This window comes from Streptomyces humidus (genome assembly GCF_014649655.1).
Taxonomy (GTDB): domain Bacteria; phylum Actinomycetota; class Actinomycetes; order Streptomycetales; family Streptomycetaceae; genus Streptomyces; species Streptomyces humidus.
Map to the genome: position 1 here is coordinate 1 of NZ_BMTL01000016.1, position 57671 is coordinate 57671.

Consider the following 57671-nt stretch of genomic DNA (forward strand, 5'->3'; position numbering starts at 1 on the left):
TCGCCCTGGCGGCGAAACCCCGCTCCCTGCCCTGCTCCGCAGGAGTCCGTTTCCTCTCCGCCGTGAACGGCGGAGCATCCACGGAGGAACTCGATGACGACACTGGTCGCCCGGCGCATCCCACCGGGGGGCTACACGCCATGAGCTGGGCGGACGGCTTCCGCCGGCCGCACCACGGGCGGGTGGACGGCGAGGGCCCCTCGCCCGCCGGGCTCGGCGAACTCAGGGCCGCCCGCGTCACGTTCGGACCGGGACCGCTGCCCAGGGCGACGGCCGCCCCGCGGGAGACCAGCGCGGAACCGGGCTGAGCGGCACGGCTTCCGCGCGGTTCAGGACAGCCACGCCTTCCAGGTGGACGCGTGGCCGTCCACCCACTTCTTCGCCGCGTCCTCGGGCGTCAGCTTCTGGTCGGCGATCATCAGGGACACCTCGTTCTGGTCCTCGGTGGTCCACTTGAACTTCTTCAGGAAGGCCGCCGCCTTGCCGCCGTTCTTCGCGAAGCCCGCGTTGAGGTACTTCTGCAGCGGGGTGTGCGGGTAGGCGCAGGCGACCTTCGCCGGGTCCGCGTCGCAGCCCTCCTTGTAGGCGGGCAGCTTCACCTCGGTCATCGGAACCTTCTTGAAGAGCCACTGCGGCGCGTACCAGTAGGTGAGGAAGGGCTTCTTCTCCTTGGCGAACTGCCGCATCTGCGTGATCTGGGCGGCCTCCGAACCGGCGAACACGACCTTGAGGTCGAGGTTCAGGTTCTTCACCAGCGCCTTGTCGTTGGTGACGTAGGAGGGCGAGCCGTCCAGGAGCTGCCCCTTGCCGCCGCTCTCCGCGGTGCGCAGCTGCGCCGCGTACTTGTTCAGGTTCTTCCAGTTCGTGACGTCCGGGTGCTGCTCGGCGAAGTACGTGGGCACGAACCAGCCGATGTGCCCGGTGACGCCGAGGCCACCGCCAGGGGTGATCGTCTTCTTGTCCTTGACGTAGCGCTGTTCCTGGTCGGGGTGGCCCCAGTCCTCCAGGATCGCGTCGACGCGGCCCTGGCTGAGCGCGTCCCAGGCGGGCACCTCGTCGACCTGCACGGTGTCGACGCGGTAGCCCAGCTCGTGTTCCAGGAGGTACTGGGCGACGGCCACGTTGGACTGCGCGCCCACCCAGGACTGCACGGACAGGGTCAGGGACCTGGCGCCCTGGGCGTTGGCGAACGGCGAGGCCTGCTTCGTCATGTCGGCGGCGCCGCAGCCGGTCAGCAGGAGCAGCGCGGACGCGCCGGCGACGGTCGCGGTGGTACGGATGCGCATGTCACGCTCCCTTCTCGGCGCGGCGTTCGGTCGGCTGGGTCACCCGGTCGAGCATCAGGCCGAGGCAGACGATGGCCGCGCCGGCCACCAGACCGGTGGCGAGGTCGCCCTGGGCGAGGCCGAAGACGACGTCGTAGCCGAGGGCGCCGCCGCCGACCAGGCCGCCGATGATGACGACGGCGAGGACCAGGACGACGCCCTGGTTGAGGGCGAGCAGCAGGGCCGGGCGGGCCAGCGGGAGCTGCACCTGGCGGATCTGCTGGCCGCTGCTCGCGCCGAGCGAGCGGGCCGACTCCAGGGCGGCCGGGTCGACCTGGCGCAGTCCCTGGGTGGTGATGCGGACGACGGCGGGCAGCGCGTAGACGACCGCGGCGGCCACGGCGGGCGCGCGGCCGACGCCGAACAGCGCGACGACCGGGATCAGGTAGACGAACTGCGGCATCGTCTGGAAGACGTCGAGGACGGGCCGCAGGAGCCGTTCGAAGCGGTCGCTGCGGGCGGCGGCGACGCCGGTCGCGAACCCCAGGACGAGGGTGACGGCGACCGCGGCGAGGACCTGCGAGAGCGTGTCGAGCGAGGGCCTCCACACGCCGAGCACGCCGATCGCGGCCATCGCGAGGACCGCGGTGAGCGCGGTCCGCCAGGTGCCGATCACCCAGGCGAGCGCGGCGACGATCAGCAGGACCGACCACCAGGGCAGGGCCTGGAGGCCGTCGCGCAGCGGGTCGAGGACCCAGGTGGTGAAGTGTCCGGCCCAGTCGGCGGTGCCGCCGATCACGGGGACCCCGGAGTAGAGGTGGTCGGTCATCCAGTCGACGGCCCGGTTGACCGGCTCGGCGATGTTCAGGGTCCAGGAGCCGGGCCAGTCGAGGCGGCCGGCGAACCGTCCGACGAGCGCGACGGCCACGGCGGTGGCGAGCGCGTACGCCCATCCGGCGCGCCGGGACAGGCCGGTGCGCCCACCGGCGGGGTCGCCCTCGCCGTCGCCGGCCGCGCCGGTGACCCGGTCCAGGACGACGGCGAGCAGGACGATCGGGATGCCCGCGGCGAGCGCCGCCCCGACGTCGACCGAGGCGAGCGCCTGGTAGACGCGGTCGCCGAGGCCGCCGGCGCCGATCACGGAGGCGATGACCGCCATGGACAGCGCCATCATGATCGTCTGGTTGAGGCCGAGCAGGAGTTCCTTGCGGGCCAGCGGGATGCGCGCGGTCAGCAGGCGCTGGCGGGAGGTGGCCCCCAGCGACTCGACGGCCTCCAGCACCTCCTTGTCGGCGCCGCGCAGGCCGAGCGAGGTGAGCCGGGCCATGGGCGGGGCCGCGTAGACGACGGTGGCGAGGACGGCCGCGGGGACGCCGATGCCGAAGACCAGGACGACGGGGAGCAGGTAGGCGAACGCGGGCAGCACCTGCATGGTGTCCAGGACGGGACGCAGGACGCGGTCCATCCGGTCCGACAGGCCGGCCGCGAGGCCCAGCACGGCGCCGACGGCGACCGAGACGAGGACCGCGACGACCATCAGGGCGAGCGTCTGCATGGTCGGGATCCACATGCCGAGCAGTCCGCAGGCCACGAACGCGGCGGCGGCGCCGAGCCCGAGCCGCACTCCGGCGACCCGCCAGGCGACCAGCCCGGCGACGGCGGTGACGCCCGCCCAGCCGGCGGCGAGCAGCACCAGGTAGACGGCGCGCACGGAGAGCACGACCGCGTTGCTGACGTAGCCGAAGCCGTAGAGGAACAGCGGATGGCTGTCGCGGTTGTCGATGATCCAGTCGCTGACCCTGCCCAGCGGCTGGGTGAGGTCGACGGTGAGGGCGGCGGGCCAGCTGCCGCTGGACCAGCGGGCGTCGGCGAGCGGGACGAGGACCGCCGCGGCGAGCGCCAGCAGGGCGAGCTTGGCGGCCGCGCGGTGTCTGAGAATGCCCGGCAGAAAGACCCGGGCAGCGGGTGCGGTGACCGTGGCCATGTCAGACCGCCTCCTTGCGGAGCTCCGTTCCGGCCACGACGTCGAGGAGCCGTTCGTGGTCGACGACCCCCAGACAGCGGCCGTCCTCCACGACGCACGCCGGCCGGTGGCTGCGCGACACGACCTGGATCGCGTCGGCGACGACCGCTCCGGCCTCGATCGCGCCGGGGTGGCCGGGGCCGGCGCACTCGCCGGGGCGCATGGCCCGGCGGACCGTCATGACCTGCTCGCGCGGGACGTCGCGGACGAACTCGCGGACGTAGTCGTCGGCGGGCGAGCCGACGATCTCCTCCGGGGTGCCGAGCTGCACCACTTCGCCGTCGCGCATGAGGGCGATGCGGTCGCCGAGCTTGAGGGCCTCGCTGAGGTCGTGGGTGATGAAGACCATCGTGCGGCCCTCCTCCTGGTGCAGGCGGACGACCTCCTCCTGCATGTCGCGCCGGATCAGCGGGTCGAGCGCGCTGAACGGCTCGTCGAACAGCAGGACCTCGGGGTCGACGGCGAGCGCGCGGGCCAGTCCGACGCGCTGGCGCTGGCCGCCGGACAGCTCGCTGGGCCTGCGCTGCTCCATGCCTTCGAGGCCGACCTTCTCGACGACCTCCTGGGCGCGGTCGCGGCGCTCCGACTTGCCGACGCCCTGGATCTCCAGGCCGTAGGCCACGTTGTCGACGACCGTGCGGTGCGGGAGCAGGCCGAAGTGCTGGAAGACCATCGCGGCCCGGTGCCGGCGCAGTTCGCGCAGCCGGGTCCTGTCCATGGCCCGCACGTCCTCGCCCTCGATCGCGATGGTGCCGGCGGTCGGCTCGATCAGCCGGGTCAGACAGCGCACGAGGGTGGACTTGCCGGAGCCGGACAGGCCCATGACGACGAAGACCTCGCCCTTGCGCACGTCGAAGGAGACGTCCCGGACGGCGGCGGTGCAGCCGGTGCGTTCGCGGAGTTCGGCGGGGGGCAGGGAGGTGAGTTCGGGATCGGCGGGCACGGTCTCGGCCTTCGGGCCGAACACCTTCCACAGGCCGTCCACCGAGAAGACCGGCGGGCGCTCCTCGATGGTCGTGTGGGCGGTCATGTCGGTACGGGTGTCGGTACTCATCAGGCATCGCCTCCGATCAGGTCCACGGCCCGTTCGCCGACCATCAGCACGCCGATCATCGGATTCACGGCTGTCATGGTCGGGAACACGGAGGCGTCCGCGATGCGGATGCCCTCCATTCCACGGATTCGCAACTGGGGGTCCACTACGGCCAGTTCGTCGTCGGCGGCGCCCATCTTGCAGGTGCCCGCCGGGTGGTACACGGTGTGCGCGACCTTGCGCGCGTACTCGCTCAGCTCCTCGTCGCCCGTGATGTGCGGGCCGGGGGCGACCTCGCGCTTGAGCCAGCCGGCCAGCGGCTCGGTCCTCGCGATCTCGCGCGCGATGCGGATCCCGTCGACGAGGGTGCGGCCGTCGTGGTCGTCCTCGTCGGTGAAGTAGCGGAAGTCGAGGGCGGGCTTGACGGCCGGGTCCGCGCTCTGCAGGTAGAGCCGGCCGCGGGACTTCGGCTTGGGGATGTTCGGGGTCATCGACACGCCGTGCTCGGGGCGTTCGTAGCCGAGCCGTTCCGGGTTGTCGGTGAAGGGGACCTGGTAGAAGTGGAACATCAGGTCGGGGCCCGCGTGCTCGGGGTCGCGGCGCACGAACAGGCCGGCGTCGGAGTCCATCGCGGAGTTCTCCGGGAGCGGCCCGTGGGTCTCCCAGACGATCACCGACTCGGGGTGGTCGAGGAGGTTCTCGCCGACGCCGGGCAGGTCGTGGACGACGGGGATGCCGAGTTCGTCCAGGTCGGCCTTGGGGCCGATGCCGGAGTGCAGCAGCAGGCGGGGCGTGTCGATCGCGCCCGCGCAGAGCACGACCTCGCGCCGGGCCCGTACGAGGCTCTCCGTGCCGTCCTGGGCGCGCACGTGCACGCCCTGCGCGCGGGCGCCGTCCAGCTCCAGTCGGTACGCCCAGGTCTCCAGCAGGATCGTCAGATTGGGCCGCTCGTCCATCACCGGGTGCAGATAGGCGACCGAGGCGGAGGAGCGCTTGTTGGTCTCGGGGTGGTAGGCGAGGTCGAAGAAGCCGACGCCGTCGTCGAAGGGCTTGCTGTTGAAGCCCTCCACGCGGGGCACGCCGGTCGCCTGCTGCGCGGCCTCGACGAAGTCGCGGGCGATGGGGTTCCGGTCCTTCTCGTCGACGGGGACGATGTTGTTCAGCAGGCGCGCGTAGTACGCCTCCATGGGGACCGCGCCCCAGCCCTGCGCGCCGGCCGCCTCCCACTCGTCGAAGTCGGACGGCAGCGGCTTGAACGCGATGAGCGTGTTGTGCGAGGAGCAGCCGCCGAGGACGCGGGCCCGGCTGTGCCGGATGTGGGAGTTGCCGCGCGGCTGCTCGGTGGTGGGGTAGTCGTAGTCCAGCTCGCCGCCGAGCAGGCCCATCCAGCGGCGCAGGGTGAGGACGTCGTCACGGCCGACGTCGCTGGGGCCGCCCTCGATGACGGCGACGGTGACGTCGGGGTTCTCGGTGAGGCGCGAAGCGATGACGGAACCGGCGGTTCCGCCTCCGACGATCACATAGTCGTAGATGAGTGAGCTCTCTGGCATGGGGGGTACTCCAGGGGCGTGCGAAGTCTTCTCGGGCGAGGTCGGGGCGGACTCGGGGCGGACTCGGGCGAGGAAGCGGCGCGGGGTGTGCGCGATGCGCGGATGGGCGCCGTGAGAGGGCGCGCGCGGTGAGAGGGTGCGCGCGGGTGCGGCCGGGGCGGCGGGTCAGCCGGCGAACCAGCGGACCGGCTGTGGCGCGAGGTTCTGGTAGACGTGCTTGGACTCGCGGTACTCGGCGAGCCCGGCGGGCCCGAGTTCGCGGCCGACGCCGCTCTTCCCGAAGCCGCCCCACTCCGCCTGCGGCAGATAGGGGTGGAAGTCGTTGATCCAGACGGTGCCGTGGCGCAGTCGGCCGGCCACCCGTCGGGCGCGGCCGGCGTCGGAGGTCCACACGCCGCCCGCGAGGCCGTACTCGGTGTCGTTGGCGAGGGCGACGGCCTCGTCCTCGGTGCGGAAGGTCTCGACGGTGAGGACCGGCCCGAAGACCTCCTCCCGCACGACGCGCATCTCGCGGTGGCAGTGGTCGAGGACGGTGGGCTCGTAGAAGTAGCCGGTCTCCGGCCGCTCCGGGGCCGGGTCCGGGCGCCGCCCGCCGGATCGCAGCACGGCGCCCTCGGCGAGCGCGGAGGCCACGTACTCCTCGGTCTTGGCGCGCTGCTGCCCGGAGACGAGCGGGCCGCACTCGACGCCGGTCTCGGTGCCGCGTCCGAGGCGGATCTTCCCGGCCCGGCGGGCGAGTTCGTCGACGAAGCGGTCGCGGACCGACTCCTCGACGATGAGCCGGGAGCCCGCCGAGCAGACCTGGCCGCTGTGGATGAAGGCCGCGTTGAGGGCCTGGTCGACGGCGGTGTCGAAGCCCTCGGGGGTGGCGCAGGCGTCGGCGAAGACCACGTTGGGGTTCTTGCCGCCGAGTTCGAGGGCGACCTTCTTGACGGTCGGGGCGGCCGCCTGCGCGACCTTGACGCCGCTGACCAGGCCGCCGGTGAAGGACACCAGGTCGACGTCGGGGTGTTCGGCGAGCCGGGCGCCGACCGTGTGGCCGGGTCCGGTGACGATGTTCGCGACTCCGGCGGGCAGCCCGGCCTCGGCGAGCAGGTCGATCAGCGCGATCGTGGTCAGGGGGGTGATCTCACTCGGCTTCACGACGAAGGTGTCGCCGGCGGCGAGGGCGGGCGCGATCTTCCAACTCGCCTGGAGGAGCGGGTAGTTCCAGGGGGTGATCAGCGCGCACACACCGATGGGCTCATGGACGACGACGCTGTGGACGTCGGCCGAGCCCGCGTCCACGACCCGGCCGGGCGCCTCGGCGGCGACGAGGCCCGCGAAGTAACGGAAGGCGTCGGCGACGCAGTCGATGTCCACCCGGCCCTCTTCGAGGGTCTTGCCCGCGTCACGGCTCTCCAGCAGGCCGAGCCGTTCGCGGTCGCGTATGAGGAGGTCGGCGACGCGGCGCAGCAGCCCGGCGCGTTCGACGGCCGGGGTGCGCGGCCAGTCGCCCTCGTCGAAGGCGGCGCGGGCGGCCGCGACCGCCAGGTCGGCGTCCTTCTCGTCGCCCTCCGCGACCACCGCGAAGGGGCGGCCGTCCGCGGGGTCGAGGATCTCCCGGGTCGCTCCGGAGGCGGCGGTCAGCCACTCGCCGCCCGCGTGAATCGTCCGGCACTCCCGCTGTTCCGTGTGGTTCGTCGTGTCGGCCATGATCGGTGTTGCCTTCCGTTCCTGTTCCGTCCCCCTGTGTCACCCGTGGGTCGCTGCCGGGGACCGCGTCCACATGCCCCGAACCTTTCATTGCATGCGCAATCCCTGACCTGAAGTGCGCTGAGTCACTGCCAGTACGGACATAACCTGTCAAAGGGGATGGCATGGTGACGGTTCGCTCACCCGGATCGCCCCGCCGACGTCACGCGGAGCAGGCGGCGCCGACCCTCGCCTCGCGCGCGGCGGCCCGGGGGCGGAGAACCCGTCACGGGACTCGGAGACGAACCCGGCCCGGAACGCAGCGATCCCCGGACGGTCGGACCGTCCGGGGATCGTGGGAGTTCAGGCTCAGATCAGGCCGAGGGCGCGAACCGCCTCGCGCTCCTCCGCGAGCTCCTGCACCGACGCGTCGATGCGGGCGCGGGAGAACTCGTTGACGTCCAGGCCCTGGACGATCTCGTACTTGCCGGCCTCGGTGGTGACCGGGAAGGAGGAGATCAGACCCTCCGGGACACCGTAGGAGCCGTCGGACGGGATGCCCATGGAGGCCCAGTCGCCGTCCGCGGTGCCGTTGACCCAGGTGTACACGTGGTCGATGGCCGCGTTGGCGGCGGAGGCGGCCGAAGAGGCGCCGCGGGCCTCGATGATGGCCGCGCCGCGCTTGGCGACGGTCGGGATGAATTCCTCGGCCAGCCACTTCTCGTCGCCCACGACCTCGGCGGCGTTCTTGCCGGCGATGGTGGCGTGGAAGATGTCCGGGTACTGGGTGGCGGAGTGGTTGCCCCAGATGGTCAGCCGCTTGATGTCGGCGACCGTCGAGCCCGTCTTCTTCGCGAGCTGGGTCAGCGCGCGGTTGTGGTCGAGGCGGGTCATCGCGGTGAAGCGCTCGGCCGGCACGTCCGGGGCGGCGGCCTGGGCGATCAGCGCGTTGGTGTTGGCCGGGTTGCCGACGACCAGGACCTTGATGTCGTCCGCGGCGTGGTCGTTGATGGCCTTGCCCTGCGGCTTGAAGATGCCGCCGTTGGCCTCCAGGAGGTCGCCACGCTCCATGCCCTTGGTGCGGGGGCGGGCGCCGACGAGGAGTGCCACGTTCGTGCCGTCGAAGGCGACGTTCGGGTCGTCCGTGATGTCGATGCCCTGCAGCAGCGGGAAGGCGCAGTCGTCGAGCTCCATGGCGGTGCCCTCGGCGGCCTTCAGCGCCGGGGTGATCTCCAGCAGGCGCAGCTTGACCGGCACGTCCGCGCCGAGCAGCTGGCCGGAGGCGATGCGGAAGAGCAGGGCGTAACCGATCTGGCCGGCCGCGCCGGTGACGGTGACGTTCACGGGAGTGCGGGTCATGGCGTTCTCCGTATGACAGCTGTCGGTGGGGCGTCCCTGCCCCGGGTGGGACGTACAGATGATCGATCTCTTGGTATCAAGAGATCCAATCAGCGGTCAGGCTATCGCGCATCCGGGATCCCGGACGTCCGGGGTCGTGTGGCCCGTCCCACAGCATGCACCTCCTGGAACGGGACACCCGCTGCCTGCCATGACGACAGGCGGCGGCCGTCGGTCCGGGGAGAGGAGGGACCGAGCGGCCGCCGTGGGGGGAACCGGGTCGCGCCGGATTCCCGTGGGGGTACCGGTCGCGTTCCCGCGGCCGGGGCGGTTATTCCTGCGCGCCCCGGATTTCTTGCGCGCCCGGGGTTCTTGGGGCGCTCCGGTCCCTTGCGCGCCCCGTATTCTTCTTGAGCGCTCCGGTCCCTTGCGCGACCCGGATTTCTTGCGCGATCTCTGCGGGCCGCCCGCCCCGTCAGGGCGTGCAGCCCTGCCGCCCGGAGGCCAGCACCGCGCACGCCGTCGCCTCGTCCGCGCTGTTCACGGCCACCATGGGCGTGTACGCGAGCGGGTCGCCGGGCGTCGGGACATGCCCGGTGCGCCGTACGGAACCGGCGGTCACCGCCACCGTGTCCCCGGGGGCGGCCGGCGTGATCCGGCCCCAGGCCGCCCCGCAGGTGCGGCTGTAGCGGACCTCGACCAGGGTCGCGCCGACCGTCGCGGTCTTCGCCGTGGCCGCGAGGTCGCCGCCGCATCCCGTCGCCTCCGCGTCCCGGCCGGTGCAGTCGGAGCCGCCGCACCGCGCCCCGGAGGGCGGGACGCGGGTCGTGACGGCCGACGCGGAGGGCGACTCGACGACGCTCACCGCCTGCGGGTCCCGGCCGCCGGCCAGCAGGACGGCCCCCGCCGCGACGCCCGCCACGCCCACGGACGCGGCGAGGAACAGCGCCGCCCGCCGCCCGCGCGCGCCGCCGGCCCGCGTCCCCGGCCGGGCCCGCTCGCCCCCGGGCGGCGAGGGGGGCGGGCCGAACCGTCCCGGCAGGGCGCGGGCGGGCAGGGTGCCGACGACCGCCGTGATGTCCCCGTACCGGGTCTCCGAGCGGCTCCAGGCCCGCTCGGCCGGCTCCCACAGGGCGATCAGACGGAGCGCAGGAGTGCCGGTGACCTCGGCCAGCGCCACGACCGCACCCTTGGGCGCCGGCAGCCGGCCGTGGAGATAACCCTCCCAGGACGACCTGCCGTAGCCCGTGCGGTCCGCCACCGCCGCGACGCTCAGCCCGGCACGGTCCACGGACCGTCGCATCAGCTCGACGAACTCCCTTGCCTGCGGGTCGAGTTCACCCGGCAGGGCTTCCCAGCGAGGCATCGGACCTCCTCTCGTGCACCCGGTCCCACGGGTCACGCGAGACCCGATGCGACGACGATTCGGGACGCATACCCGAACTGCCAACGTAACCGCACAACAGGTGCACCACGCACGCCTCCACGCCCCGGCCACGCGCCTGCCTGCGCGCGAGGCCGGCCGCGCCGGGCCCGCTCGCCTCAGCCGAAGGCGACCGCTCCCCCGACGGCCGTCGCCAGCAGGGCGAACAGGATCAGGACCGCGTAGAGAAGGAGACGTCCGACGAGCCGGGGCCCCGGTGGCGGCGCGGGCTCCTCCGAACGGTCCCACCAGGGCACCGTCGGGTCGTCCTCGTATGCCCCGGCCGGGTTCGCCGGCGTCGGCCGCGGCCACGCCTCGACGGCCAGTTCCCAGCGCACGACGTGCCGTTCGGCGTCCGCGCCGGCCAGCCCCGCCACCCGGCACAGCGCGGCGACGGCCTGCCGGGGCGGCGGCTGGACGGCGTTGAGATAGCGCTGCCAGGACGACTTGCTGTACGCGGTGCGCGCGCCGAGCGCGGCCAGACTGAGCCCCGTGCCGTCCTTGAGCTGCCGCAACTGCTCCACGAAGTGCCGTACCTCCGACGGCAGCCCGTCCGGCAGCGGCTGCCAGGCGCCCATCCGGCCCACCTCTCCTTCGATCCGTTGGGGGGACGACGCCGGGCGGCCGGGCGGTTCCCGCGCCGGGGGACGGTGATCGCGGTGCGCGCGCCGTAGCGGAACGGTCACTTCCGTGCCACAGCGTCAGGACAGCCGTTGAACAGGCCGTTCGGGATGAGAGAACGTGGAACACGTCGGCGGCCCGTCCTCCTCGGGGGATGAGGACGGGCCGCCGTTCGCGCGCGGTCAGCTGCTGCTGACCGTGAAGTGCAGGGTGTCCTCGAGGAACGGGATCTGCAGCAGCGGGTGGGGCTGGGCCATCAGCGCCAGCAGCACGATCACCGTGCCCAGCACCGCGTAGGTCACGATGTCCGTGAAACGGGAGCGCACGGCGAGCATGCCGACGCCGGGCAGCGTCCAGCGCAGGACCGCGCCGGCCAGCAGGCCCACGCCGATCAGGATCGTGCCGATCCGGAACAGGTCCAGCGCGGTCAGCAGCAGTCCGAGCGCCACGACGCCCAGCACCGCGATGATCGGCCACTGCCGGGCGGCCAGCGCGTCGCCCGGCGCGGCCCGGCCGCCGCCCTCGGGGCGCGCGGTGTCCCGGGTGAACTTCGGGAAGCGGCGGGTGGTGCGACGCGGCACGCCGTCGGCGTCCGGCGCGCTGACGGGGTCGCGGACCTCGATCCCATCGGCGTCGTCGCCGTACGCGTTCATGTCCCCGGCCTTGCCGGAGGCGCCGTCAGACGACACTGCGCTCCGCCGCCTCGACCACGTTGACGAGCAGCTGGGCACGGGTCATCGGGCCGACGCCGCCCGGGTTCGGGGAGATCCAGCCGGCCACCTCGCGGACGTCCGGGTGGACGTCGCCGACGATCCTGCCCTCGGCGTTGCGGGAGACGCCGACGTCCAGGACGGCCGCGCCCGGCCTGACGTCCTGAGCGCGGATCAGATGGGCGGAGCCCGCGGCGGCGACGATGATGTCGGCCCGCTTCAGGTGCGCCGAGAGGTCCCGGGTGCCGGTGTGGCACTGGGTCACCGTCGCGTTCTCGCTGCGCCGGGTCAGCAGCAGCGGCATCGACCGGCCGATGGTGACGCCCCGTCCGACGACGACGACCTCGGCGCCCTTGATCTCGACGCCGTGCCGGCGCAGCAGCGTCAGCACGCCGTTGGGGGTGCAGGGCAGCGGGGCCGGCTCGCCCAGGACCAGCCGCCCGAGGTTCATCGGGTGCAGGCCGTCGGCGTCCTTGGCCGGGTCCATGAGCTCCAGGATCCGGTTCTCGTCGATGCCCGCGGGCAGCGGGAGCTGCACGATGTAGCCGGTGCAGGAGGGGTCGTCGTTCAGCTCGCGGACGACCGCCTCGATCTCCTCCTGGGTGGCGGTGGCGGGCAGCTCGCGCTGGATGGAGGCGATGCCCACCTCGGCGCAGTCGCGGTGCTTTCCGGCGACGTACTTCTGGCTGCCGGGGTCGGTGCCGACGAGGATCGTGCCGAGGCCGGGCGTGACGCCCCGCTCCTTCAGCGCCGCCACGCGGGCGGTCAGCTCGGACTTGATCTCGGCCGCGGTGGCCTTGCCATCGAGAATCTGGGCGGTCATGGGTCCATCCTCCCGGATGACGGCCCCCCGGTTCCAATCCGGGTGAACCCGGGCAGCGGCGAACCGGGTCCCGGCCGCACCCCTCGCGGGCCCGGCGGGTCACGCCCCGTAACGATTCGGCCATGATCGGGAAGGTTGCACTTGCACAAAGCCTGCGGAATGCGGCTGGACAGGAGCATGCCCGGCCAAGAACCATAGGGGTCCGCAGTATGCGGTCGGTGTTGGGGGGCAAACCGCTTATTCCAAGACGTTCCTCCGCGCGCTCCGCCTCGTCCCCGCTTTGTGCAACGGAGGAAGTCCACCATGAGTTTCGGCCCGCCCAACGACCCCTACGGTCAGCCGCAGAACCCTCAGCAGGGTCAGCCCGGTTACGGCTACCCCCAGCAGGGTCAGCCCGGTTACGGCCAGCAGGCGCCGCAGGGTGTTCCGCCGCAGGGGTACGGCCAGCCGCCGCAGCCCGGCTACCCCCAGCAGCCCGGCTATCCCCAGCAGGGTTACGGCTACCCGCAGCAGGGGCCGCAGGCATTCGGCTACCCGGGCGGACCGGGTCCGCGGGTCGCGTCGATGGGCCGCCGGCTGGGCGCCCGCGCGATCGACGCCGTGGCCTTCGCGGTCATCTACGTCGTCCTCGGGGTCATCGGCGTGGCGGGCTCCCTGAGCGCCGCCAATGACTGCGATCCGAACGCCGCCGACTACAACACGTGCATCAACAACGCGGGGTCCGACATCGCCGCCAAGTTCGGCGCGGTGATCGGCGTCCTCGCGATCGTCGGCCTGCTCTACGAGTGGCTGATGACCGGCCTGGTCGGCGGCACCCTCGGCAAGCTCGCCGTCGGCATCCGCGTGGTGAAGGCGGACACCGGCCAGAAGCCGGGCCTCGGCTCCTCGTTCATCCGCTGGATCATTCCGATCGTCGGCAGCCTGGCCTGCGGCATCGGCCAGCTCCTGGTCTACCTGTCGCCCTTCTGGGACAAGTCGGGCCGCCAGCAGGGCTGGCACGACAAGGCCGCGAGCACGATGGTCATCCAGAACTGAACGGCAGCCCCGCGCAGAGCGGCGGATCGACGGACGACGGCCCCGGCCCCCTGCGACAGGGGGCCGGGGCCGCTTCACTGCCCGCCGGGCCGGGCGGTCAGTGGAAGAAGTGCCGCGTGCCCGTGAAGTACATCGTCACGCCCGCCTTCTTCGCGGCCTCGACGACCAGCTCGTCACGGACCGAACCGCCGGGCTGCACCACGGCCTTGACGCCCGCCTCGACCAGGACCTCCAGCCCGTCCGGGAAGGGGAAGAAGGCGTCGGAGGCGGCGTAAGCGCCGCGCGCCCGCTCCTCGCCCGCCCGCTCGACGGCCAGCTTCGCCGAGTCGACCCGGTTGACCTGGCCCATGCCGACGCCGACCGAGGCCCCGTCCCTGGCGAGCAGGATGGCGTTGGACTTCACGGCCCGGCAGGCCCGCCAGGCGAAGGCGAGATCGGCGAGCTCCCCGGGCGAGAGCGCCTCGCCGGTCGCGAGGGTCCAGTGGGCCGGGTCGTCGCCCTCGGCCTGGAGCCGGTCGGCGACCTGGAGCAGCGCTCCGCCGCCGACGGGCTTGAGCTCGACCGGGCTCGACGGCCCCTGCGGCGCCTTCAGCACCCGGATGTTCTTCTTCTTGGTGAGGGCCTCCAGGGCCCCCTCCTCGTAGTCAGGCGCGACGATGACCTCGGTGAAGATCTCCGCGACCTGCTCCGCCATCTCCTTGCTGACCGGCCGGTTCACCGCGATGACGCCGCCGAAGGCCGACAGCGGGTCACAGGCGTGCGCCTTGCGGTGCGCCTCGGCGACGTCCGCGCCGACGGCGATCCCGCACGGGTTGGCGTGCTTGATGATGGCGACGGCCGGCTCGGCGTGGTCGTACGCGGCACGGTGCGCGGCGTCCGTGTCCGTGTAGTTGTTGTACGACATCTCCTTGCCGTGCAGCTGCTCGGCCTCGGCGAGGCCGCCGCCGCTGCCGTCCACGTAGAGCGCGGCGGGCTGGTGCGGGTTCTCGCCGTAGCGCAGGGTGCTCTTGCGCTCCCAGGTCGCGCCGAGGAAGTCGGGGAAGCGCGACTCGTCGGCGGGCGCGTAGGACGAAGCGAACCAGGAGGCCACGGCGACGTCGTAGGCGGCGGTGTGCTGGAACGCCTCGGCGGCGAGCCGCTTGCGGGCGGCGAGGTCGAAGCCGCCGCCCTGCACGGCCGCGAGGACGTCGCCGTACCGCGCCGGGCTGGTGACCACGGCCACCGAGGGGTGGTTCTTGGCGGCGGCACGCACCATGGACGGCCCGCCGATGTCGATCTGCTCGACGCACTCGTCGTCGGAGGCGCCCGAGGCGACCGTCTCCCGGAACGGGTACAGGTTGACGACGACGAGGTCGAACGGCGCGACGCCCAGCTCGTCCAGCTGCTGCCGGTGGCTGTCCAGGCGCAGGTCGGCGAGGATGCCGGCGTGGACCTTGGGATGCAGGGTCTTGACCCGGCCGTCCAGGCACTCGGGGAAGCCGGTCAGCTCCTCGACCTTGGTGACGGGAACGCCGGCGGCGGCGATGCGGGAGGCGGTGGACCCGGTGGAGACGAGCTCGACGCCGGCCTCGTGCAGCCCGCGCGCGAGCTCCTCCAGACCGGTCTTGTCGTAGACGCTGACGAGCGCGCGACGGATGCCCCGCTTGCTGCTCTCGGCCGTGACAGTGCTGTCGGCGGTCACTGGATAACTACCTTTCGTCCCTCAATGCGATAGCCGTTGCGGGCGAGCCGCCCCACGACCTCGACGAGCAGCCTTCGCTCGACTTCCTTGATGCGCTCGTGCAGAGCGCTCTCGTCGTCCTCGTCCCGGACCTCGACCACGCCCTGGGCGATGATCGGGCCGGTGTCGACCCCGTCGTCGACGAAGTGGACGGTGCAGCCGGTGACCCGGGCCCCGTACGCGAGCGCGTCCCGCACCCCGTGGGCTCCGGGGAAGCTGGGCAGCAGGGCGGGGTGCGTGTTCACGAACCGCCCCCCGAACCGCGCCAGGAACTCCTTGCCCACGATCTTCATGAACCCCGCGGAGACGACCAGGTCGGGCTCGTGGGCGGCCACGGCCTCGGCGAGAGCGGCGTCCCACTCCTCGCGGCTCCCGAAGTCCTTGACCCGGCAGACGAAGGTGGGGATGCCGGCCCGTTCGGCCCGGGCGAGGCCCTCGACGCCCCCACGATCGGCTCCGACGGCCACGATCTCCGCGCCGTAGGCGTCGACGCCCGCGGTCGCGACGGCGTCGAGGAGCGCCTGCAGGTTCGTACCGGATCCGGAGACCAGCACGACGAGGCGCTTGGCCACGGGCTTGGCGGCCACGGTGAGGCCCTTTCTCGGGGAAGCACGTACAAGGCGGTGGGCGTACGCGGACTTCACGCGGGCTTGTACTTTCGTACGAATGCATCGCGCCCCCGGATACGGGGAAGCCTACGAAGCAGCCGACCGTCAGCAACGATACCGGCACACGGGACGGCCCCCGCGGGACGGGGGCGTGGCCGGAAGGTAGCGTCTGCGAGGAACGGGATGCGGGCGTGATCGGGAACGCGGTCGCCGTGCGGCGCGTTCCCGGAGTGACAGCCACATCCGCTCAGGCCAGACAGCCGTATCACCTAGGGGAAGACGCTCACTTGATGCCGGACCGCAGTCTGCGACTCCTCACGCTCCCCCCGCAGTCACCGCAGGGAGGGGAGCGCGGCGTCGTGCTGCTGCGAGAGCGCCCAGCCTCCCCTCCGGACGCCCCGTCGGACGAGAACAAGCCGCCCGAGGACGACAACCCCTTCGCGCCGCCGCCGGAGGGCGCCCCCGACCGGCCGTGGCAGCCCCGGCGCCCGGCCGGCGGCGACCCCGAGGACGGTCGCTCCCCGTGGGGCGGCCAGTGGAGCGACCGGCAGCCGGGCCGCTCCTCCGGAGGCTTCGGCGAGCGCCCCGGCGGCAACCCCGACAACGGCGGCCCGAGCGGCCCCGGCGGCGGCGACCCCGGCAAGCGCTGGGACCCGACCGACCCCGCCCAGCGTCACGCGCGTTACGCCCTGCTCTGCGGCATGTGGGCCTTCTTCTTCGCCCTCTTCGGCTGGCCCTACGTCGCCCTGCTGCTCGGCGCGCTCGCTCTGAACTGGGGCATCAGCGCCCTGCGCGCCAAGCCGCGCACCCCGGACCCGGACGTCCCGTCCGCCCCCGAGACGAACGGCCGACCCCAGCGCACCGCGGCCGTCAGCGGCCTGGTCACGGCCTCCCTGGCCCTGGCCCTGGTCGCCGCGAGCTTCACCGCGCACCTGGTCTACAGCGACTACTACACCTGCACGAAGGACGCCCTCACCCAGGAGGCGAAGCAGTCCTGCGACGACCTCCTCCCCAAGGAACTCAGACAGATCCTGGGCGCTAACGCCTGACACCACCCACGGTGGGAACGCGGGCGGCGAGAACGGGCAGTGGGAACGGGCAGTGCAGTGGGGCGGCAGCCCGAGTCGGTCAGCGCACCGGTCCCGCACCCGTACTCCCCGCCCTGTTCGGTCACCGCACCGGTCCCGCAGCATCCTCCCCGCCTGTTGCGTCCGCTCCCGTCTCCCGCGAGACGGCCCGCCCGACCTCCCGATCCCCCTCCCGGTCCACCGACTCGGCGGGGGCGGCGGGGGCGACAGAGACGGCAGGGGGCACGGGCTCGACGCCCGGGACGGAACCGGCGCGGGCGGCGGGCGGGACCGGCTCGGCGGGGGCGACGGCCTCGGCGAGCCCGGCCCTCTCGACGGCGCCGAAGGGCGGCACCGGCTCGACGAGCTCGCCAGGCGCCCCGGCCAACCGAGCACCACCCTCCTCGAACACCGAGAAGTCGTACAGCTCCGTGGCCCCGGCACCCCCCGAGCCCCACGGCTCTCGCGGCTCCCGCGACTCCCGCGACTCCCGCGACTCCCGCGGATTCGCCGGCCTCCCCTCGGGCGCCCTCCGCTCCCGCCACCAGCGCCATCCGCGAACCGTCAGAGCCACCGGCACCCCCAGTCCCACGATCCACACCACCACCGCACCCCCGACCTGCCACCACACCGGCCCGAAGCGGGCCAAGGCGGCAACCCCGAGCGGTCCGCCGGCCATCCCCGCCAGCGCACCCATCAGCACTCCGCACCCCACCCCCGCCAGCACGACCACCACCGTGGTCCTGCCCGGCGCCCACCCGCTCCCGGCCGCTCCCTTCGTCGCCGCCACGAACACCCCCACGGTCACGGCGGCGACGAACGGCACCACACCCGTCGCCCAGTACCACGGCGTCCCGCCCCCCGCCTCCGGCACCGCCGCCAGCAGGGGGAACGGCGGCAACAGGGGCGCCGGAGCGGAGGACAGGGGGGCCACCACGTGCCCGACGCCGAGGGCGTACCCCGGACCGAGCGCATACGCCGCACCCCACACCGCCGCGTTCGGCACCAGCGCCACGCACAGCAGCAGCACCGCGAACCGCCCCGACCAGCCCTCCGTCAGCTGCAGGAGCGCCGCGCGGGCCGAGCCCAGGTGCCACACCGAGGACACCGCCACCAGCAGCGCCCCGCCCCCGACGAGCACCGTCGCACCGACCCCGGCCGCCCGCCCGGCGGCGCCGAGCCGCTCCCGTCCGTCCTCCCCGAAGAACAGTCGTCGCAAGCCTCGGGGGAGCAGCGCCAGCGCCCCGTCCACATACTCGTGCGGGCAGCCGCGCGCCGACCACACCCCCGCCCCGGCGGCCGACACAGCGACCGCCGGCACGCAGACCGCCGTCCACCCCCAGGAGGGCAGCAGCGCACCGCCCGCCGCGGCATAACAGGCGACGCCCGAGCCGACGGCGAGGTACCCGGCCACGACACCGGCCCACGCCGCGCCGCCGCTGACGAGGGCGCCGCCGCTCCCGCCGCCGCCCCCCTCCGCCGCATCGCGTGCGGCACGCCGCACCAGCCACACCGGCAGGGCGAGCAGCAGCAGCGGTGTGACGCCGACCGGGGCCGGAACCCCGGAGAGGGTGTCGACGCGGACCAGTTCCACGCCGTGGGCCAGCAGCCACAACGCCGCGGCGACGTGCAGCGCGCCGCCGGGCCCGCTGTCGGGATAGGGGGAGCTGATCCACAGCACCATCACGAGCATGGCGAACGAACCGAGTCCGAGTCCGGCGGCGAGCACACCGCCCAGGAAGCCGGCGGCCAGTCCGGGCGATCGGTCGCGCATCCGGGTGAGCAGGGGCGACAACGACAGTCGACGAGCGGTCATCTGGATCACGACGGCCATACTCCCAACGACACGCGCTTTGCCGTCGTAACAGGCGAACCATCGCCGTGTCGCTCAATATGCGTTTATGTACTTTTTCGCGCGAGGGGGCATTCTGTGACGCGGCAGGCCGGCGGCGCCGGCAGAGCGGGCCGGGTGACGGACACCCAGCAGGCCGCTCCCCGACCGCCGGTGACGGTACGCCCCGGCGGGGAGCCGCAACCACCCGCCACGAAACCGGAACCGGCGCGCGCCGACGCGCCCCCCTCTGCGCCTCCCTGCGAGCCCGCCGAAGCGGACACCGAGCAGGCGTCTCCCCCGGCCCGGCTCCCCTCCGCGCCGCTCCACACTCTGCCGCTCCCCTCCGCGTCGTCGCTCCCCTCCGCAACGGCACCCGCGGCCCCCGAACCCGCCGCCGCCCCAGAACCCTTGACGCCCGCTCAGGCCTTCGACGCGCTCTACGCCTTCTGCGCCCCCGCGCTGGTCAGGCAGGCCTATCTGCTCTGCGGCCGTCGCGCACTGGCGCGAGAATCGGTCGAGCGCGCGTTCCAAGCAGCCTGGCAACGCTGGCCCGAGGTGGCCGTGGACCGCGACCCGGCGGGCTGGGTGCGGGCCACGGCCCACGAGTACGCGCTCTCACCCTGGCACCGGTTCCGCCCCCGCTACCGCCACCCGGAACCGCCCCCGGCCGACGCGTCCGACCGCGCACTGCTGGACGTCCTTCTGGCCCTTCCCGCACCTGCCCGCCGCACGCTCCTGCTCTACGACGGCGTCGGCCTCGACCTGCCGGAGACCGCGGCCGAGACCGAGGCGAGCACGCCGGCGACGGCCGGCCGGCTGCTGCGCGCACGGGAGTCGGTCGCCGAGCGACTGCCCGAGCTGGCGGACCCCGCCGCACTGCACCGGCGGCTGGCGGAGCTGGCGTCCGCCGAACGGCTGCGCGCGGCCGAGCCGCCCGCGGTGCGGACGGGCGGCGAACAGCGGGCCCGCTTCTGGACGCGCGCGGCCACCGCCTTCACGGTCGCGATCATCGGGGCGACCGCGCTGACCCTGTACACGGCCCCCACGCGGTACGAGGCTCCGGTGCCCCCCGGCGAGGCCGTGCGGGGGGTACCACCGAGGGCGGCGCCGGGCACACTCTCGGACGCGGAACTGAGACTGCGGGCGAAGCTGCGATCGGGGACGGGTCACGGTCCGCAGAGGATGCGGCCGGAACCGAGATGACCGCGCCCCGGCCGCCGAGAACGTCAGTGGGCCCGCCCTGGACGGGCGGGCCCACTGACGTTCGGCTGTACGGCGCTCAGCCCGCGGATCCCCGCGGAAGCAGGCCGATCAGCTCGTGATCAGCCTGCGGATCAGCCCGCGGCGAGGATCTCGCGCGCCAGCTTCGCCGTCTCGGTCGGCGTCTTGCCGACCTTGACACCGGCGGCCTCGAGGGCCTCCTTCTTCGCGGCGGCCGTGCCGGAGGAGCCGGAGACGATGGCGCCGGCGTGGCCCATGGTCTTGCCCTCGGGCGCGGTGAAGCCCGCGACGTAGCCGACGACCGGCTTCTTCACGTTCTCCTTGATGAAGGCCGCGGCCCGCTCCTCGGCGTCGCCGCCGATCTCGCCGATCATGACGATCAGGTCGGTGTCGGGGTCGGCCTCGAACGCGGCGAGGGCGTCGATGTGCGTGGTGCCGATGACCGGGTCGCCACCGATGCCGACGGCGGACGAGAAGCCGATGTCACGCAGCTCGTACATCATCTGGTACGTCAGCGTGCCGGACTTCGACACCAGGCCGATGCGGCCCGGCTTGGTGATGTCGCCCGGGATGATGCCGGCGTTCGACTGGCCCGGGGTGATGAGACCGGGGCAGTTCGGGCCGACGATCCGGGTCTTGTCGCCCTTGGACACGGCGTACGCGTAGAACGCGGCCGAGTCGTGGACGGCGATGCCCTCGGTGATGACGACCGCGAGCGGGATCTCGGCGTCGATCGCCTCGACGACGGCGGCCTTCGCGAACGCCGGCGGCACGAAGAGGACGGACACGTTGGCGCCCGTCTTCTCGATCGCCTCGGCGACCGTGCCGAACACCGGGATCTCGGTGCCGTCGAAGTCGACGGACGTGCCCGCCTTGCGGGGGTTCACGCCACCGACGATGTTGGTGCCGTCCGCCAGCATGAGCTTGGTGTGCTTCATGCCCGTGGCACCGGTCATGCCCTGGACGATGACCTTGCTGTCCTTGTTCAGGAAGATAGCCATGGCTGTTCTGTCCCTCTTCCCTTACTTCGCAGCCGCGAGCTCGGCGGCCTTGTCGGCCGCGCCGTCCATGGTGTCCACGCGCTGGACCAGCGGGTGGTTGGCGTCGGAGAGGATCTTGCGACCCAGCTCGGCGTTGTTGCCGTCGAGGCGGACGACGAGGGGCTTGGTGACTTCCTCGCCCCGGTCCGCGAGCAGCTGAAGCGCCTGGACGATGCCGTTGGCGACCTCGTCGCAGGCGGTGATGCCGCCGAAGACGTTGACGAACACGGACTTGACGTCCGGGTCGCCCAGGATGATCTCCAGGCCGTTCGCCATGACGGCCGCGGAGGCGCCGCCGCCGATGTCGAGGAAGTTGGCGGGCTTGACGCCGCCGTGCGCCTCACCGGCGTACGCGACGACGTCCAGGGTGCTCATGACGAGACCCGCGCCGTTGCCGATGATGCCGACCTCGCCGTCGAGCTTGACGTAGTTGAGGTTCTTCGCCTTCGCGGCGGCCTCGAGCGGGTTGGCCGACGCGTGGTCGACGAACTCCTCGTGTCCCGGCTGACGGAACTCGGCGTTCTCGTCCAGCGACACCTTGCCGTCGAGGGCGATGACGTCACCGGAGGCGACCTTCGCCAGCGGGTTGACCTCGACGAGGAGGGCGTCCTCCTCGATGAAGGTCTTCCACAGCGTCACGAGGACGTTGACGACCTTGTCCGCAACCTCGGCCGGGAACTTCGCGGCCTCGACGATCTCGCGGGCCTTCTCGGGGGTCACACCCTCGTTGGCGTCGATCGGCGTCTTGGCGACGGCCTCCGGACGGGTGGCCGCCACCTCCTCGATCTCCATGCCGCCCTCGACGGACGCGATGGAGAGGAAGGTGCGGTTGGCGCGGTCGAGGAGGAAGGAGACGTAGTACTCCTCCAGGATCTCCGGGGCCGTCTCGGCGATCATCACCTTGTGGACCGTGTGGCCCTTGATGTCCATGCCGAGGATGTCCGTCGCGCGGGCGACGGCCTCGTCCGGGGTGGCGGCCAGCTTCACGCCGCCGGCCTTGCCGCGGCCGCCGACCTTCACCTGGGCCTTGACGACGGACTTGCCACCGAGACGCTCGGTGGCTGCGCGGGCCGCCTCAGGCGTGTCGATGACTTCACCGGCCAGCACCGGTACATCGTGCTTGGCGAAGAGGTCCCTCGCCTGGTACTCGAACAGGTCCACGCGCTTCCGTCCCTATCAGTGATCTCGCGGTTCGTTGTCTGCGTGGGCGTGCCGCGAGGGCAACGTGACGTCCGACCGGTGTCTGTCACAAGGGAGGCGCACACGGTGTCCGAGCGCGCGGCATGTCCGTCTCGCAGGTTATCGCTGCTTGCATGAGGCCCCTAAATCGAGGGTCACACCTGAGCGGTGATACCTGTCACATGATGCCGGGATCACTGGCACCCCGTGCCGGATGTGAGGCGAGGACGAGGCTGCGGGGCAGGGCCTCACCGGGTTGGGGTTGGCCCGGTGAGGCCCCCTGAACAGCCCCCTCGGGGGCTCAGGACGGGCGGGTCCCCACCCCAATGGGGACCAGGTCCGCCCCGACCGTGAGGGTTCGGCCGGACGTGCCGAAAGGCTTTGGGCACGTCCGAGAACCGGTCACCTCACGGAGTCGATGGCTCAACCGCCGAAGCCGAACACGCGGACGCGGACGGAGACGGAGACGGAGATGAAACGGGAGGGAGATGACGAGGGTGCTGGTGCTGGTGCTGGTGCTGGTGCTGGTGGATACGGATACGGATACGGATAGGGCGATCGAGCGGGCGTGGGCCGCTCTGCCTAACCGGGGAAGACGGGAACGTCCCGGTACCTGTCCCGCGTCTCCACGACGTCGGAATCCTCCGCACCGCCGAGCGCGGGCCACAGCACGGGCCGGTGGAACGGCGTGACCACGGCCTGCGCGTCACCGTGCCGTGAGACACCGCTGTCGGACGCCGGAACGCCGTCCGGATCGCCGTCCGGCCCCTGCTGCGCCGGACGGGACACGGGCGAGGGGACGGCCGACGTCCCGCCATGCGCGGGTGCGCCCCGGTGACCGGCGCGCTCCGAGCCGCCGGTCACGAAGCTCGCCGGTCCGTACGCCGGCGTCTCCGACGCCGCCGCGATCATCCGCCCCGCGCCCGTCCCGACGTGGGCCGTCCCTCGAGCCACGGTCCCGTGCCCACCCGACGAAGGCGGCAAAGGCGAAGTCAACGGCAACGGCGACGGCACGACGACAGTCCCCGCGCTTCCCACCGGGGGCATCCCGACCGGCGACGAGGGGAGCGCCGGAACACCGGGGACGCCGGGAAGCGAGGGCACGCCGGGGAGCGCAGGCGGACGTGAGAGGTCGGACACGACAGGAAGATCCAGCGCCGCGGGCAAACGGACCGGCAGCGAGACCGACAACCGGACCGGCACCCGCGCCTCCGTCCACGCGTCGGGCCGCACCTGCGTCCGCACCAGCGTCCGGAAACGGGTCGCGGCTCGGCCCGACCGCTCACTCACCCTCGTCACGACGTGGGTCGACTTGACGGTCGGGGCCGACGCCGAGACCTCGGCGATGAGCGCGGTCGGCATCGGCAGGCCTTCCGCCGCTCGCGCCTGCTCGCCGCAGAGGAAGGCGAGCGCGGACAACCCGACCACCAGCAAGGCGAGTTGCAGCGCGCGCCACCCAACCGCGGTGCGCAGGACGCACAGAGCGGCGACAGGCTGGGCGGTCGGCCAGGTCAAGGCGGGGAGGTTCTTCCCGTGCGGCGGCAACGTGGCCCCGATCCTCGCACGCGGGTCCCGCGGTTGCGCAAGCCCCTCGTTACCGATGGGTAGCCGGTCGGCGGGACCCACTCCGTCCCACCGTCGCCACGGCTAGGTCGTCACGCCCTCTCACCCTCGTCCGATGTCCGGCACGGGCAGCGGACGTTTCTCTATCGCCGCCGCCATGACCTCCGGGAACAGATCGGGGGTGCACGCGAACGCCGGTGCGCCCAACGCCGCGAAGGCGGCCGCGTGTTCGCGGTCGTAGGCCGGCGCCCCTTCGTCCGACAGCGCGAGCAACGCCACGAACTGCACGCCCGACGCTTTCATCGCCATGACCCTCTTGAGCATCTCGTCGCGTATGCCTCCCTCGTAGAGGTCGCTGATGAGCACCACCACGGTCTCCGCCGGCCGGGTGATCTGCGACTGGCAGTAGGCGAGCGCCCGGTTGATGTCGGTGCCGCCGCCGAGCTGGGTGCCGAACAGGACGTCCACCGGGTCGGCGAGCCGCTCGGTGAGGTCGGCGACCGCCGTGTCGAAGACGACGAGCCGTGTGCTGATCGACCGCATCGAGGCGAGCACCGCCCCGAACACCGAGGCGTACACGACCGACGACGCCATCGACCCCGACTGGTCGATGCAGAGGATCACCTCCTTCTTCATCGACTGCGAAGCCCGCCCGTATCCCACGAGCCGCTCCGGCACGACCGTCCCGTGCTCGGGCAGATAGTGCTTGAGGTTGGCGGCGATCGTGCGGTTCCAGTCGATGTCGTGGTGGCGCGGTCGCCTGACGCGCGCGCTGCGGTCCAGCGCGCCGGTGAGGGCGGCCCGGGTGCGGGTGGCGAGCCGTTTCTCCAGGTCCTCGACCACCTTGCGGACGACCGCCCTCGCCGTCTCCCTCGTCGTCTCCGGCATCGCCTTGTTGAGCGAGAGCAGTGTGCCGACGAGATGCACGTCGGCCTCCACCGCCTCCAGCATCTCCGGCTCCAGCAGCAGGGCGGACAGCCCGAGACGCTCGATCGCGTCGCGCTGCATCACCTGCACGACGGAGGAGGAGAAGTAGGTCCGGATGTCCCCCAGCCAGCGGGCCACGGACGGCGCCGAGGCCCCCAGTCCCGCCGCGCGGTCGCGCCGGGCCGACGTCCCGTCTCCCTTGCCGTAGAGCGCGGTGAGGGCTCCGTCCATCGCCGCGTCGCGGCCGGACAGCGCGTGCCCGGTGCCGTCCGCCGCGTCGCCGCCGAGCACCAGCCGCCAACGCCGCAGCCTCTCCCGTCCGGCATCCGTCGTGGCCGCGTCGTTCACCGTCATGCCCCCACTCCCGCAAGCGCGCCGTCGCCCGTCCCACCGTCGGTCCCGGCGCCACCGCCCGCCGTGTCGTCACTCATCCCGTCATCGCCCGTCCCGACGTGGCCCGCCGTGTCGTCGCCCCTCCCGTCGCCACCCGTCCTCTCATCTCCCCTCCCGACGTCGGCCGCGTCGGGGTTCGTGCCCAGCAGCAGCCGTACCACCGGGAGGACGGCGTCCGCCCGTCTCTCGTCGAGGCCGGTCGCGAACCCGGGGGTCCCGGTGTGCGCCCCCGGCTCGCTTCCCCGCTTTCCCGGACCGCGCCGGACCCGGTCGCCCAGCGTTCTGCGCACCCCGGGCTCGTAAGCAGAGAACGTCCGCCGCAGCAACGGGAGCACGTCCGTGAACGCCTCCGCGGGCACCGTCGTGAGCCACCCGTCGACCAGCGCGAGCAGCCGTTCGTCGTGCACGAGGAGCAGTCCGCCCCCGGACCCGCCGCCGACGAACCCCTCGATCCAGGCGGCCGCGTCGCCCGGCGGCGTCCCGGGCGACAGGGCGAGCCCCATGAGCCGCGCCGCCGCGCCGGGGTTCAGCTCCCCCTCGTCCAGGAGAAGCCGCACGGCGCGGCCCCGCACGACACCCGGCACGCTGTCGCGCCGGGACAGCACCCGCAGCACGGCACGCCAGCGGGGCGGAAGGCCCGCGTGCTCGTCCAGCATCCCCACCGCCCCGTGCACCGCGTCGACATGACGGCGCATCCGCTCCGCCGCGTCCGCGTCCAGCGAGACGCAGGCCGGCGGGAGGCCGACGAAGATCCGTTCCGCGAGGCCCGCCGCCACCTCCGCCAGCGCGCCGGTGTCGGTGCCGCGCACGTCGCCGTAGCGCAGGGAGCGGGCCAGGGCGGGCAGGGCCTGCGCGAGGTGGCCGACGTCCGTGTCGAGGGCCGCCCGGTCGGCGAGGACGCTCATCACCGTCGGCAGCGCGTCGGGCAGTGCGGCCAGGAGGCAGCGCTCGGCGAGCGCGGTCACCCGGGCGAGGCCGCCCGCGGCGACGGCGTCCGCCTCCGCCTTGGCGGTCGCCGCGGCGAGCACGGTCGTCCCCCACACCCCGGCCTCGGCGACCCGCACGGCCAGTTCCGGCTCCCAGCGCAGCCGCCAGGTCTCCCGGAACGTCCCCGTGCCGCCCCGCGAGGCCGCGGGCTCCCCCCACTCGACGCCCAGCAGTCGCAGCCGGTGCAACAGCCTGCTGCGCTCGGCGTCGTTCTCCCTGCGCAGGTCGAGCGCCAGCTCCCGCTCCGCCGCCTCCGGCTTGAGCCGCAGCCGACGCTGCAGCCGGTCGAGATCGCGCTGCAAGGGCACCGCGGGCGCGCCCGCCGGCACCTCGCCCAGCACGTCCCCGACGACCAGCCGGTCGCGCACCAGGGCCAGCGGGACGTCCGAGCCCTCGCACAGCACCGCGCGCACGGCGTCGGTGGTCTCGCTCAGACCGGGCAGCGGCCGGCCGCGCAGCGCGGCCAGCGTCTCGGCGAGCCGGACCGCCTCGATGACATGCGCCGAGGACACGATCCGGTCCTCCTCGCGCAGCAGGACCGCCACCCTCGTCAGCCAGCGCTCGACGGGCCGGTCCGGCGACGCGAACAGATGGGCGTACCAGCCGGGCGCGTCGATGCCCGCGCCGTATCCGCCTGCCCGGGCCAGCCTGCGGTGGGTCCAGGGCACCCAGGTCAGGTCCGTCCTGACCTTGGGCAGCCCCTTGAGGAGCGCCCGGTCCGCGGCGAGGGCGACCTTACGGCGCAGGGCGGGCACATGCCACGCCCCGCACACCACGGCCACTCCGTCCGCCCCGAACTCCCGTTGCGCCGAACGCAGCTGGATGCGCATGTACGCCTCTCGCACGAGGTCCCGTCCGTCCTCGTGCCCCGCCGCGTCGCGGTCGTACGCCTCGCGCAGCGCCCCCATCGCCTCCTCGAGCGCGGCGAACGGCGCGAACGGGTCCTTCGTCCCGGTGGCCCGGTGCTCGACGACGTCCTCCCACCAGCGCTCGGGATCGTCGTACCCGGCCACTTCGGCGAGCGTCCCGAGCGGATCCCTCCGCAGCCCGTCACGGTCTTCGTCGGCGGCCCCGCTCCCACCGCCCTCGCCGCCCCCGCTCCCGTCGGCGTCTTCCGGCCCCCCGCCGGACGCCCTCGCACGGCCGGGCTCCCGTCCGACGTCAGGTCCCCCACCCGCGCCGGATCCCTCTTCGCCGCCTTCCCTCCTTCCTCGGCCGGGCCCCTCCCCCGTCGCTCCCGGCCTTCCGCCCGAGCAGTTCTCCTCGGCCCCCGCGCCCTCCCGTGTCCCCTCCGTCTCCTCAGTCCCCTCCGTCTCCCCCGCCCTTCCTGTCTCTCCTGGCTTGCCTGCCTTCCCCGTCTCCTCACGCTCACGGTGCTTCTCCCACGCCAGCGTGTGCGTGGCCGGGAGGTCGATGAAGCGGGCCGGTACTCCGTGCTCCAGGGCCCAGCGCAGTGCGACCCACTCCGGGGAGAACTCGGCCATCGGCCAGAACGACGACCGTCCGGGTTCGTCGACGGCGTGGGCGAGGAGGGCGACCGGCGGCCGCATGTCCTCGTCCGCTGCCAGCGGGATCAGCGCGTCCGCCTCCGGCGGCCCCTCGATCAGCACGGTGCGGGGCCTTGCGGCCTCCAGGGCCGCCCGTACCGCGCGCGCCGATCCCGGCCCGTGATGACGCACCCCGAGCAGCAGCGGCCGCCCGGCGGCCGGGCCCCGGCCGCCGTCGTCGAGGCCCGTCGATCCCGCCGCCCTCACCTGCGGGGCCACTTCGTGTCGTCGTTCACAGCCGCCCTCCCCTCGTTCCGTGTTCCCGCCCAGGTCACCGCATCGCTGATCACGCACTCACCTCCCGGCACGCTCGGTAGAAGTCGGTCCAGCCCGCGCGCTCCCGCACGACCGCCTCCAGGTACTCCTGCCAGACGACCCGGTCGGCGGCCGGATCGCGGACGACGGCCCCGAGGATGCCCGCCGCGACGTCCGCCGGCCGCAGCACGCCGTCGCCGAAGTGGGCGGCCAGCGCGAGACCGCTGGTGACGACCGAGATGGCCTCGGCGGTGGACAGCGTGCCGCTGGGCGACTTCACCTTCGTGCGGCCGTCGGCGGTGACGCCGTCGCGCAGCTCGCGGAAGACCGTCACCACCCGGCGGATCTCCTCGAAGCCGTCCGGAGCCGCCGGCAGGTCGAGGGAGCGGCCGATCTGGTCGACGCGCCGCGCGACGATGTCGACCTCCGCCTCCACGCTCTCGGGGAGCGGCAGCACCACCGTGTTGAAGCGCCGGCGCAGCGCGCTGGACAGCTCGTTGACCCCACGGTCGCGGTCGTTGGCCGTGGCGATGAGATTGAACCCGCGGACGGCCTGCACCTCCTGCCCCAGTTCCGGTATCGGCAGCGTCTTCTCGGAGAGGACGGTGATCAGCGTGTCCTGCACGTCGGCCGGGATGCGGGTCAGCTCCTCCACCCGGACCGTGGCGCCCTCCGCCATGGCACGCATGACGGGGCTGGGCACCAGCGCGTCCCGGCTGGGCCCGTGCGCGAGCAGCTGCGCGTAGTTCCAGCCGTAGCGGATCGCCTCCTCCGGGGTGCCCGCGGTGCCCTGGACCAGCAGCGTCGAGTCGCCGCTGACCGCCGCGGCCAGGTGTTCGGAGACCCAGGTCTTGGCCGTGCCCGGGACCCCGAGCAGCAGCAGCGCCCGGTCGGTGGCCAGGGTGGTGACGGCCACCTCGACGATGCGGCGCGGACCCACGTACTTCGGTGAGATCACCGTGCCGTCCGGCAGGACGCCGCCGAGGAGGTAGGTGGCCACAGCCCACGGCGACATCTTCCAGCGGGCCGGACGCGGCCGGTCGTCCTGGGCGGCCAGCGCGGCGAGTTCGAAGGCGAAGGCGTCCTCGGCGTGCGGACGCAATGCGTCCGTCGGCTCGGTGCCGCTCGGTTTCACGGACGTCGGATCTACAGACACAGACATGGCTGAGGCCCCCTCCAGCTCGGCCGGTTCGGATCTGGTGTCCACCGTGCACCACGCCACTGACAATGCAATCTGACCTGCGAAAACGCGCCCAGGGCCGCTTGCGTCGCAAGCGTGGCGGAGCGATTGTCAGTGGGGGGATCTACCTTCGATGACATGACTCAGCAGGGGGTGCGCTGGAGCGTGGACCAGGTGCTGGCACTGGCGCCTGACTCCGCGTCACGCAAAGCGGGGAGCAAACTCGGCGCGGCCGGGCCGTGGTCCGGGACGGGCAGTTCGCGGGAGGGGGCGGTGTGGGGTCTGTGCAAGGGCAGCGGCAGCACGCCGTACCGGACGGTCGTCGATGTCGTGGGCGGCTCCGGCGCCGCCGGCCCGGCGTACAAGTGCAGTTGCCCGAGCCGCAAGTTCCCGTGCAAGCACGCGCTCGGGCTGCTGCTGCTCTGGTCGGGCGGGGAGGAATCGGTGCCCGCCGGGCAGGCGCCGGACTGGGCCGAGCAGTGGCTCGCGAGCCGCAGACGCACGCAGGAGAAACGCGAGGCGGACCCGGCGGGTTCCGCGTCCGGCCCTGCCGACCCGGAGGGGGCACGCCGCCGCGCCGAGCGCCGTGCCGAGCGGGTCACCGCGGGGGCCACGGATCTGGAGGAGCGTCTCGCCGATCTGCTGCGCTCCGGCCTGGCCACCGCCGAGCAGGCGGGGTACGGGCTGTGGGAGGAGACGGCGGCCCGCATGGTCGACGCGCAGGCCCCCGGACTAGCCGCGCGGGTAAGGGAGTTGGGGGCCGTCCCGGCCTCGGGACCGGGCTGGCCGGTGCGGCTGCTGGAGGAGTGCGCGCTGCTCCATCTTTTGAACCAGGGCTGGCTGCGCCGCGAGCGGCTGCCGGACGCCCTGGCGGCGACGGTCCGCACCCGCGTCGGCCTGCCCTCCTCCCCGCAGGGACGGCCCGTCCGGGACGACTGGCTGGTCCTCGCCGAGTACGACAGGACCGACCCGAAGCTGACGACCCGCCGCATCTGGCTGTACGGCGTCTCCTCGGGCCGCACGGCGCTCCTCCTCTCCTATGGCGCCGCGGGCCGCGCCCCCGAACTGACGCTCCCCGTGGGCCTCGTCCTGGACGCCGAACTGTCCGCCCACCCGGGGACGGGCGGGCGGCGTGCGTCCCTCGGGGAGCAGTTCGCACCGCCCGTGCCCACCGGCGTCCGGCCCCCGGGCACCACGACGGCCGAGGCGACCGCCCGGTACGGCGAAGCCCTGCGGGACGACCCGTGGCTGGACTCCGTGCCGGTGACGCTGGACGACGTCATACCGGTCCCGGACGGCGAATCCTGGCAACTGGCCGACACCGCGGGCGACACGGCACTGCCCCTCGCCCCCGCCGCGCTGGCCCGCCCGGGTCTGTGGCGTCTGGTCGCGCTCTCGGGCGGCGGCCCCGTCAAGGTCTTCGGCGAGTGCGGCCACCGCGGCTTCACCCCGCTGACGGCCTGGCCGGCGGGCCCCGGGAACGCGGTGCGCCTGTGCTGAACGCCCCCCGCGCGCCCGCATCGACGGCAACGACATCCGCAGCACGCGCCAGAGCGCCCACGGCGAAGGCGACCGCAACCGAACCTTCAAACCGCTGCCGCAGCCCGCAACCGCTGCCGCAGCCGCATGAGCGGCAGCAACGGTCACGGCGACCGCCACGATCACGGCAACAGAAGGGAGCCTCATGAACACCGGCTCGCCCCACCCTCCGTCGCCGGCCTGGGAGGACCTGGTCACCGCGGCCCTCCTGGGCACCGACCGCCGTACGCCCCCTGGCACGCCCCCTGGCAGGAACGCTCCGTCGGCCCTGCTGGACGCCGCGGCCGCGGAGACCGTCCGCCGCCGGGCCGGCCTGCGTCCCGGCCCCGCCGCGCCGCGCCCGCGACCGGCCCCCGAGGACCCGCGCCCCCCGCTGCCCACCGCGGCGGCCCGCAGGCTCGCCCTGCTCCTGGCCGACCGCCCCGGCACCGCGCAGGGCGGCCGAAGAGGGACCGCCCCGGACCTGATCGAACTGCTGCCCCAGTGGCTGACGGCGGTGAACGACCGAGGATTCGCCGCGCCCCCCGAGTCCCTCCCCGCGCTGCTCGACGCGGCACGCGCGCGGACGGACCTGCGTCCGGCGGCCCTGCGGTTCGCCGGTCCGCGCGCGCCGTGGCTGGCCCGGCTCAACCCGGACTGGCGGTTCGCCCTGCGCGCGAGCCCGGGGGGCGGCATGGCGCTGCCGGGCCCGGAGGAGACCCGGCGTGTCGAACGGCTCTGGCAGGAGGGCCTGTTCGCCGAGCGCGTCTCCCTCCTTGCGGCGATCCGCTCCCGCGACCCCGACGCGGCGCGCGAACTGCTCGAGGCGACCTGGTCCACGGAGCGCGCCGAGGACCGGCTGATGTTCCTCGACTCGCTGCGCACCGGCCTGGGCCCACGTGACGAGCCGTTCCTGGAGCAGGCGCTGGCCGACCGGAGCCGCAACGTGCGCGCCACAGCGGCGGAGTTGCTGTCGGCGCTGCCGCAGTCGGCGCTCGCCGCGCGGATGGCGGTCCGGGCCGGCGCCTGCGTGGCCGTCGACCACACCGTGGACACGCCCACACTCCTGGTGGAGGCCCCGCACGAGTGCGACGCGGCCATGGAGCGTGACGGAGTGTCAGCCAAGCCGCCGTCCGGCCGGGGCGAACGGTCCTGGTGGCTGGGTCAGTTGGTGGAGGCGGCCCCACTCGCCGGCTGGTCGGCGCGGCTCGGCCGGCGGACCCCGGAGCAGATCGTCGCGTTGCCGGTGGCCGACGACTGGCTGGGCGAACTGCACGCGGCCTGGTGCCGGGCCGCGGTCAGGCAGCGGGACGCGGACTGGTCACGAGCGCTGCTCGGGCCGCCTTCGGCACCCGGTGCGGGCGGGCCGGGCGCGGTCTCCCTGGCAGAACGGGCGAAACTGCTGGGCGCCCTGCCGTCGGCCGAACGGGCCGAATGGGTCGCCGGTTTCATCGCCGCGCACGGCCTGTCGGAGGCGTTCCAGCTCCTCGGCGTCTGCGCCGTGCCGTGGGCCGCGCCGCTCGGCAGATCCGTGGTCGACGCGCTCAACATCGCCCGGGACGCGGGCAGTTACCCGTGGAGCTTCAGCGGAGTGATGGGCCTGGCCGAGCGCTGCCTCGACCCTTCGGAGGCGGCCCGGCTCGACGCCCTCCTGGCCGTGCCGGACGAACCGGAAGACGCCTCGCCCGGCGCGGGCGGCTACTGGGCGGAAGCGTTCCAACGCCTGTGCCGGACGCTACGGCTGAGGGCGGCGATGACGGCGGAGCTGGATGTCCGAGACGCCGGGCCGTGCGGCGCTTGAGGACGGGCCCTTCAGACAGGAGCGGAGCGGACGCCCGAGCGAAAGGAAGCCGGAGGGAGGAGAAGCCCGAAAGGGGCGAGGACGCCCGCGAGCGAGGAACCCGAGCGGGCCGGAACCCGGAGGGGGAAACGGGAGAGCGGAGGGAACGGGAAGGAGGGGAAACGGGAAGGAGGGGGAACGGGAGAGGGAGGAAACCGGATGCGGTCGCGGAGCTCCCTGAGCGGCCGCTCGCCTCAGGCGCCCGCAGGCTGCCGCACATGGGTCCGCACCCAGTCGACGATGGACGCGGTGGTCGCCCCCGGAGTGAAGATCTCCGCGACCCCCATCTCCTTCAGCGGCGCGATGTCCGTCTCCGGAATGATGCCGCCGCCGAAGACCACGATGTCCTCCGCGTCGCGCTCCTTCAGCAGTTCGATCACCGCGGCGAAGAGCGTGTTGTGCGCTCCGGAGAGGATGGACAGACCGATCGCGTCCGCGTCCTCCTGGATCGCGGTGTCGACGACCAGCTCGGGCGTCTGGTGCAGCCCGGTGTAGATGACCTCCATGCCGGCGTCGCGCAACGCCCGCGCGATCACCTTGGCCCCGCGATCGTGGCCGTCGAGCCCCGGCTTGGCCACCACCACGCGGATCGGACCGCCTGCGACACCCATCACTGCCTCCATGAAGCGACTGCGTCCATCCTCCACCGCACGCACACCCCGTGCCAGACGGCCACCGGAAGTGAACGAACCTCCGGGGTGAGCAGTGCGGAGAACGCGTCCGAGGGGCCCGCCGAGACGGCACGGCCCACCACGGCCACCGCGTCCTCGCCCGGTCGCCCCGCTGGTCGCCGGCATCCTCGACCGGCAGTTTCGCGATACGGGCCGAGGGGGAAAATCACATGAAGGGACACGTTCACAGCGCACCGCTCCCCCACCCCACGGGGGAACGGTCGCACCGGGAGCCGCGCAGAGGTCGCGGTGCCGCCGAGCGCCGCGGACAGCGCCGCGTGGCGGTACGGCGGAACGGCAGGCACGATGGTCAGGTAAGGCAGGTAAGGCACGACAGCGGGAGTTCCGTCGCCGCTACGCGGTACCGGGGAATCCCGTCACGTCGATCGGTGCGAGGGGTTGTCGGAAGAGCCGCACACCCCGCGCCACCGCCTCACCCGTCGTACACCCTGTAGTGCCCGATCGACCTCCTCGACAGCGACTTCCACTAGGGCACACGGGGGACAGAGAAGTCCTCAGCGTGCCGACAGGAGGTCGGCCATGAAGGTCAGCCGGGCCTTGCAGCCCATTCTTCCGTTGTGTCAGCGTCTGCTGCCGGACATGCCGAGCCTTCCCGGCCTCCCTGTGTTCCCCAGCTTCCCGAGCTTCCCCAGCTTTCCCGGACTGCCGAATCTCCCCAGCCTGCCGAGCAGACTGGCCGGTTTCTCCGTGGCCCTGCTCAAGGCCACCGCCCTGGACCTCGCGATCCTTGCCGGGCATCTGCTCCTCTATCCGTCCGGGATGGCGCAGGAGCGCCGCTGCCAGGTCCGTCCCGAACTCGCCGGGCCCCCGTCCGGCGAAGGGCCGACTCCGCTGCCCGCGCCGGCCGCGCCCCCGGTGGTGCTGCTGCACGGCTTCATCGACAACCGTTCCGTCTTCGTGCTGCTGCGCCGCAGCCTGGCCCAGGACGGCAGGCACCGGGTGGAGTCGCTCAACTACTCGCCGATGACGTGCGACATACGGACCGCGGCAGAACTCCTCGGCCGGCACATAGAGGAGATCTGCGAGCGCACCGGCTGCGAGCAGGTCGACGTGGTCGGGCACAGCCTGGGCGGCCTGATAGCCCGCTACTACGTACAGCGGCTCGCGGGGGACGCCCGCGTGCGGACCCTGGTCACGCTGGGCACCCCGCACTCCGGGACCCGGGTGGCGCCGCTGGCGAACGCGCACCCGATCGTGCGCCAGATGCGTCCGGGCTCGGAGCTGATCGAGGAACTGTCCCGGCCCGCCCCGGGTTGCCGCACGCACTTCGTCAGCTTCTGGAGCGACCTCGACCACCTCATGGATCCGCTGGAGTCGGCCTGCGTCGACCATCCGGACCTGCTGGCCCAGAACGTCCGGGTGACCGGCATCGGCCACCTCGCCCTGCCCGTGCACCCCGCCGTCGCGACCGGCATCCGGCAGGCCCTCGACACCGAGCGTCCGGCGACGGCGGCCGAGGCCCGCACCACCCCGCGAAGCGGCGGTCTCACCGTGGCCTGACGGCGTCCCGAACACTGCCCGCCACCCCGGGACCCCGCCTCCAGCGCACCTCTCACGCCCTCCCGGCACCCCTGCACCATCGAACGCTATTCGAACCTAGGGCCAAACTCGCGCCCCCCGTCCCCCGAAACACGGCCGAATGCCCCTTTCCTGCGGGCGCGAAACCTGCAGAAGATTGTCGTGCCCGCGTACTGCCGGGTACAGTCGCCGCACTGCTCTGGCAGCCCCTGTCGTCGGCGAAAGAGAAGTTGGTGAACGACCGTCACCCGTCGGGGATCATGACCACCCCGGCCCCGGCTTCCGACGCCGCTTCGGCGCCCTACGCGTCGTACGGCACCCAGGAAGCCCAGTACGACGGCTTCACCCAGTACCACGGCTACGGCACCGGCGCCTTCGACGCCGGGACGCATCCCAGCGGGCATCTCACGGCGGCCGGCCCCCTCTTCGGCGCCCTTCCGGACGACGGCACGTCCTCCACCACCGGCTCGTACACCGGCACGCAGTGGCACGCGGACGCCCACCAGGCCATGGACACGGGCAGTCACCAGACGCTGCACTACGACGCCTACGCCGCCCAGCATCACACCGCCTACGACACGGGCGCCTACGACACCACCGCCTGGTCCGGGGAGCAGCCGCATCTGGCCGCCGTGCCCCAGCAGGCGGCGGCGCCGGACGTCAGCGGCCAGTGGGACGCCGGCGCCTGGCAGCAGCCCGACGGGTCCACGGCCCCGGCCGACCCGACCCAGCAATGGGAATGGGGCACGCAGGTCTTCGACACCGGCGCGTACGACGCCACGCAGTGGAACTCCGACGGCGGCGAGAACGCGGACGAGGACCCCGGCGCCGACCGGACCGCCGAGGCCTACGACCGGGGGCCCGCCGAGGTCCCGTTCGACCAGCAGGCCACCGCCACCTTCGAGCAGGTCGCGTACGACGAGCCCGGCGCCGACGGTGAACTGCCCGACGACGTCCCCTCCCTCCTCGACGACCAGGAGGAGGCGGTCCCCGCACCGCTCGGCCGGGCGGCCGCCCGCAACGCGAACCGCTCCCGTCGGCGGATGCCCGCCAAGCGCTCCGCGCTGCTGACGGTGGCCGTGCCCTCGGTCTGTGTAATGGGCGTCGCCGGGATCGCCGCGGCGTCGGTCGGCTCGCTCACCGGCGGCGACGGCAGGGAGACCACGGCCTCCGCCACGGACGCGCAGCCCGTGAAGCCGTCCGCCGCCAACAACACCCTGGACAGCCAGCTGGCCACCCTCAGCGCCGGCGCCGACGACTTCGCCGACCGGGCCAGCCGCACGCAGGAACGTATCGACCTCAAGGCCCAGCAGCAGGCCGAGCAGAAGAAAGCCGCCGCCGAAGCGGCCCTCAAGGAGCGGCTGCGCCCCAAGTACGCCCTCCCGGTCGCGCAGCACGGCCTCAGCGCCTACTTCGGCCAGGCCGGCATCAACTGGATGTCCCAGCACACCGGCATCGACTTCCCGGTGTCCTACGGCACCACCGTGATGGCGGCGACCGACGGCACCGTGCGGACGCAGTGGAACAGCGCCTACGGCAACATGCTGATCCTCACCGCGAAGGACGGCACCGAGACCTGGTACTGCCACCTCTCCAGCTACCGGGTGCCCTCCGGCACGACGGTCAAGGCCGGCGATCCCCTCGCGTACTCCGGCAACTCGGGCAACTCCACCGGCCCTCACCTGCACTTCGAGGTCCGGCCTGCCGGCGGCTCCGCGATCGACCCGCTGCCGTGGCTGCGCAGCCACGGACTCAACCCGACGTGACGCGGCCCGACTTGACGCTGCCCGACGGGAGCACCTGCGCGTAGCCGTGCCCCTCGCGCTCCCTGCCCACTGCGCTCCGAGCCCACCGCGCCGCCGCGCCCCCGCCGTCGAAGCGGGGGCGCTTTTTCAGGCGCTCGTGCGCTAGAGCTTCTCCACCGGCGCGTACCGCAACAGGAGCCGCTTCGGTTTGACGTCCCCGAAGTCGACGGTGGCCTCCGCGTTCGCGCCCGTGCCCTGCACGCCCACGACCGTGCCGAGCCCGAACTGGTCGTGCGTGACACGGTCGCCGACGGCCAGCGAGACCACGGGCTTGTCCCCGGCCGCCCGGCGCGTCGCGAAACCGGACGCGCCGGCCGCCGAGGAGCGAGAGCGGGACGAGGACAGCGAGGCCGCCACCCCGGACACGGGTCCGGAGGAGACGGGCGCGGTCGCCCCCGTCCGCTTCCAGTCCACGTGCGTCGGCGGGATCTCCTCCAGGAACCGGGAGGGCGGGTTGTACGACGGCTGCCCCCAGGCACTGCGCAGCGACGACCGGGTGAGGTACAGCCGCTCACGCGCACGCGTGATGCCGACGTAGGCGAGCCGGCGTTCCTCCTCGAGTTCTTTGGTCTGACCGAGGGCGCGCATGTGCGGGAAGACGCCGTCCTCCATGCCGGTCAGGAAGACGACCGGGAACTCCAGGCCCTTGGCGGTGTGCAGGGTCATCAGCGTGATGACTCCCGAGCCGTCCTCCTCCTCGTCGGGGATCTGGTCGGAGTCGGCGACGAGGGCGACCCGCTCCAGGAAGTCGGAGAGCCCGGCCGGTACGGCGGCCTCACCCTGCCCCTCCTCCGCCTCCTCGGTCTCCTGCTCGAACTCCAGGGCCACCGCGGCGAGTTCCTGGAGGTTCTCGATCCGGGTCTCGTCCTGCGGATCGGTGGAGGCCTGCAACTCGGCGAGGTAGCCGGTGCGTTCGAGCACCGCCTCCAGGACCGTCGCCGGACCGGCGCCCGACTCGACGATCGTGCGCAGCTCCTCCATCAGCGCGTTGAACCGCTTCACGGCGTTCGTCGACCGTGCGGCCATCCCGTAGGCCTCGTCGACGCGCTTGAGGGCCTGCGCGAAGCTGATCTTCTCCCGCTGGGAGAGGGCGTCGATCATCGCCTCGGCGCGGTCCCCGATGCCCCGCTTGGGGACGTTGAGGATCCGGCGCAGCGGCACCGAGTCCTCCGGGTTGGCCAGCACACGCAGATAGGCCAGGACGTCCCTGACCTCCTTGCGCTCGTAGAAGCGGACGCCGCCGACGACCTTGTAGGGCAGTCCGACGCGGATGAAGATCTCTTCGAAGACACGGGACTGCGCGTTGGTGCGGTAGAACACGGCGACGTCGCCCGCCTTCGCGTCGCCCGCGTCCGTCAGCCGGTCTATCTCGTCGGCGACGAACTGCGCCTCGTCGTGCTCGGTGTCGGCGACGTAGCCGGTGATGCGCGCGCCCGCGCCCGCGTTGGTCCACAGGTTCTTGGGGCGGCGGGACTCGTTGCGCTCGATGACCGCGTTGGCGGCGGACAGGATCGTCTGCGTGGAGCGGTAGTTCTGCTCCAGCAGGATCGTCGTCGCGTCCGGGTAGTCCTCCTCGAACTGGAGGATGTTGCGGATCGTCGCGCCTCGGAAGGCGTAGATCGACTGGTCGGCGTCACCGACGACGCACAGCTCGGCGGGCGGCACGTCGTACTCGCTCGGTGGGACGTCCACGGGGTGCTCGGAGGTGCCGACCAGCTCGCGCACCAGGGAGTACTGGGCGTGGTTGGTGTCCTGGTACTCGTCGACGAGGACGTGCCGGAACCGGCGGCGGTAGTGCTCGGCGACGTCGGGGAACGCGCGCAGCAGGTTGACCGTCGTCATGATCAGGTCGTCGAAGTCGAGGGCGTTCGCCTCGCGCAGCCGCGACTGGTACATGGCGTAGGCCTGGGCGAGGGTCTTCTCAAAACCTCCCCCAGAGCCAATGGCCTGGGAGGCGCCCCCAGCCGCCTGCGCGGCGAAGTCCTCCTCGTCGATCAGCTCGTTCTTCAGGTTGCTGATCTTGGCGCTGAAGGACTTCGGCGGGTACCGCTTGGGGTCGAGGCCCAGGTCGCGGCAGACCAGCGCCATGAGCCGCTTGGAGTCGGCGGCGTCGTAGATCGAGAACGACGACGTGAAGCCGAGCTTCTTGCTCTCTCGGCGCAGGATGCGCACGCACGCGCTGTGGAACGTCATCACCCACATCGCGTTCGCGCGCGGGCCGACGAGCTGCTCCACGCGCTCCTTCATCTCGCCCGCGGCCTTGTTGGTGAAGGTGATCGCGAGGATCTGACCGGGGTGGACGTGCCGCGCGGCGAGCAGATGGGCGATGCGGTGGGTGAGCACGCGCGTCTTGCCGGAGCCGGCGCCGGCCACGATGAGCAGCGGGGCGCCCGCGTGGGTGACGGCCGCACGCTGGTTGTCGTTCAGCCCCTCCAGGAGCGCCGCCGCGTCCAGGACCGGGCGGGGGGCGCCGTCGCGGTAGTGGGCGTCCCGGTCCGGTGGCAGGTCGAACTTCCCGCCGAACAGATCGTCCGGAACCGATTCCGGTCCGTGATCGTTCTCGGGCGGCGGCGGGGGCTCCTCCTCGGGGGCGCGGGGGCCCTGGAGGTCCGCCAGGAAGCTGTCGTCAAAGAGGCTGCTCATCGCTCTACGAGTCTAGGGGTCGCCACCGACAACCGGCCGCCGTCCCCGGAATCTCCCGCCATCACTCCCGGCCGGGCGTCGCCTTCACCCTGCGGAAGAGGGCCGTCACGATCCGTGGACGGTCGCGGGCGATACGCGCGGACCTGGCGCGATGTCACGAAAATGTATCGGGCATATCACCCATCATCCTTCACACGGAGCACACGAGTTGGCTACCGTGCCGCTCAGGCCGCAGGATCCCCGCCGGCGAACGACGCCGGGCCACGCGGCCTCCGCCCAGTCCGGCGCGCCCGCTCGCGCGGCCCGGAACCGGGGACCCACCGAAGTCCAGGGGTGAATCGGCCCGACCCCCGCCGGGAACAGGCCGTCGGGCAACCCTTCCGGTCGCCACCGCCCGAACCCTCCCCAGAGCCTGGACGGCCTGGGAGGGACCCCACCGCCGCCCCGGTGAGCGGAGCACTGGAAGGAGTCGCCTCCCTTGGCGTCGCAGCACCGCAAGCCGCGCTCCGCGGGCCCGCGCGTGGCAGGCATCCGCACGCCCGCCATCGCCACCGCCGCCCTCACGTCCGTGGCTCTGCTCTCCCAGACGGCGAACGCCGCTCCGTCGGACGACGGCAAGCCGAGCCTGGAGGAGGTCGAGAAGAAGGTCGACGACCTCTACCGCCAGGCGGAGTCGGCGACCGAGAAGTACAACGCCGCCAAGGAGAAGACGACCAAGCAGCGCAAGCGCGTCGACTCCCTCCTCGACGACGTCGCCCAGCGCACCCAGAAGCTCAACGAGGCGCGCGAGGAGCTGGGCTCCTACGCGGCGGCCCAGTACCGCACGGGCGCGTCCGCGCCCGACACGGCGACGTTCCTGCTCGCGGACACCCCGCAGGACTACTTCGACCAGAACCAGCTGATGAGCCGGGTCACCGACCGCCAGAAGGGCGCGGTCGACGACTACGTCACCGAGCAGTCCGCGACGATGCGCAAGCGCCAGGAGGCCGCCGAGAGCCTCGCCTCGCTCACCGACACGCAGAGCGACCTCAGGACCGCCAAGGCGACCGTCCAGAAGAAGCTCGGCGACGCGCGCAAGCTGCTGTCCCGGCTGACGGCACAGGAGAAGGCGCGTCTCGCGGCGATCGAGAAGCAGCGGCAGGAGAAGGCCGCGCGTCAGGCGGCCGAGCTCGCCCGGGCCCAGGCGGCCGCACAGGCCGCGACGCCGCAGGAAAGCGGCGGCCCCTCGGACACGGGCGCCGGATCGTCGTCCCCCTCCGCACCTGCCTCCCCCAGCGACCCGTCGTACGACGCCAAGGCCGAGAAGGCGCTCGCCTTCGCCCGCGCGCAGATCGGCAAGCCGTACGTCTGGGGCGCCGTGGGCCCCGGCTCCTACGACTGCTCCGGGCTCACCCAGGCCGCCTGGAAGGCCGCCGGCGTCACGCTCCCGCGCACCACGTACGACCAGGTGAACGCCGGCACCACGGTCTCCCTCACCGACGCCCGCCCCGGTGACCTGGTCTTCTTCTACGACGACATCAGTCACGTCGGCGTCTACATCGGCAACGGCATGATGATCCACGCTCCGAAGCCGGGGGCCTACGTCCGTGAGGAGTCGATCTACTACGACGGCGAGTCCGGCATCCACAGCGTGGTACGCCCGGCCTGAGATCCCGCGCGGGGCCGGCGCGTCCCGGCTCTACTGCGCCGCCCTGCCCCTGTTCGATCTGCAGCAGGTGGCGGAGGGCGCCGGGGACCAGTGGGTGGCGGGCGGCGCGCTCGCCGTCTCGGCGCTCGCGGGAGCGGAACTCCTCACAGCCGAAGCCGGCGGTCTGCACCTGTGGAACGACGACGCCGGAGTCCTGCGCTCGCTGACCCTGGCGCTGATGGTGCTCGACCTGGCCTGGTACGCCGTCCTGCTGGCCGCCGAGGTGCGGTGGCCGCGGCCGCGCTACGACGTCCGCCGCTGGGCGACGGCGTTCCCGATGGGCATGACGGCGGCGGCCGCCCTGTCCGTGGCAGACGCCGCGGACGTCCCGTGGCTGAAGGGGCCGGGCGAGGTGCTGCTCTGGGTCGCGGTGGCGGCATGGCTGGCCGTCGCCGCGGCGGCCGCGGCCCGCGGCGGTGCGGCGCTCAGGTCCAGAGCTCCGCGATGAGGACGTTCGCCACGTTCGTCGGCCTGACTGGGGCTTGACCGCGGCGCGGGTCGGGGCCTGGCTGAGGCGCGGGTCGAGGTTCGGGCGAGGCGCGGGTCGGGGGCCGGGGCGAGGCAGGGACGCCGGTCAGCCCGCGGTGACCGGCCGGCCCTACGCCGTGCATATATGCGCCATAGCACTCTGTCACCAGGTCGTGTCCCCGAATCGCCTCTTCGGTCAGCACGCCATGTGAACCCGGCGCGCCGGGTTCGGCGAGTCGAACACATACGGTCAGCGGCAGTCCTCTCGCGTCACTTGCGCACATCCCGTTACCAGGCCGACACCTTCGGGCCTAGCGTCCTTCCCCAGGTGACCGGCTCCCCACCGCCGCCCGGGCCAGGGGCGGCAGTCGGCCACCACCGCCGAGAGGTCCGACGGCGTCCCGCTCCCCTGGGCAGGGCGTCACCGGGCACGTCGACCGCTGCGGGGCCGTCCGTCCGCTCCCCCGACGGCTCCGCGGTTCGACCGAGGCGGTCGTACGAAAGGACGTGCAGTCCCACGTGGCAGCGCACCGCAAGCCCCGACAGCGCTCGCTCGGCGGCCATACGGCCCGTACCGCGTTCACGCTCGCTCTCGCGGGCGTCGCGACGACGACGGCCTTCGACGGGACCGGGCAGGCCCAGCCGAACCTGACTCCGGCCGAGGTCAGGGCGAAGGTGGCCAAGCTGTACCAGGAGGCGGAGGACGCCACCGAGAAGTACAACGGCGCGCAGGAGAAGGCGACCGCGGCCGAGCAGCGGCTGGCGACGATGCGGGACGAGGCGGCGCGCAAGGAGGAGAAGCTCAACACGACGCGCGACGCGCTGGGTTCGATGGCCGCGGCGCAGTACCGGAGCAGCGGGCTCGACCCGGCCGTGCAACTGGCGCTCTCCGACGACCCCGACCAGTACCTCGACGGCGCCGCCTTCGCCGAACGGGCCGGCGACCGCCAGTCGGCCGCTGTCGCCCGGGTGCGCGGACAGCTGCGCGAGATCGAGCAGCTGCGCGGCGCCGCGCGCCTCGAACTCACCTCGCTCAAGGCCCGTCAGGCGGAGCTCAGGAAGCAGAAGACCGCGATCACCGCCAAACTGGACGCCGCACGAAGGCTGTTGTCCCGGCTGACGCCGCCCGAGCGGGCCGGGATCGGCGAGGAGGGCGGCGGCACGGGCCTCGGCGCCGCGCGCGCCTCACGTGCCTCGACGAGTGGACGCGCCGGCCTTCCCGCGCCCGGCTCCGCCACCGCCGAGGCCCCCAACTCCCGGGCTGCGGCAGCCGTCGCCTATGCCTACTCCAAGCTCGGCAGCCCGTATGTGTGGGGCGCGACCGGGCCGAACGCCTTCGACTGCTCGGGGCTGGTCCTCGCCTCCTACCGCTCCGCCGGTGTCTCCCTGCCCCGCACCACGTACTCCCAGATCGGTGCGGGACAACGCGTCTCCCGCTCCGAACTTCGCCCCGGCGACCTGGTGTTCTTCTACTCCGGCATCAGCCACGTCGGCCTCTACATCGGCAACGGCCAGATGATCCACGCCCCGAACCCGTCGGCCCCGGTCCGCGTGGCCCCGATCGACCAGATGCCGTTCGCGGGGGCTACGCGGGTGGTGTGACAGCCCTCCTGCCCCTGCCCGCCCCTCTCGTCCCTCCCCGCACCGGACACTCCTCCGTACACGCCGTCCGCCCTCATGGATGTTCCGGGGTCACACCAGGCGTCGCGCCGTCGCCCAGCGGGTCAGTTCGTGACGGTTGGACAGCTGGAGCTTGCGCAGCACCGCCGAGACATGCGACTCGACCGTCTTGACGGAGATATAGAGCTGCTTGGCGATCTCCTTGTAGGCATAGCCGCGGGCGATGAGCCGCAGCACTTCGCGCTCGCGCTGGGTGAGGCGGTCGAGGTCCTCGTCGACGGGCGGGGCGTCGGTGGAGGCGAAGGCGTCGAGGACGAACCCGGCGAGGCGCGGCGAGAAGACCGCGTCGCCCTCCTGCACCCGGAAGATCGATCTGACCAGGTCGGTCCCCGTGATCGTCTTGGTGACATAGCCGCGGGCGCCGCCGCGGATCACCCCGATCACGTCCTCCGCCGCGTCCGACACAGACAGGGCGAGGAAGCGCACGGGCTGCTCGGCGTCGGCCATCAGCGGGGCGCAGCGGCGCAGCACCTCGACGCCGCCGCCGCCCGGCAGGTGGACGTCGAGGAGCACCACCTCGGGTCGGGTCGCGGTGATGACGGTGACCGCCTGGTCGACGTCCGCGGCCTCGCCGACGACTTCGACGCCGGTCTGCTCGGTCTGGCCGATCTCGGCCTGCACGCCCGTGCGGAACATGCGGTGGTCGTCGACGAGGACCACACGTACCCGGCGTCCGCCTGTGCCGTCGTCCGACGTGGTCGTCGGCTCTGCGGCCTCCGCCGCTCCCGTCGTGCCGTTCGTGCCGGTCGGGTCGCTCATGACGTCTTCTCCGCCCTCTCCATCTCCAGCTCGATCTCGGTGCCGCCGTCCGGGACCGCCCGCAGCCGCGCCGTGCCGCCGTGGCGCTCCATGCGGCCGATGATCGATTCTCTGACTCCCATACGGTCGGCGGGTATCGAGTCGAGGTCGAAGCCGGGGCCGCGGTCGCGGACGGACACGAAGACCGTCCTGCCCTCGACTTCGGCGTAGACCTGCACGGCGCCGCCGTCGCCACCGTACTTGGCCGCGTTCACCATCGCCTCGCGCGCGGCCTGCATCTGTGCCGCGACCCGGTCGTCGAGCGGGCAGTCGCCCACCACCACGACCTCGATGGGCACACCGTGCTTGTCCTCCACCTCGGCGGCGTTGCGGCGCACCGCGTCGGCGACCGTGGTCGGTTCGTCGGCCTCCTCCTTGCCGGTGCCCTCGGGTTTGTAGAGCCAGGTGCGCAGGTCGCGCTCCTGGGCGCGGGCCAGGCGGCGTACCTCGCCGACGTTCTCCGCGTTGCGCTGGATCAGGGTCAGGGTGTGCAGCACCGAGTCGTGGACGTGGGCCGCGACCTCCGCCCGCTCCTGGGCGCGGATACGCATGAGGCGTTCCTCGGAGAGGTCCTGGGTCATACGGACCAGATAGGGGCCGGCGAGGAGCGTGATGCCGACGATCACGGCAAGAGCAGCCTGCAGGACGGAGCCGAGGTGGGTTGTTGAGCCCTGAAGGACGAAGGTGCCGGAGACGCCGGCCGTGACCAGCAGGACGCCCGCGCCCGCGCGCAGGAGCGTGAGCGTGCGACGCCTGCGGCCGACCTCGACCCAGCGGGCCCGGCGCGCGTTGTCCGCCTGGCGCCAGACGAGGGCGACGCCGGCGCCGACGAGGACCGCGGGCACGAGGTAGGCCTTGGCGCCACTGCCCAGATTCACGTTGGTCACGAAGACCGTGGCGACCACGACCATGAGGAGCAGAGCGACGATCTGCCCCTTGTCGGGCTTGCGCGCGACGAGTCTGCGGCGGCCGTCGGGCGCGGTCTCGGTGGCGACGAGCCCCGGCGGCTTCTGGTCTCCGACGCCGCCGACTCCGAGCGGCACGAAAAACCAGAAGGCGGCGTAGAGCAGGGCGCCGAGGCCGTCAGCCATGAACAGGCCGGCGAAGACGAGCCGTACCCAGACGACGGGCAGGCCGAGATGCCCGGCGAGCCCCCGCGCCACACCACCCAGCCAGCGTCCGTCGCTGCTGCGGTAGAGCTTGCGCGGCGGCCGCGGTTCGACGAGTGGCGCTGCTGCGGCTTCCGGCATGCCAACGATGGTCACACGGGCCGCAGGCCCGGGCATCAGGGTTCGTCCCCGAGACGCCCCTGATCTTCGGAGCGGCCGCACGTCGAACGCGTCCCCGGTCGCGGATCAGGGCCGATATCAGGGTCCGACCAGGGTTGTTCCGGCTGCCACGAGGCCGGTCCGACCGCCACCATGGAGTCATGACAGATCACCAGCACGCCGCGGACGCCGTGCACGACGGGGGCGCCGCGCCCGACGCGGCCGCCCCGTCCTCCGGCGCCTCCCGCGCCGCCGGTGACCAGCCTCGCGCCCACGGACAGCACGGACAGCGGGGGGCCCGTGAAGAACACGGTCTGACAGCGGCCGAGGCGGCCGCCGCAGAAGCGACGGCCGCTGCCGCTGCGGCGGACACGGGGGCCGACGCCGGACGGGGCGCCGGCGGCGCGAAGGCTCCCGGACTCCCGTCGAGGTTCCGGCGGGACCGCGAGCAGAAGATGCTCGCGGGCGTGTGCGCGGGCCTCGGGCGGCAGTGCGACATGGACCCGGTGATCTTCCGGATCACCCTCGCCGTGCTCTCCGCGACCGGCGGCATCGGCCTCATCTTCTACGGTTTCGCCTGGCTCTTCGTTCCCTACGCCGACGACGGGGAGAACGAGGTGCGCAAGCTCCTGACCGGCCGGGTCGACGGCCAGGCGCTCACGGCCGTGCTGTTCGCGCTGGTCGGCTGCGGGGTGTTCCTGTCGATGCTGAGAAACGGCAGCGTGCTCACCTTCGCCGTCGTCGTCTCCCTTCTCCTGGCGGGCGCGGGGTACTGGTCGCGGCACCGGGACTCCGCCGACCCCGACCCCCTGGCCGTGCAGGCGGTGGCCGACGCCCCGCCGGAGGCCCAGGCTCCGCCCGTGCCCGCCGCCTACCCGTCCTGGTGGCGCGACCCCATAGTCAAGGACGGCACCCACGACGGCGGCACCGGCTACCTGTGGGGCCCCTCGGGCTCCCGCGGCCGGGACTTCATGGCGGACGTCGACGTCGAGCTCACCGGTCACCGCCGCCACGAGGACATACGCACCCCCCGCGAGCCGTACGCCGGGCCGTCGGGCCCGCGGTGGATCGGCGGCTGGCTGTTCCTGCTCGCCCTGCTTACAGGCGGACTGGTCACCAGGCTCACCTGGCACGGGCATCCACTCGGCGCCAGCCTCCAGGCGGGCCTGGCGGCCGCGCTCATCGTGCTCGGCGCGGGCATCGCGGTCAGCTCGTTCCTGGGGCGTACGGGCGCGGGGTCGGTGTTCCTGGCGATCGTCACGGCGGGTCTGCTCGCCGGCACGGTCGTACTGCCGAGGAACATCGGCACGCACTGGACCGACACGACCTGGCGGCCCACGACGGCGGCGGAGGTGCGGGCGGACTACGAACTGGGCACGGGCAAGGGCACTCTGGACCTGTCCCGGCTGGATCTGGCCAAGGGGCAGACGGTCAGCGCCGACGCCGAGGTGGGAGCGGGCCGGCTGCGGGTGCTCCTCCCGCCCGACGTGACCGTGAGGATGAGGATCGACGTGGGGCTGGGCGACGTCCAGCTGCCGGGCGACGACAAGAAGGACGTGGACGTGCAGCCGGGCAGGCACAAGGAGGTCACGCTGCGACCCGCCTCGGGGCAGGCGGACGCGGGGACCATCGATCTGGACCTTCGGGTCGGAGTGGGACAGGCGGAGGTGGCCCGTGCTGCGTCATGAGTTCCGGCCCGGGAGGCTGGTCGCCGGCGCCTCCTTCGTCCTCGCGGGCGTCGTCTTCGCGGGCGACGCGGGCGGTCTGTGGGAGGCGCCGTGGTTCCTGATGATCCCGGTCGTCATGGCCGGCCTCTGTCTGGCGGGGGTGACGGGCGCGGTGGCCCGGGGCGTGCGCAGACGGCGGGGCCCGTCCGGCCGAACCGCTCCGGCCGGGACCGGCACCCCCACGCCCCCATGACCGGCCGGACCGGCATCCCTCACGTCCCCATGCCCGGCCGAGCCGGCACCCCTGACACCTACATGACCGTCCGGCCTGGCGTCCGGCCCAGGCGCTCAGCCAGCCGCTCAGCCAGGGCGCTCAGCCAGGGCGCTCAGGCCTGCGGCTCAGCCCAGGCTTCCCGCGCGCCGCTGGCGTCGCCTGGAATGCCAGGCGGCGTCCAGGGAGAGGACCGGGGCGCCCGCGAGGACGAAGGGCAGCCAGGCCATCAGGTAGGGGAGGTCGTTGCCCAGGTAGTACGGATCCGACGCCCAGCTCACCGTCAGCCACAGGCTGAGCGAGATCAGCGCGCCGCCCAGCGCGGCGAGCCGGGTGAGGACGCCCAGCAGGACGCCTATGCCGACGGCCAGTTCGCCGAAGGCCATGGCGTAACCGAAACCGACGGGGCTCTTCAGGGCCAGGTCGACCATGGCGGGAATGGCCGAGGAGTCACGGACGGCACGCATGGTCTCGCCGATCGAGCCGGCGCCGCTCGCCTTCAGGAAGGCGGGGTCGGTGAGCTTGTCGAGGCCGGCATAGACGAACGTGACGCCGAGGAAGATCCGCAGGGGGAGGAGCGCGTAACGGGCGGCGGTGTCCCGCCAGCCGCGGCCGCCGCCGTCGAGATAGGGGGGATAGGTGTCCGTCCGCATGCTGTGAGTCATCGCCCGTAGCCGCCTCTCGCCCGGAGTGGTGGGACCCCTCGACAGACCATACGTACGGCATGGGGGGTGTGCTCAAGGGGTTGCACGGGCTCGGCACCGCACCGGTTCACGGGCGCCTGGCGACGCGGCGCGGGCGGCGTCAGTCGGTGACGTCGATCGTGTACCGGTTCGTCTCCACTCCGGCCGCGGTGACGACCTGGACCTCCAGCCGCCCGGGTTCCACGTCCGCCGGCACGGGCACGGTGAGGACGTCGTCGCCGGGGTTGCTGAAACCGCCCGTGACGGGGACCAGCGGGACGTGCACATGGACCGGACCGATGCGGACGACCATGCGGGAGAGACGGTCGGCGGTCTGGGCGCCGGGCGGGACGAATCCGGCGCCGCGGATCTCGATGTCGTCACCCGTGCGGATCGGGGCGTCGAGGTCGCCGGCCTCGCGGGAACGGACGACGGAGAGGATGACGGGCCGGCCGCCCTCGGCGTACTTGCCGGCCAGGTAGGTCGCGGCCGAGACGAGGACGACGACCGCCAGGCCCCAGGGCAGGTCGGGCAGTTGGTCGGGGCGGCGGCCGAGCCGCACCGCGGCGAAGGCCAGGGCGACGGCGCAGATCACGGCGTACTGGATGTCGGCGAAGGCGCCGCGGCCGGCGTCGTCGGTGAGCAGGTCGGCCGCACGGGGGCGGTGGGCGCGGACCTTCTGCAGCCGCTGGCCGAGGACGCGCAGACCGACCACGCGGCGCACCAGCACGGCGATCCCGCAGACCACGGCGAGAACGGTCACCGTGCCAGCGCCACGGGCGAGGTCGAGTCCGGCGATCAGCGCGTCGCGCTCGGCGTGGCCCGACGCGGCGGCGAGCCGGCCCACCAGGACCAGCACCGCGTAGGCCACGAACAGGACCCAGGCGGCGGCGACCGCGCGGGAGGTGGAGAGGCGGTTGTCCTCGCCGATCACCGGCGCCAGCGCCCCGCCGCGCGCCCGGTGGAACCAGGAGGCGGCGGTCAGCGCGCCGGCGACGACCAGCGCGGCGAGGAGTCCGGCGGTGCGGGCGGCCGTCCAGCCCGCGCCGACGGCGGTCAGGGACTGCGCCAGCAGCAGCGCGACGACCACTGCCCACACGGTGACCGCCGTGCGCAGCCACAGGCGGCCGAGCCAGGCCTCTCCCTCGGCGCGGCCGCGTTCGGCGACGAGTTCCGCGGACTGCGTCAGTTCCTCGGAGACCCACTGGCGGGACGCGGAGACCGAGTGGGCGACGGCGGCAGGCAGGCCCTGTCCGGCGGCGAACTCGTCCCGTTTCACCAGGAACGCCGCGACCGCGCGCCGGTGTCCCTCGCGTGCCCCGTGGGGGCAGTCCCCGCAGGCGCAGCCGCCTTCGTGCGAGCCCGCCCCCGGACCCGGACTCGCGCCCTGTCTCGCGTCCTGCACCGCCACGTCCGACGCCCTGCCTTCCCCACGACCCGATCGGATGGCTGCCTCGGAGAGCCCGCTGAAGACTCCGGTCGCCACCCTGTGAACAACTCCCCTGCGATATCAGCGAATTGTGCCCTACGACACACCCGGCGTGTCCGGCAGGTCTGGTCGGGGCGGGTGAAGCCGGGAAGGCCGTGTTGACCCGGCTGCCAGAATTTCCCCATGGCCGAGATCATCCAGCGTCACGGGACCTGGGCCTTCGACGGCACGACGGTCAGGATCACGCCGGGACTGCATCGCTCCGTGCCGCTGTTCCGGCAGACGTACGGGGAGATCGCCGTGCCGCTGGAGGCGGTCGCCGGGATCGTCTACGAGCCCGAGCGCAGGCGCGGGCGCCTGCGGATACGGCTGCGCGAGGGGGCCGACCCGCTGCTCCAGGCGACCGGCGGGCGGCTGCCCGACGCGGCCGATCCCTACCGGCTCACCGTGGACACGGACCGCTCGGGGATCGCCGAGTACCTCGCCGAGGAGATCCGGCACGCGCTGCTGCTGGAGCGGATCACGGACGAGCCGACCTCGGCGTATCTTCTGCCGGGTCCGCCGGTGCCGGTGTCGGTGCGGTCCTCCGACGGCATCGTCTCCTTCGACGGCGTCCAGGTGCGGATCGACTGGGCGGACACCTCGGACCGGGTGAAGCGGGCGACCGGGCCCCGCGTGCTCGACGTCGGCGACCTGGTGCGGGTGGAGTGGCTGCCCAACTCCGGTGTGGACGACGGCTTCCTGCGCTTCGTGACCCGCGAGACGATGTCCTCGAAGCTGTCGGCCGAGAAGGACCCGTACGCCTTGGACCTGTGGGGCAACGTGCACCGCGATCTGCTGACGGCGCTGGTGGCGACGGCCGTCACCGCACGCCTCCCGCACCCCCGGGCCCGCGCGCGTCCCTCGGCACACGCGGCCCGCCCACACCCCTCGGCCCCCGGGTGTCCCTCGACCCCCGGGCCTTGGGCACACGCGGCCCGGGCACGTCCCTCGGCCCACGCGCGCCCAAAGCCCGGGAACGAAGCGGAGCGGGCGGACCGGGGCGCGGTCCGGGGACGGCGACTCACGGCGTCCGGCCCGCCTCCGACCCAAGCCCAGACCCCAATCCAGGCCCCGACCCCAGCCCAGACCGCTGCCCCGACCCCAACACCTGCCCCTGCCCCTGCCCCTGCCCCTGCCGATCATCACGACGTGCTGCTGCGCCGGCTGCGCGAGCTGGGCCGGCTGCATCGGGACGGGGTGCTGACCGACGAGGAGTTCGCGAGGACGAAGGCCGTCGTGCTGCGCGGCTTCTGACCGGGCTGCGGCTTCTGACGGGCTGGGCGGCTTCTGACCGGGCGCCGGGGGTGTGGTCGGCTCAGCTCAGCAGGTCCGGCTCACTGCGGCTGACGTCCTGCCACAGGGGCTGGTAGTTGATCCACGCCACCAGGTCGCCGCCGAGCTGCTCCCGGGTCGCGACCGCCGCCCGGTGGTCGATCAGCACGGGCCTGCCCGCTGCCCGCGCGGTCAGCTGGACCTGGCTGGAGCGTTCCATGGAGACGAACCACCAGGCGGCCGCGTCGACGGAGTCGCCCACCGTCAGCAGCCCGTGGTTGCGCAGCACGAGCGCCTTGCGGGAGCCGAGCGCGGTCGCGATGCGCCGCCCCTCCTCCGCGTCGACGGCCACGCCGGTGTAGGCGTCGTAGAGGGCGTGGTCCTCGTAGAACGCGCAGCTCTCCTGGGTGAGCGGGTCGAGCAGCTCGCCGAGCGCGGCGAGGGCGCGGCCGTGGACGGAGTGGCAGTGGGCCACGGCGACGACGTCGGGGCGCGCGGCGTGCACCTGGGCGTGCACCGTGAAGGCGGCCTGGTTGACGTGGTAGCGGCCCTCGACGACCTGCCCGTCGGCGTTGGCCAGGACCAGATCGCTGACGGTGACGTGCTTGAAGGACATGCCGAACGGGTTGACCCAGAAGCAGTCGCTGTATTCGGGGTCGCGGGCGGTGATGTGCCCCGAGACGCCGTCCTCGAAGCCGAGCCGTCCGAAGATCCGCACCGCGCCGGCCAGCCGTTCCTTTCGGTGCCGACGCTCGTCCTCCACCGATTCGTGCATCGGCGGCATCGCGAACTGCAGCCGGTCGGTGGGCAGCGGAGCAGGCGGCGTGGGCTGGTGCATCGGTCCTCCAGCACTGGGTTGCTTCACGACGCGGAAGTTACCGTCGGTCAGCGCAAAAGGGCAGAGCCGTTATGTAAAGATGACGATTTCCGTCACGTTCGGAGCACGTCTTGAGCATCGCCGCCCGCCACGTCACCGCCCTCATGCGTCAGATCGCCATGCGTGACGCCATCGAGCTGGTCCACCCCTTCGCGGAGTTCCAGACGCTCGGCGCGCTGGCCTACATAGCCGAGTGCTACGGCTTCCGGTACTCGAACGTGCGTCTCGTCGGCAAGCACCGGATCCTCCACGTCCAACTGGTCCGCGACCTCGACCCGGCGGCGCGGCAGCGGGCCGCGGCGAACGTGGCCGCGTTCCCCGACCCGGGGCCGGACCGGCCGGTGCCGGGCATGTACCTGGGTTCGCTCACACCGGTCCCCGAGGCCCGGGCGGACGTCGACCTGATCACCGCGCTCATCCGCTACGACGCCTTCGGAGCGGCCGCCAACCGCAGACAGCTGCAGTTCGTCGGATGGGGCTCGGGGGCGCTGTTCCTGCTGATGGCCGCGCTGACCGGCGTGTACGCGGTGCTGCTCCCGCTCGCCGTGCTGATGCCGGCGTTCGTGCTGGGCGCTCTGCGGGTGAACCGGATGCGACGCGCGAAGCTGGCCCGACAGCTCGCGGCGGCCGGCTGCACGCCGGTGCGGGACGGGGCAGGGGTGGAACGGTACGTCCGGCCGGCGCCGACGCCCTACGGAACCCCGTACGGCACACCTCAGGGATTCTGAAGGCGTCGGCGGGCGGAACACCGACACAAGATGTCCGGTATCGGGGTCACACTCGCTGTATGACACCGAGTCGTCGCGCCCCGGAGAACTGGGCCGATTTCGCCGAGGCGGAGCCCGAGTTCGCGAAGACCGTCGAGGACCGCTTCGGCGCGTTCACCCACCACGTCCTGGCGACCCTGCGCAAGGACGGCTCCCCGCGCACCTGCGGCATCGAGGTCCGTTTCCTCGCCGGCGAGCTGTGGTTGGGCATGATGCCGGACTCGCTCAAGGCCCTCGACCTGCGCCGGGACCCCCGCTTCTGCCTCCAGGCCAACCCGGGCGAGGGCACCGGGATGGGCGGGGGCGACGTACGGATCGCGGGGCGGGCGCTCGAGGTGGCGGACGGCGCGGCGAAGGCCGCGTACGTGGCAGAGGTGGAACCGCCTCAGCCGTTCCACCTCTTCCGCACCGAGCTGACGGAGGTCGTACGGACCTACGTCGAGGACGACACGTATCTGGTCACCCGGGTCTGGCGGCCCGGAGCGCCGGTGCGGACCCTCAGACGCACCTGAGCCCTCCCGCCGGACGCACCTGAAACCCTCCCGCCCGACGCACCCGACCCCTCCCTTCCGGAAGGGATCACTCCCACTCGATGGTGCCCGGCGGCTTCGAGGTCACGTCGACGACGACGCGGTTGACGTCGCGGACCTCGTTGGTGATCCGGGTGGAGATCTTCGCCAGGACGTCGTACGGCAGCCGCGACCAGTCGGCGGTCATGGCGTCCTCGGAGGAGACGGGGCGCAGCACGATCGGGTGGCCGTAGGTGCGGCCGTCGCCCTGGACGCCGACGCTGCGGACGTCCGCGAGGAGGACCACCGGGCACTGCCAGATCTCCCGGTCGAGGCCGGCGGCCGTCAGCTCCTCGCGAGCGATGGCGTCGGCGTCGCGCAGCAGGTCCAGGCGCTCCTTGGTGACCTCGCCGACGATGCGGATGCCGAGGCCGGGGCCGGGGAACGGCTGGCGCTGGACGATCTCCTCCGGCAGGCCGAGCTCCTGGCCGACCATGCGGACCTCGTCCTTGAACAGCTTGCGCAGCGGTTCGATCAGCTGGAACTCGAGGTCCTCGGGCAGGCCGCCGACGTTGTGGTGCGACTTGATGTTCGCCGTGCCGGTGCCGCCGCCGGACTCGACGACGTCCGGGTAGAGCGTGCCCTGGACCAGGAAGGCGACCTCGGGGCCGTCGTCGGCGATGATCTCCGCCTGTGCCTGCTCGAAGACGCGGATGAACTCGCGACCGATGATCTTCCGCTTCTCCTCGGGGTCCGAGACGCCCTTGAGCGCGGTGAGGAAGCGCTCCTCGGCGTCCACGACCTTCAGCTGGACACCGGTCGCGGCGACGAAGTCCTTCTCGACCTGCTCGGTCTCACCCTTGCGCATCAGACCATGGTCGACGTACACGCAGGTCAGCTGGGATCCGATGGCCTTCTGGACGAGGGCTGCGGCGACCGCCGAGTCCACGCCGCCGGACAGGCCGCAGATGGCGCGCTTGTCGCCGACCTGCTCACGGATGGCCGCGACCTGCTCCTCGATGACGTTGCCGGTGGTCCAGTCCGGGCTCAGGCCCGCGCCTCGGTACAGGAAGTGCTCCAGGACCTGCTGGCCGTGCGTGGAGTGCATGACCTCGGGGTGGTACTGGACGCCGTACAGCTTCTTCTCGTCGTTCTCGAAGGCGGCGACCGGGACGACGTCCGTGGAGGCGCTGACGACGAAGCCCTCGGGGGCGGCGGAGCAGGCGTCGCCGTGCGACATCCAGACGGCCTGCTCGGCCGGGGTGCCCTCGAAGAGGGTCGAGGAGGCGCGGGAGACGTGCAGGTCGGTGCGGCCGTACTCGCGGGCGCCGGTGTTGTCGACCGTGCCGCCGAGGCTCTGCGCCATCAGCTGGAAGCCGTAGCACATGCCGAAGACGGGAACGCCGGCTTCGAAGATCTCGCGGTCGAGGCGGGGGGCGCCCTCCGCGTAGACGGACGAGGGGCCGCCGGAGAGGATGATCGCCGCCGGGTTCTTGGCGAGCATCTCCTGGACGGGCATGGTGCTCGGCACGATCTCGCTGTAGACCCGCGCCTCGCGGACTCGACGGGCGATGAGCTGGGCGTACTGCGCGCCGAAGTCGACGACCAGGACGGTGTCGGGGGCGGCGGCAGCGGGAGTCGCTGTGGACACGGGGGCCTTCCGGCGGTTCGGGCGGGGTCTCTGTGCTGGCCAATTCTACCGAGAGCGGACGTGGCGCCGTCCCGGCTCCGGAGCCGGCCCCGCGTCTCAGGATGCGAACCGGCTTGGACCGTGCCCGGCGCGCCTGCATACTGGCCGCATGCTTTCGCACGCGACCTTCGTCTTTACCTATGGCATCCGGCCCGCCGGCTGCCATGGTCGTGTTGCTTGAGCTGCTGACAAGCGACTTTCCAGGCGCCCCGGGCCGACAAGGCCCGGGGCGCCTGTCGTTTTCCTCCCGGGTCCTGTCGCAACCGAGGCGGCGCACACCCCTACAGGAGCCCCCATGACCGCCATCGACGTGACCGGCGCCCGTACCTCCGAGGCCGCCGACGTGATCACCGGCGCCCGTGAGCGCATCGACGCGCTCGACGACCGGATCATCGGCCTGATCCAGGAACGGATGGCCGTCTCGGCCGTCGTCCAGGAGGCGCGGATCACCTCCGGCGGCCGGCGGGTGAACCTCTCGCGCGAGCTGGAGATCCTCGCCCACTACCGGGACGCGCTGGGCCGGCCCGGCACGGCCCTGGCGATGACGCTGCTCGAACTGTGCCGGGGACGCGTGTGACGTCGGGCGTCAGTTCGGCCGCCGTCTCACCCGTACGGCGCGTGACCGGCGCCCCTGCCGCGTCGTTGGTTCCGGTGTCCGCTCCAGCCAGGGGCGGATCCGGAAGAACCACGCGTGGCTCGCTGGGGCGATGAGACGAACGGATCGTGCCGTGCGTCGTGGGACCTCGCTCCGAAAGGGACCGGACGGCAGGGGACAGCAGCCCGGTCACCTAGAGAACGGTCGGTCTCGGGGACGCCCGGGACCGACCGGCGGAAAACGCAGAAATGCACAAGGGCCGGGTCAAACGGTTGCGGGGGCCGTGTTCATCCAGCACGATGCGTAGAAAGTCCCCGAACGACCTCAAGTCCTTCTTCGGGCGACGACGCCCCCGCGCGCGTCCCCTTCCTTCACCACCAGAGGTCCGGACCAGCGGCGCAACCCCCCGGCGCCGCTCCCAGGCACCGGCGCTGCCCTGACGCCGGTGCTGACGATAAAGAAGGGCCCCGCGGATCCGTCCCGCGGGGCCCTTCGTCATGTCCGGGGCCGCTCCGCCCCGAGCCGGCGACCAGGTGTGACGCGGGCCACATAAAGATCCTGTGAGGCGGTACAACTGTTCCCCCCGGTCGCCGGTCACACCTTGCGAAACCGGGCCCACTCCCACCCCCATGCGGAAGGCCTCTCCACACCGATACGCCGAGGTCTTCATGAAGCTTCGCCGCACGGTGGTCGCCATGGCCGCGACCGCCGTCATCGCACCGCTCACCCTGCTGTCCGCGCCCGCCGCCTTCGCGGAGAGCGACGAGACGGCCTCGGCGACAGCGTCCGCGACGGAGAGCACCACATCCAGCCCTTCGACGTCGGAGGAGGGCCAGAGCGCCTCCGGCACGCCGACGGGCGCCGGCTCGGCCTCCTCGTCGTCCGGCTCTTCCGACACGGACGCCCTGCAGGCGTCCGGCTCGCCGACCGGCAGCCCGAGCGGCTCCGCCTCCTCGTCCGCCTCGGGGACGTCCACCGCGAGCCCGTCGGCGAGCGGGAGCGAAGACCCGTTCGACCCGTACCAGGACTGCAAGTCCTTCGACCTGGACGAGAAGCTCACGGCCGAGATCAAGGGGCTGCCGAGCAAGATCGTCGCCGGTTCGGGCTGGCACGACTTCGAGTTCGTCGTCGACAACGACTCCGACCAGGACCTGAAGAACGTGTACATCGACGCGTTCATGGAGTACGGCGACGAGACCGACACCCTGCTGTCCGAGGGCCTCGCCGTCATCCAGGTCAAGGAAGACGGCAAGTGGACCAGCGGCTACCAGGACTCCTACGAGGGCGAGAACGGCAAGCAGGTCGTCACGGGCTCCTTCGTGGGACTGCTGGACACCCTGGAGAAGAACTCCTCGACGTCCCTCGACCTGCGGGTGAAGGTCAAGGCGTCCGCCCCGGCGGGCTCCTCGTTCGCCCTGAGCGAGGCCATCTACGCCGGTCAGGGCTCCGCCTGCTACGGCAACGGTGACGCCTACGACGTCCAGATCGTCGCGGCCGGCGGCAAGGCCGACGGCGCGGGCGACGCCAAGCCGAACGGCGACAAGCCCACCGACGGCGTCAAGGCACAGGGCGGCGCCAAGCCGATCAGCGGCAGCCTCGCCTCCACCGGTTCGGACTCGGCGCTGCCGATGATCGGGCTGGTCGGCGGCGTCGCCGTCGTCGCCGGTGCGGGAGCGGTGTTCGCCGCGCGTCGCCGCAAGGCCGGGGCGCACGCGTAACACGTCACCAGGACAAGGCGAAGGGACCTGCGCTCGGAGGGGGGCGCAGGTCCCTTCGCCTTGTCCGGACCCCGCCTTGTCCGGACCTCGGTCCGGACCGGGCGCGGTGCGCCCGCGGTCTACCGCTCGGGCGGCGGGACCGCCGGCATTCCCAGGAACTGCAGGCGCAGCGCGCCGAACGCCTCCGCGGGCACCACCGGGCTGACCGGCGCGACCGGCTTCAGCCGCTCGTACGCCGCCCCCTGCGCGGGACGCGGGTCCGCCTCGCCCTTGTTCGGCCAGAACGACATCGCCCGCTCGGCCTGGGCGGTGATGGTGAGCGACGGGTTCACGCCGAGGTTCGCCGAGACCGCGGCGCCGTCGACGACGGAGATCCCGGGGTGGCCGTAGAGGCGGTGGTAGGGGTCGATGACGCCGGTCTCGCGGGAGTCGCCGATCGGGCAGCCGCCGAGGAAGTGCGCGGTGAGCGGGGTGCCGATCAGCTCGCCCACGTTGGAGCCGGCGAAGCCGTTGATGTCGGCGGCGAGGGCGGAGGCGGCCTGTGAAGCGGCCTTGATCTGCTTGGGGTTGGGGGCGCCATGGCCCTGACGCGCCGTCAGCAGCCCCTTGCCGACGCCCGCCGGCTTGAGGTACGTCGTCAGCGAGTTGTCCAGTGACTGCATCACCAGGCCGATGATCGTCCGCTCCGACCAGCGGCGGTTGGAGAGCGAGCGCAGCACGAGGAGCGGGTGGCGGACGGCGTTCGCGAGCCAGCCGGCCACCCTCGACGAGCCCTCCGCGTACGGCACCTGGAGGATCGACAGGCTGCCCATGGAGTTGGAGCCCCGGCCGTAGCGCACCGGCTCGATGTGGGTGTTCTCGTCCGGGTGGATGGACGAGGTGATGGCGACGCCGCGCGTGAAGTCGGCCCTGGGCGCGCCGGTCGCCTTGCGATAGCGGCGGTCGTCGGTCTGGGCGCCGACCAGCGCCTCGGAGTTGGTACGGGTCAGATATCCCAACCGGTCGGAAAGGTAGGGGAGTTGACGACCCTCCTTCATCCGGTGCAGCAGGGTCTGGGTGCCGTAGGTGCCGGCCGCGAGGACGACCCGGCGCGCCTTGAAGACCCTGCCGGTCGCCTTGCTCCTGCGGCGGGCGTCGGTGGGGAGGGTGGCGATCGCGTAGCCGCCCTGCGAGTCGTCCGTGACGGAGACGACCGTCGTCAGGGGGTGGACGACCGCG

Annotated in this window: 45 protein-coding genes and 1 pseudogene (1 of these 46 running past the window's edge); 18 read left to right on the forward strand and 28 right to left on the reverse strand. The window is 72.7% G+C overall.

Annotation, left to right across the window (positions count from 1 at the left end; translation table 11 throughout):
- Positions 1 to 308, forward strand: a pseudogene (locus tag IE239_RS42195) (hypothetical protein); the annotation flags it as partial.
- 21 nt (positions 309 to 329) lie between these two features.
- Here the strand turns inward: IE239_RS42195 and IE239_RS19390 are convergent.
- From IE239_RS19390 to IE239_RS19435, 10 genes are all read right to left on the reverse strand, one after another.
- Positions 330 to 1286, reverse strand: a complete 957-nt coding sequence (locus IE239_RS19390) for an ABC transporter substrate-binding protein (protein WP_190150637.1) — start codon at positions 1284 to 1286, stop codon at positions 330 to 332.
- 1 nt (position 1287) lies between these two features.
- On the reverse strand, positions 1288 to 3249 hold the full coding sequence (locus IE239_RS19395) for an ABC transporter permease (protein ID WP_190150638.1): 1962 nt from the start codon (positions 3247 to 3249) through the stop codon (positions 1288 to 1290).
- 1 nt (position 3250) lies between these two features.
- Positions 3251 to 4318 (reverse strand): quaternary amine ABC transporter ATP-binding protein, encoded by a 1068-nt coding sequence (locus IE239_RS19400; RefSeq protein WP_190150765.1) that lies wholly within the window; start codon positions 4316 to 4318, stop codon positions 3251 to 3253.
- Positions 4319 to 4341: 23 nt separating this feature from the next.
- Positions 4342 to 5871: a GMC family oxidoreductase gene (locus IE239_RS19405; RefSeq protein ID WP_190150639.1), complete on the reverse strand. Its 1530-nt coding sequence runs from the start codon at positions 5869 to 5871 to the stop codon at positions 4342 to 4344.
- Between the two features lie 165 nt (positions 5872 to 6036).
- Positions 6037 to 7566, reverse strand: a complete 1530-nt coding sequence (locus IE239_RS19410) for an aldehyde dehydrogenase family protein (RefSeq protein WP_190150640.1) — start codon at positions 7564 to 7566, stop codon at positions 6037 to 6039.
- 348 nt (positions 7567 to 7914) lie between these two features.
- The gene (locus IE239_RS19415) at positions 7915 to 8904 is read right to left on the reverse strand and encodes a malate dehydrogenase (RefSeq protein ID WP_190150641.1); all 990 of its coding nucleotides are present in this window, start codon (positions 8902 to 8904) and stop codon (positions 7915 to 7917) included.
- A 454-nt stretch (positions 8905 to 9358) separates the two neighbouring features.
- Positions 9359 to 10249, reverse strand: a complete 891-nt coding sequence (locus IE239_RS19420) for a helix-turn-helix domain-containing protein (RefSeq protein WP_190150642.1) — start codon at positions 10247 to 10249, stop codon at positions 9359 to 9361.
- A 176-nt stretch (positions 10250 to 10425) separates the two neighbouring features.
- Positions 10426 to 10884 (reverse strand): helix-turn-helix domain-containing protein, encoded by a 459-nt coding sequence (locus IE239_RS19425; RefSeq protein ID WP_190150643.1) that lies wholly within the window; start codon positions 10882 to 10884, stop codon positions 10426 to 10428.
- 225 nt (positions 10885 to 11109) lie between these two features.
- Positions 11110 to 11580 (reverse strand): DUF3017 domain-containing protein, encoded by a 471-nt coding sequence (locus IE239_RS19430; protein ID WP_190150766.1) that lies wholly within the window; start codon positions 11578 to 11580, stop codon positions 11110 to 11112.
- A gap of 25 nt (positions 11581 to 11605) precedes the next feature.
- Positions 11606 to 12460, reverse strand: a complete 855-nt coding sequence (locus tag IE239_RS19435) for a bifunctional methylenetetrahydrofolate dehydrogenase/methenyltetrahydrofolate cyclohydrolase (protein ID WP_190150644.1) — start codon at positions 12458 to 12460, stop codon at positions 11606 to 11608.
- Between the two features lie 303 nt (positions 12461 to 12763).
- Between IE239_RS19435 and IE239_RS19440 the strand changes: the two genes are divergently transcribed.
- On the forward strand, positions 12764 to 13495 hold the full coding sequence (locus IE239_RS19440) for an RDD family protein (protein ID WP_190150645.1): 732 nt from the start codon (positions 12764 to 12766) through the stop codon (positions 13493 to 13495).
- 97 nt (positions 13496 to 13592) lie between these two features.
- Here IE239_RS19440 and purH read toward each other — a convergent pair whose 3' ends face one another.
- Both purH and purN read right to left on the reverse strand, forming a co-directional pair.
- On the reverse strand, positions 13593 to 15176 hold the full coding sequence (gene purH / locus IE239_RS19445) for a bifunctional phosphoribosylaminoimidazolecarboxamide formyltransferase/IMP cyclohydrolase (protein WP_190150646.1): 1584 nt from the start codon (positions 15174 to 15176) through the stop codon (positions 13593 to 13595).
- Positions 15173 to 15802, reverse strand: a complete 630-nt coding sequence (purN, locus tag IE239_RS19450; RefSeq protein WP_190150647.1) for a phosphoribosylglycinamide formyltransferase — start codon at positions 15800 to 15802, stop codon at positions 15173 to 15175. Before purN ends, purH begins: the two co-directional genes overlap by 4 nt.
- 311 nt (positions 15803 to 16113) lie before the next feature.
- Here purN and IE239_RS19455 point away from each other — a divergent pair, with 311 nt between their 5' ends.
- The gene (locus IE239_RS19455; protein ID WP_190150648.1) at positions 16114 to 16872 is read left to right on the forward strand and encodes a hypothetical protein; all 759 of its coding nucleotides are present in this window, start codon (positions 16114 to 16116) and stop codon (positions 16870 to 16872) included.
- A 121-nt stretch (positions 16873 to 16993) separates the two neighbouring features.
- On the opposite strand, the gene IE239_RS19460 is transcribed toward IE239_RS19455, so the two are convergent.
- Positions 16994 to 18724: a cell division protein PerM gene (locus tag IE239_RS19460; RefSeq protein WP_190150649.1), complete on the reverse strand. Its 1731-nt coding sequence runs from the start codon at positions 18722 to 18724 to the stop codon at positions 16994 to 16996.
- A gap of 96 nt (positions 18725 to 18820) precedes the next feature.
- On the opposite strand from IE239_RS19460, the gene IE239_RS19465 reads away from it, so the two are divergent.
- Complete coding sequence (locus IE239_RS19465; RefSeq protein ID WP_373308120.1) at positions 18821 to 19927, forward strand: RNA polymerase sigma factor; 1107 nt, start codon at positions 18821 to 18823, stop codon at positions 19925 to 19927.
- A gap of 131 nt (positions 19928 to 20058) precedes the next feature.
- Here IE239_RS19465 and sucD read toward each other — a convergent pair whose 3' ends face one another.
- The 6 genes from sucD to IE239_RS19495 all read right to left on the reverse strand — a co-directional run bounded on the left by sucD (position 20059) and on the right by IE239_RS19495 (position 28998).
- On the reverse strand, positions 20059 to 20946 hold the full coding sequence (sucD, locus tag IE239_RS19470; protein ID WP_190150650.1) for a succinate--CoA ligase subunit alpha: 888 nt from the start codon (positions 20944 to 20946) through the stop codon (positions 20059 to 20061).
- A gap of 21 nt (positions 20947 to 20967) precedes the next feature.
- The gene (gene sucC / locus IE239_RS19475; RefSeq protein WP_190150651.1) at positions 20968 to 22146 is read right to left on the reverse strand and encodes an ADP-forming succinate--CoA ligase subunit beta; all 1179 of its coding nucleotides are present in this window, start codon (positions 22144 to 22146) and stop codon (positions 20968 to 20970) included.
- Between the two features lie 600 nt (positions 22147 to 22746).
- Positions 22747 to 23679, reverse strand: a complete 933-nt coding sequence (locus IE239_RS19480; RefSeq protein ID WP_190150652.1) for a hypothetical protein — start codon at positions 23677 to 23679, stop codon at positions 22747 to 22749.
- Positions 23680 to 23829: 150 nt separating this feature from the next.
- Positions 23830 to 25008 carry a VWA domain-containing protein gene (locus tag IE239_RS19485; protein ID WP_190150653.1) on the reverse strand — a complete coding sequence of 393 codons (1179 nt, stop codon included), beginning with the start codon at positions 25006 to 25008 and terminating at the stop codon, positions 23830 to 23832.
- On the reverse strand, positions 25005 to 27725 hold the full coding sequence (locus tag IE239_RS19490) for a DUF5682 family protein (RefSeq protein ID WP_229878203.1): 2721 nt from the start codon (positions 27723 to 27725) through the stop codon (positions 25005 to 25007). The genes IE239_RS19485 and IE239_RS19490 overlap by 4 nt, the downstream gene beginning before the upstream one ends.
- Positions 27726 to 27867: 142 nt before the next feature.
- On the reverse strand, positions 27868 to 28998 hold the full coding sequence (locus IE239_RS19495) for an ATP-binding protein (protein ID WP_190150654.1): 1131 nt from the start codon (positions 28996 to 28998) through the stop codon (positions 27868 to 27870).
- A 156-nt stretch (positions 28999 to 29154) separates the two neighbouring features.
- Between IE239_RS19495 and IE239_RS19500 the strand changes: the two genes are divergently transcribed.
- Positions 29155 to 30516, forward strand: a complete 1362-nt coding sequence (locus tag IE239_RS19500; RefSeq protein WP_190150655.1) for an SWIM zinc finger family protein — start codon at positions 29155 to 29157, stop codon at positions 30514 to 30516.
- 184 nt (positions 30517 to 30700) lie between these two features.
- Positions 30701 to 32335, forward strand: coding sequence for a DUF5691 domain-containing protein (locus IE239_RS19505; RefSeq protein ID WP_190150656.1), 1635 nt, complete (start codon positions 30701 to 30703; stop codon positions 32333 to 32335).
- A gap of 233 nt (positions 32336 to 32568) precedes the next feature.
- Here IE239_RS19505 and icmB read toward each other — a convergent pair whose 3' ends face one another.
- Entirely contained in the window at positions 32569 to 32985 is a 417-nt protein-coding gene (gene icmB / locus IE239_RS19510) for a coenzyme B12-dependent isobutyryl CoA mutase small subunit (protein ID WP_190150657.1), read from the reverse strand.
- A gap of 600 nt (positions 32986 to 33585) precedes the next feature.
- Here icmB and IE239_RS19515 point away from each other — a divergent pair.
- Positions 33586 to 34566, forward strand: coding sequence for an esterase/lipase family protein (locus IE239_RS19515; RefSeq protein WP_190150658.1), 981 nt, complete (start codon positions 33586 to 33588; stop codon positions 34564 to 34566).
- Between the two features lie 251 nt (positions 34567 to 34817).
- Positions 34818 to 36350, forward strand: a complete 1533-nt coding sequence (locus IE239_RS19520) for a M23 family metallopeptidase (protein ID WP_190150659.1) — start codon at positions 34818 to 34820, stop codon at positions 36348 to 36350.
- A gap of 141 nt (positions 36351 to 36491) precedes the next feature.
- Here the strand turns inward: IE239_RS19520 and pcrA are convergent, their stop codons facing one another.
- Positions 36492 to 39032, reverse strand: a complete 2541-nt coding sequence (gene pcrA, locus IE239_RS19525) for a DNA helicase PcrA (protein ID WP_190150660.1) — start codon at positions 39030 to 39032, stop codon at positions 36492 to 36494.
- Between the two features lie 478 nt (positions 39033 to 39510).
- Here pcrA and IE239_RS19530 point away from each other — a divergent pair, with 478 nt between their 5' ends.
- The 3 genes from IE239_RS19530 (at position 39511) to IE239_RS19540 (ending at position 42789) form a co-directional block, all read left to right on the forward strand.
- Entirely contained in the window at positions 39511 to 40680 is a 1170-nt protein-coding gene (locus tag IE239_RS19530) for a C40 family peptidase (RefSeq protein ID WP_190150661.1), read from the forward strand.
- 67 nt (positions 40681 to 40747) lie between these two features.
- Positions 40748 to 41167 (forward strand): SLAC1 family transporter, encoded by a 420-nt coding sequence (locus IE239_RS19535; protein ID WP_373308121.1) that lies wholly within the window; start codon positions 40748 to 40750, stop codon positions 41165 to 41167.
- Between the two features lie 539 nt (positions 41168 to 41706).
- Positions 41707 to 42789, forward strand: coding sequence for a C40 family peptidase (locus IE239_RS19540; RefSeq protein ID WP_190150663.1), 1083 nt, complete (start codon positions 41707 to 41709; stop codon positions 42787 to 42789).
- Between the two features lie 90 nt (positions 42790 to 42879).
- Here the strand turns inward: IE239_RS19540 and IE239_RS19545 are convergent, their stop codons facing one another.
- Complete coding sequence (locus IE239_RS19545) at positions 42880 to 43626, reverse strand: LuxR C-terminal-related transcriptional regulator (RefSeq protein ID WP_190150664.1); 747 nt, start codon at positions 43624 to 43626, stop codon at positions 42880 to 42882.
- Positions 43623 to 44915: an ATP-binding protein gene (locus IE239_RS19550; RefSeq protein ID WP_190150665.1), complete on the reverse strand. Its 1293-nt coding sequence runs from the start codon at positions 44913 to 44915 to the stop codon at positions 43623 to 43625. The genes IE239_RS19545 and IE239_RS19550 overlap by 4 nt, the downstream gene beginning before the upstream one ends.
- Positions 44916 to 45094: 179 nt before the next feature.
- Here IE239_RS19550 and IE239_RS19555 point away from each other — a divergent pair, with 179 nt between their 5' ends.
- Both IE239_RS19555 and IE239_RS19560 read left to right on the forward strand, forming a co-directional pair.
- Positions 45095 to 46621, forward strand: a complete 1527-nt coding sequence (locus tag IE239_RS19555; protein WP_229878194.1) for a PspC domain-containing protein — start codon at positions 45095 to 45097, stop codon at positions 46619 to 46621.
- A complete protein-coding gene (locus IE239_RS19560; RefSeq protein WP_190150666.1) occupies positions 46608 to 46853 on the forward strand; it encodes a hypothetical protein in 246 nt (81 codons plus the stop codon). Before IE239_RS19555 ends, IE239_RS19560 begins: the two co-directional genes overlap by 14 nt.
- Positions 46854 to 46999: 146 nt before the next feature.
- Here IE239_RS19560 and IE239_RS19565 read toward each other — a convergent pair whose 3' ends face one another.
- Complete coding sequence (locus IE239_RS19565) at positions 47000 to 47536, reverse strand: DoxX family protein (protein ID WP_190150667.1); 537 nt, start codon at positions 47534 to 47536, stop codon at positions 47000 to 47002.
- Between the two features lie 139 nt (positions 47537 to 47675).
- Complete coding sequence (locus tag IE239_RS19570; RefSeq protein ID WP_190150668.1) at positions 47676 to 48965, reverse strand: hypothetical protein; 1290 nt, start codon at positions 48963 to 48965, stop codon at positions 47676 to 47678.
- Positions 48966 to 49166: 201 nt separating this feature from the next.
- On the opposite strand from IE239_RS19570, the gene IE239_RS42200 reads away from it, so the two are divergent.
- On the forward strand, positions 49167 to 50279 hold the full coding sequence (locus IE239_RS42200) for a DUF4429 domain-containing protein (protein ID WP_229878195.1): 1113 nt from the start codon (positions 49167 to 49169) through the stop codon (positions 50277 to 50279).
- 61 nt (positions 50280 to 50340) lie between these two features.
- Here the strand turns inward: IE239_RS42200 and IE239_RS19585 are convergent, their stop codons facing one another.
- Positions 50341 to 51135, reverse strand: a complete 795-nt coding sequence (locus IE239_RS19585; RefSeq protein WP_190150669.1) for a class II aldolase/adducin family protein — start codon at positions 51133 to 51135, stop codon at positions 50341 to 50343.
- A gap of 110 nt (positions 51136 to 51245) precedes the next feature.
- On the opposite strand from IE239_RS19585, the gene IE239_RS19590 reads away from it, so the two are divergent.
- The gene (locus IE239_RS19590) at positions 51246 to 51902 is read left to right on the forward strand and encodes a hypothetical protein (RefSeq protein WP_190150670.1); all 657 of its coding nucleotides are present in this window, start codon (positions 51246 to 51248) and stop codon (positions 51900 to 51902) included.
- A 59-nt stretch (positions 51903 to 51961) separates the two neighbouring features.
- The gene (locus tag IE239_RS19595) at positions 51962 to 52453 is read left to right on the forward strand and encodes a pyridoxamine 5'-phosphate oxidase family protein (RefSeq protein WP_190150671.1); all 492 of its coding nucleotides are present in this window, start codon (positions 51962 to 51964) and stop codon (positions 52451 to 52453) included.
- 67 nt (positions 52454 to 52520) lie between these two features.
- Here the strand turns inward: IE239_RS19595 and guaA are convergent, their stop codons facing one another.
- Positions 52521 to 54101 (reverse strand): glutamine-hydrolyzing GMP synthase, encoded by a 1581-nt coding sequence (gene guaA / locus IE239_RS19600; RefSeq protein WP_190150672.1) that lies wholly within the window; start codon positions 54099 to 54101, stop codon positions 52521 to 52523.
- A gap of 334 nt (positions 54102 to 54435) precedes the next feature.
- On the opposite strand from guaA, the gene IE239_RS19605 reads away from it, so the two are divergent.
- Positions 54436 to 54717: a chorismate mutase gene (locus IE239_RS19605; protein ID WP_190150673.1), complete on the forward strand. Its 282-nt coding sequence runs from the start codon at positions 54436 to 54438 to the stop codon at positions 54715 to 54717.
- A gap of 686 nt (positions 54718 to 55403) precedes the next feature.
- The gene (locus IE239_RS19610) at positions 55404 to 56453 is read left to right on the forward strand and encodes an LPXTG cell wall anchor domain-containing protein (RefSeq protein ID WP_190150674.1); all 1050 of its coding nucleotides are present in this window, start codon (positions 55404 to 55406) and stop codon (positions 56451 to 56453) included.
- A 119-nt stretch (positions 56454 to 56572) separates the two neighbouring features.
- Here IE239_RS19610 and IE239_RS19615 read toward each other — a convergent pair whose 3' ends face one another.
- On the reverse strand, positions 56573 to 57671 hold the 3' portion of the coding sequence (locus IE239_RS19615) for a GMC oxidoreductase (RefSeq protein WP_190150675.1). 689 nt of this gene lie beyond the right edge of the window; 1099 of the gene's 1788 nt are visible here — the last part of the coding sequence; its start codon lies beyond the right edge, outside the window — the gene reads right to left on this strand; it ends in the stop codon at positions 56573 to 56575.

Bases quoted from the DNA above. Each gene is read 5' to 3' on its own strand.
- icmB (WP_190150657.1), bottom strand. From the start codon at position 32,985: ATGGGTGTCGCAGGCGGTCCGATCCGCGTGGTGGTGGCCAAGCCGGGG.
- IE239_RS19545 (WP_190150664.1), bottom strand. From the start codon at position 43,626: ATGAGCGACCCGACCGGCACGAACGGCACGACGGGAGCGGCGGAGGCC.
- IE239_RS42200 (WP_229878195.1), top strand. From the start codon at position 49,167: ATGGCCGAGATCATCCAGCGTCACGGGACCTGGGCCTTCGACGGCACG.
- IE239_RS19500 (WP_190150655.1), top strand. From the start codon at position 29,155: ATGACTCAGCAGGGGGTGCGCTGGAGCGTGGACCAGGTGCTGGCACTG.
- pcrA (WP_190150660.1), bottom strand. From the start codon at position 39,032: ATGAGCAGCCTCTTTGACGACAGCTTCCTGGCGGACCTCCAGGGCCCC.
- IE239_RS19610 (WP_190150674.1), top strand. From the start codon at position 55,404: ATGAAGCTTCGCCGCACGGTGGTCGCCATGGCCGCGACCGCCGTCATC.
- IE239_RS19410 (WP_190150640.1), bottom strand. From the start codon at position 7,566: ATGGCCGACACGACGAACCACACGGAACAGCGGGAGTGCCGGACGATT.
- IE239_RS19390 (WP_190150637.1), bottom strand. From the start codon at position 1,286: ATGCGCATCCGTACCACCGCGACCGTCGCCGGCGCGTCCGCGCTGCTC.
- IE239_RS19555 (WP_229878194.1), top strand. From the start codon at position 45,095: ATGACAGATCACCAGCACGCCGCGGACGCCGTGCACGACGGGGGCGCC.
- IE239_RS19440 (WP_190150645.1), top strand. From the start codon at position 12,764: ATGAGTTTCGGCCCGCCCAACGACCCCTACGGTCAGCCGCAGAACCCT.
- IE239_RS19515 (WP_190150658.1), top strand. From the start codon at position 33,586: ATGAAGGTCAGCCGGGCCTTGCAGCCCATTCTTCCGTTGTGTCAGCGT.
- IE239_RS19455 (WP_190150648.1), top strand. From the start codon at position 16,114: ATGCCGGACCGCAGTCTGCGACTCCTCACGCTCCCCCCGCAGTCACCG.
- IE239_RS19505 (WP_190150656.1), top strand. From the start codon at position 30,701: ATGAACACCGGCTCGCCCCACCCTCCGTCGCCGGCCTGGGAGGACCTG.
- sucD (WP_190150650.1), bottom strand. From the start codon at position 20,946: ATGGCTATCTTCCTGAACAAGGACAGCAAGGTCATCGTCCAGGGCATG.
- IE239_RS19420 (WP_190150642.1), bottom strand. From the start codon at position 10,249: ATGCCTCGCTGGGAAGCCCTGCCGGGTGAACTCGACCCGCAGGCAAGG.
- IE239_RS19585 (WP_190150669.1), bottom strand. From the start codon at position 51,135: ATGCACCAGCCCACGCCGCCTGCTCCGCTGCCCACCGACCGGCTGCAG.
- IE239_RS19430 (WP_190150766.1), bottom strand. From the start codon at position 11,580: ATGAACGCGTACGGCGACGACGCCGATGGGATCGAGGTCCGCGACCCC.
- IE239_RS19435 (WP_190150644.1), bottom strand. From the start codon at position 12,460: ATGACCGCCCAGATTCTCGATGGCAAGGCCACCGCGGCCGAGATCAAG.
- IE239_RS19495 (WP_190150654.1), bottom strand. From the start codon at position 28,998: ATGTCTGTGTCTGTAGATCCGACGTCCGTGAAACCGAGCGGCACCGAG.
- IE239_RS19395 (WP_190150638.1), bottom strand. From the start codon at position 3,249: ATGGCCACGGTCACCGCACCCGCTGCCCGGGTCTTTCTGCCGGGCATT.
- IE239_RS19415 (WP_190150641.1), bottom strand. From the start codon at position 8,904: ATGACCCGCACTCCCGTGAACGTCACCGTCACCGGCGCGGCCGGCCAG.
- IE239_RS19550 (WP_190150665.1), bottom strand. From the start codon at position 44,915: ATGCCGGAAGCCGCAGCAGCGCCACTCGTCGAACCGCGGCCGCCGCGC.
- IE239_RS19400 (WP_190150765.1), bottom strand. From the start codon at position 4,318: ATGACCGCCCACACGACCATCGAGGAGCGCCCGCCGGTCTTCTCGGTG.
- IE239_RS19485 (WP_190150653.1), bottom strand. From the start codon at position 25,008: ATGACGGTGAACGACGCGGCCACGACGGATGCCGGACGGGAGAGGCTG.
- IE239_RS19425 (WP_190150643.1), bottom strand. From the start codon at position 10,884: ATGGGCGCCTGGCAGCCGCTGCCGGACGGGCTGCCGTCGGAGGTACGG.
- IE239_RS19405 (WP_190150639.1), bottom strand. From the start codon at position 5,871: ATGCCAGAGAGCTCACTCATCTACGACTATGTGATCGTCGGAGGCGGA.
- IE239_RS19605 (WP_190150673.1), top strand. From the start codon at position 54,436: ATGACCGCCATCGACGTGACCGGCGCCCGTACCTCCGAGGCCGCCGAC.
- IE239_RS19460 (WP_190150649.1), bottom strand. From the start codon at position 18,724: ATGGCCGTCGTGATCCAGATGACCGCTCGTCGACTGTCGTTGTCGCCC.
- IE239_RS19595 (WP_190150671.1), top strand. From the start codon at position 51,962: ATGACACCGAGTCGTCGCGCCCCGGAGAACTGGGCCGATTTCGCCGAG.
- IE239_RS19565 (WP_190150667.1), bottom strand. From the start codon at position 47,536: ATGACTCACAGCATGCGGACGGACACCTATCCCCCCTATCTCGACGGC.